Below are 55,317 nucleotides of genomic sequence, written 5' to 3' on the forward strand. Positions count from 1 at the left end.
ACGCCGCCCATATAGGCCGTGACGCCCACATCCTCGAACAGATACGCGGCCAGCAGGAAGTTGTTGTCGCTGGCATACGGATCGAACGTCGCGGTCGCACCGACCACCTGGGCCGCACGCGCCGCCGCGGTGAAGGCGCCATTCGCATCGCCGGAGATGTTGATCGCCGGCTGGGACACCGCCGCACCTTGCAATGCATTGCGCAGGAAGGTGACGTGGGCGATCTCGTCATAGGCGATCTCGCGCGCATATTGGCCGACGATCGGGTCCTGGAACGTGACCTGCCGGCCACCGGTGACCGCACCCTGCACACCGGTACCGGTGGTCAGGTTCGCGGCCAGACCGACGCCGAATGCCGCAAAGCTGTAGAACTGCGCTTCGAGATATTCGAGGTTCAGCGCGAAGTTCAACACGTCGGCTTCGGTCACCGCAGTGGGTGTCGGGCTCGGCGTGGGGGTCGGCGTCGGCAGGGGCGTGTCGTCGTCGTTACAGGCGGCGAGCATCGACAGACCGCCGACCACCGCGGCAGCACCACCGGCGGCGCGGAGGAATCCGCGGCGCGCATCGCGCCGGGTCTTGGCTCTCTCGACCAAGTCGAGAACGAAATGTTCGTCTTGCATGGAAGCATTTCCCTTAAAAGCAGGTTCTCGACAGATCAGAGCGAAGCGATGCCGCCCCGGATGTTGCCGTTGACGCCGTTCGGGAAGAACCCGCCCATCGTCGCCGCCGCGTTGTTCAGATAGACGATGTTCAGCACCTGCTGCGGAGAGCGGCTGAAGGCGATCGCGGAAACGGGATCGGCCGGAACGATGTTCGACACCAGCGCACCGCTGAGGGTGACGGGCGAGATGCCCTGATCCAGATCGTTCGGGCCATCAAGGCTGTCACGCGCATTGGAGATCGCGTCCGCCGCCGAGCGCAGGCTGGGGGTTTCGACACCCAAACCGTAAAGCGTCGTGCGGACGATCGCGGCGTGGTACGCCTCCACCGCCAGAATGCCGGCCGCGGCCTGCAGGAAGGTCCTGTTCTGGACCAGCGGCGAAGCGCCCTTGTACGCGGTCACGCCGACATCCTCGAAGATGTACGCACCGAGCAGGAAGCTGGCGTCGTCCGCATAGGGATCGAAGCTGGGCGACAGGCCCGCTGCCGCCGCCGCCGCACCGAACGGTCCGCCGGCACCGCCGCGAATGTCGATGTTGGGCATCGCCACCGCCGCTGTGCCGAGCGCGCCCGCACTGCGCAGGAAGGTGACGTGCGCGATCTCGTCCGCCGCGATCTCGCGCGCATATTGCGCGACGACCGGGTCACGGAACGTGACCGGACGGCCGCCGACCACGGTACCGGCCGCGGTCGTCCCGTTGCCGCCCCCGGTCAGGGTTGTGGACAGATACGAGCCCGTCGCGGCGATCGCATAGAATTGCGCTTCGAGATATTCGAGGTTCAGCGCGAAGTTCAGGATATCGGCATCCGTGATCGCCTGCGCCGACGCCTTGGTCGAGAAGCTGAGCGCTGCCGCGCCACCAACCGCGAAGGCACCCACGCCGAACGCTGCCTTGAAAAATTCTCGCCGATCGTCGCGGCGGCGGACACGATTGTCCATCGTCGCGATCAGGTGTTCGCTATCGGTCATCGATCATCCCCTCGTACGGCCGGTCGGGGGCGACCAGCCTTCAGGTCCTCTCCGTCACGCGAGAGAGGGGAGGAATGCTCCCATGACCCGCGATCGGGTACAGGAACGTCGATCGAAGACTTCCGGACGCACCGCGGCGCACCATGACGTCAAATAATTTTCGTTAAGGTCGCATAGGTTGCACGAAATCGTTGATCCCGTGCAACTTCGTTGCGCGTCACGACGGCGGATCAGAAGGTGTAGGCGACGCCCACTGCGCCCAGCCACTGGGTGCGCGATCCAGCGATGCTGGTCAGCGGGCTGTCGGCATAATCGTTGAGCAGGCGGCGGTAATTGACGCCACCGACGGCTTTCCAGCCGTGCAGCAGATCGCCGCTGAGCACATAGGTACCCGCGACGCCGAGCGACCAGTTCTTCCACCCGCCGCGCGCGTTGTAGACGGGCAGGCCGCTGGCGAGGCTCTGCTGCGGCGAGACGCTGAAGTAGGTGCGAGCGTACTTACCCGCGGCGCGTTCGCCGGAGGCGAAGATGCCGACCGCGGCCTTCTGGCTGAGCGGCGTGAAATAGCTGACGGTCGGTTGCCAGATGCCGCTCTCATGGGCGTTGCCGACATCGTAGCGATAGCTGACCGACACGGCGAGGCGGTCATAGGGGCTGGTGAGGACGCCGGTCTTGCCGACGCCGACGAAGCCGCCGACCTCGTACGCCGTGTTGACCTCTCCCAGCGCCTTCACCCGGCGATCGTCGATGCTCTTGGTGTTCGACCGGTTGAAGTTCAGGACGGCGATCGGGCCGGCCTGAAGATCCCAGGTCGGTCCCGCCTGATTGCGGATCAGGTCGACCGACACGCGGTTGCCAAGCACCTGGAAGGCATAGCCGCTGATCGAGCCGATCGCGGCGGGGGCCGGGACGACGCGATAGTCGTTCGAGCCCTCGTAATCGCTGAGATACGCCGCGGCGACACCGACGGTGACGGTATCGGCATCGAAGCCGTCAGCGCTTCCCGCGGGAGGCGTGTCCGCTGCGGATTGCGCCAGTGCCGGGGCGGTGGACAGCAGCAGCAAGGCGGCGGCGGGCAGGATGGCGCGCAAGGACTGTAACTCCGGTGATACGATGATCCCGGCGCAACGTCCCGATAACCGGATCGGGTCCGGGCCGACCGATCAGAAGATGTAACGCATCCGTACCTGTTGCGTTTGTGCACCACCATCCAACGTGAAGCGGGCAGCCTCGAACCGCGGCGGGCCGAAGCGGACGGCGGGATTGCGCGAGAAGCCGAACCCTTCGCGCGGGATGCCGGCGAAGGTGTCCAGCTTGGCGTTGCCGTTCTCGTCATGGATCACGGCGACGGCATAGCCACCCCTGGGCAGGCCGTCGAAGCGAACGCTATGCACTCCCGCGGGCACCGAGCGGGTGACGGCGTCGGCATCGTCGATGCAGCCGGGAAAATTGGTCGGATCGGCGGTCAGGCAGATGCGGACCATGCCCTTGCCGGAGCGCAGGTGGTCGACCGCAACGTCAAGCCGCGCCGGGTTCGTCGCGCCGGTGAGGGCCGACAGCGCGACGATCGCCAGCGCCGCCGTGCCGGCGCGCCGCGCGGGCGTGGTCCCGCACGAAATCGCCGAGCCCACGGTCGGTGCCGCAGATGCGATCCCAAAAGCGGAAATAGAGGCCATAATTGCACCCGTATTGTTCATGATGCCGCTGGTGATGGCTCGCCGTGATGAGCCAGTTCCCCAATGGCCCCCGCCACATGAACCGCGGGAAAACCTCCCACCCCATATGGTTCGTCACCCCCATAACCGTCATGACGGCAAGGACGAAGCACAAGGCACCGGTGTGGAGCGGAATGACGAACACCAGTAGCGGAATTACAACAGCCCCGCTCAGCGCCTCGATCGGGTGAAACGCCATTGCCGCCCAGGCGGTCGGTGGTTTGCTGGCGTGGTGGACGGCGTGCGCCAACCGGAACGGCTTCGGCCGATGCATCCAGCGGTGCGTCCAGTAGAACCATGTATCGTGCGCGAACAGCACGAGAAACACCGACACCGGCAGCCACCAGTGCGGATAGTCGGCGACCCGGTCGTAGAGCAGCGTCCAGCCGCGATTGTGCCAGCCCCAGGCGACGATACCCGCCGGGATGCCGTAGATCGCGGCGGACGCGAGGCTCCAAGCGATCTCCCGCTTCATCTGCGGATCGAGGCCGCGATAGAGGCCCGGATGCCGCCGCCCCGTCGCCCAGGCGAAGGCGCCGGACACGATCAGGTAGCGGACACCGACGATCAGCGTCATCGCAATAGCCGACAGGATGAGGGCGAGGATCACCGGGTCGCTCTACACGATGCGTGGTTAACATCACACCCCGGGTGGCCTGCGCCCTCCCCGACCGCCGTCATCGCGAGCGACGCGAAGCAATCCGGGCCCGGACGCGCGGCTGCGGATTGGCGCGTCGCTGCGCTCCTCACAAGGACGGATATTGGCGGTAGCGAGGCATCTGGCGAGGGGCTCAGCCCTTGGGCTCGCGCAACGCGTCGACCATCGCGATGACGTGTTCCAGATGCGCGGCGGGGGCGCTGGCGCCGGCGCGGTCGAGCGCGACGGCGGCGCGGGCGAGCAGGTCGGCGGATTCCTCCAGCCAGTCCTGCGCATCGCCGCCGTCGAGGCCGGCGGCATCGCCGATGTCGCGGCGCAGTTCGAATGCGGCGACGGTGCGGCGGGCGAGCATTTCCAGCGCCGCGCGCTCCTCCGGATCGAGGTCGTCGCGGGGTGCGATGTCGATGACGCACAAGGTGCCCAGCCTGGCGCCGTTGCGCATCCTGAGCGGAGCACCGGCGTAAAACCGGATGCCGCCGTCCTTCGCGACCGCCGGGATGTCGCGGAACCGCGTGTCGGCGCGGGCATCCGCGACGGTGAACAGTTCGTCGCTGCGGATCGCGTGCGCGCAGATCGATTCATTGATCGGGTCCTCGCGGTGCTCGACGCCGATCGCCGCCTTGAACCATTGCCGGTCCTCGTCAACCAGCGAGATCATCGCGATCGGGGCGTTCGTGGCCGATGCCGCTTCCTTTACGATCACATCGAAGGCCCGTTCGGCGGGCGTATCGAGAAGTCCGTATTCCTTCAGCGTGGCGAGTCGCGCGGCCTCGCTCTGAGCATCCAGCATGGTAGATTCCGTGTCAGGAGAGGCCGGCCCGATATCAAACCGCAGCGCAGGCCACTATCATCCCGATCAATGTCGGAGCGATTACATCGTGCGCTCCAGGATCAGCGTCGGCTTGTCCCGGTACAGCCCTTCCGCGAAGGCGACGAAGCCCAGCCGCTCCGCAAGCCGCCGCGATGGTGCGTTGCCCGGATCGATGATGCACATCGTGCGCGACAGCCGCGGATCGGCCCAGCCGAACACCGCCTCCAACGCTTCGCGCGCGAATCCCCGGCCCTGCGCATCGCCGCGAAAGCCCCAGCCGACCTCCGGCACCCCCTCGAAATCGGGAACCGTGCCGCGGCGCGAATCCATGATGCCGACCTCTCCCAGCCAGGTGCGGGTGGCGCTGTCCCGCACCACCCAGTGGCCGTATTCCGCGACCTGCCAGTGGCCGATATAACGGAGCAGGCGGTGCCACACCTCTTCGCGCGGGGTCGGCTTGCCGGACAGCAGCGCGTAGAAGCCGGGATCGGCGTGCATCGACGCCATCTCCTCCAGATCGCCCGGCTCGTGCGGGGACAGGGTGAGGCGTGTGGTGGACAGGATCGGCGGAGTCATCGCCGGATGGTAATGCAGGATGGTGCGGGCACGGAAAGATTTTCCGTGTCGCCGCGAAACACGCTAGGCGGAACGTTCATGGCCACCACCATCTCCTGCGACGTCGCGATCGTCGGCGCCGGTCTTGCCGGCGGGCTGATCGCGCTCGCGCTGGCGAAGCGACACCCCGACCTCGACGTGCGGCTGATAGACGGCGGCGACAGCGTCGGCGGCAATCATCTGTGGTCGTTCTTCGGCAGCGACGTGGCGCAGGCGGATCGCTGGATCGTCGAGCCGCTCGTCAGCTACGGCTGGCACGGGTACGATGTCGCGTTCCCGCATCACGCGCGCACGATCGGCGCGACCTATTACTCGATCGAGAGCAGCGCGCTGGATCGGGAAGTGCGTGCCGCCCTGCCGCCCGAACGGGTGATGCTGGGGCGCAAGGCGCTGGGCGCGTCGGCGACCGGCGTCGTGCTGGCGGACGGCGACCGGATCGAGGCTCGCGGCGTGATCGATGCGCGCGGCACCGGCGACCTGTCGATGCTGGACCTGGGCTGGCAGAAGTTCGTCGGGCGGGAGATCGCGCTGGACACCCCGCACGGTCGCGAGCGGCCGGTGGTGATGGACGCGACGGTGAAGCAGATCGACGGGTATCGCTTCGTCTACGTCCTGCCCTTTTCCGAGCGGCGCATCTTCGTCGAGGACACCTATTATAGCGACAAGGCGGAACTGAACCGCCGCGCGATCGAACCGCGGCTGGATCGCTATGCGGAGGCGCAGGGCTGGCACGGCACGACCGTTCGCGAGGAGGCGGGCGTGCTGCCGGTCGCGATGGGCGGCGATTTCGAGGGATATTGGCGGTCGGGCGGCGCGAAGACGGCGAAGGCGGGGATGCGCGCCGGCCTGTTCCACCCGACGACCGGCTATTCGCTGCCGGACGCGATCCGCACCGCCGCCGCGATTGTCGCGCAGCGCGACTTCTCCGGCGAGGCGCTGCACGCGCTGACGCACGGGCTGGCGAAGGCGACGTGGGACGCGCGCGGCTTCTACCGGATGCTCGACACGATGCTGTTTCGCGCCGCGGAACCGGAGGAACGGTACCGCGTGCTCGAACGCTTCTACCGGCTCGATCCGGGGCTGATCGGGCGCTTCTACGCGGGAACGTCGACGATGAAGGACAAGGCGCGGGTGCTGGTGGGCAAGCCGCCGGTTCCGATCGGGCGTGCGGTGCGCGCATTGATGAGGGCAAGAGCATGACGACGGCGGTAGTGATCGGTGCGGGATTCGGCGGGCTGGCGCTCGGTATCCGGCTGCAATCGGCAGGCGTGCAGACGACGATCGTCGAGGCGCGGGACAAGCCGGGCGGGCGCGCCTATTATTGGGAGCGCGACGGCTTCACCTTCGATGCGGGCCCGACCGTCATCACCGATCCGGCGTGTCTGGAGGAGCTGTGGCAGCTGACCGGCCGGGCGATGGCCGACGACGTGACGCTGGAGCCGGTGTCACCCTTCTACCGCCTCAATTGGCCCGACGGCACCAATTTCGACTACACCAACGACGATACCGTGCTGCGCGCGGAGATCGAGAAGCTGCATCCCGGCGATTGGGAGGGATACCAGAAGTTCCTGAAATACTCCGCGGGCGTGTTCCATGAGGGGTATGAGAAGCTGGGCCATGTCGCGTTCCTCGACTTCGCGTCGATGATCAAGGCGGCACCGGCTCTGGCCAAATATCAGGCGTGGCGATCGGTCTATTCGGTCGTGTCGGGCTTCGTGAAGTCGGAGAAGCTGCGCGAGGCGCTGTCGTTCCACACGCTGCTGGTCGGCGGCAACCCGATGACGACGAGCGCGATCTACGCGCTGATCCACAAGCTGGAGCGCGACGGGGGTGTCTGGTTCGCGAAGGGCGGCACCAATCGGCTGATCGCCGGCATGGTCGCGCAGTTCGAACGGATCGGCGGCACGCTGCGCCTGGGCGACCCGGTCGCGAGGATCGAGACGCTGGGCGACCGCGCGACCGGCGTCGCGTGCGAAAGCGGCTGGCGCGCGGATGCGGACATGGTCGCGGCCAATGCCGACATCATGCACGCCTACCGCGACCTGCTGAGTGACTCACGCAGTTCGCAGCGGACCAAGGCGAAGCTGGAGCGCAAGTCGTACAGCCCGTCGCTGTTCGTCGTGCATTTCGGCATCAAGGGCACGTGGCCGGGCGTTCCGCACCACATGATCCTGTTCGGCCCGCGCTATAAGGGCCTGCTGGAGGACATTTACGACCACGGCGTGCTGAGCGAGGATTTCTCGCTGTATCTGCACCATCCGACCGTCACCGACCCCAGCCTCGCCCCGGAAGGGATGTCGACCTTCTATGCGCTGGCGCCGGTGCCGCACCTGGGCAAGTTCCCGGTGGACTGGGCGGAGATCGGCCCGATCCTGGAGAAGCGCATCATCGACGAGGTCGGCCGTCGCCTGATCCCCGACATCCACGAGCGCATCGTCACCAAATTCCACTACGCCCCCAGCGACTTCGCGCAGGACCTGAACGCGCATCTCGGCAGCGCCTTCTCGCTGGAGCCGGTGCTGACGCAAAGCGCATACTTCCGCGTCCACAACCGCGACGACGCGATCCCGAACCTGTATTTCGTGGGTGCGGGCACGCATCCGGGCGCAGGGATTCCCGGCGTGGTGGGGAGCGCGAAGGCGACGGCGCGGTTGATGCTGGAGGGGTGAGGGGTTGGTGGGGTGATGCAGAAGTCAAAAGTTTTGCATCAGCGTGGGGAGCAAAGCGGCCGGTTGGCTGATGCCTGGAAGCGGACCTCAAAGCTTAGGCATTGATGCGATCTTAGTCGCGAAGGTCAGCAGGTTCGGGTGTTCGCGCCACTCTGTCAATTCGCTAAATCCGCGTTCAAGCAACGCATCAATGAATGGAGCAAAAGCGGCAACCTCTTCGCCTTCCACCAGAAAGGTCGTCTTCCAGTATCGATCGCTTCCCCGATCTTCCGAGCAACAAGCCCATAGATTCCACGTTAAACGGTCCGGGTCGGCAAGATATAGCTGCAACAACGCACTCGGATTGTTCCCCCAACGCATGGATCTGCCAACGGAGTCGCGCTCATTCTGCCTCACCGACAGGGCATGACGTGCCGCGAACCCATTGATGTTTGGATCGATCGGCAGAAGCGCTGCTTCGAAATGCGCCCATTGCTCGTCTGTCCCATACCAGCCGCGGTTCGCCATGAGGCACCTCCACGCTTTGGTATGCGGCTTCCAGCAGGTTTGGCAACACGTCCGCTCCCAGCACCTTTCCGCGCTCTGGATGCAAAACTCAAAGGTTTGCATCAAAGCGACATGAAGGTCCGACCGATGATCACCTGCAATCAGGTGACGCTACTGAATTGCAGCATGCCGCCGGATGGCGGGTATGGTGGGCGATGGGTAAATGGCCGCGAGTGACGCTGGATCGCTCCGGACCGTAGCCGCAGGCGTGAAGTCAGTAACTTCGAATCTAGCCCGGTCTATAGCCACGATACGCATTGCACCCTCAACATGGTGTTTTGCCGCATCAGTCGCGCGTATCCAAATATAGTATTTTGGATACGACACTCCACTCTGTGTCGCTCCTTTCCGAAGCGGTTCAAGCGTCACCTTTTTAGAAGGTAGCCGGTGCGCTGCGAGGTACGCTCGAACATCGCGCTCAAGGATTTTGCTAAAACTTGAGGCAGGTGGCGCATTTGCCGCAATATGGCTCGCCTGTAGCTGCTGCATCATTCGCCCTATGTGAGCCGTTGATGGAGCCTGCTGTGCCATTACAGATGCCGATACGGAGATCAGAAGTGTGAAGATGGCCGAGGTGCGCATGGTCATGATCGGTTTGTCAGCATAATCCGAGTTCCGGTCAATGGCCGGTTTCCAGCGAGGTTGCCAACCATGATGCATAACTAACAAGTTCTGCATCACGCCGGGAACGGCAGAGATCCAGGCGCATTTATGATGCATATCCCTGATGCATCATCACATCCCCGCACCCCACCACCCTTGCCGCTCCCGTCCCCATCCCCTAACCCGCGCAGCATGAAGCGCCTTGCGATTTACTGCGGCTCCGCGACGCCGGCCGATCCCGTGTTCATCGATTCCGCGCGGGAGGTCGGGCGGACGCTGGCCGAGCGGGGGATCGGCGTCGTCTATGGCGGCGGGCGACTGGGATTGATGGGCGCGATCGCCGATGCGGCGCTGGCAGCGGGGGGCGAGGTCATCGGCGTGATCCCGCAGGCGCTGGTCGATGCGGAGGTCGCGCATCGCGGGCTGACCGAACTGCACGTCGTCACGGGTATGCACCAGCGGAAGGCGCTGTTCACCGAGCTGTCGGACGGCTTCGTCACGATTCCGGGCGGCACCGGTACGATGGACGAATTGTGGGAGGCGCTGAGCTGGGCGCAGCTCGGCTATCACGCCGATCCCGTGGGGCTGCTCAACACCGCCAATTACTACGAGCATCTGATCGCGTTCTGGGGGACGATGGCGCAGACCGGGTTCCTGCGACCGCAGCACCGCGACCTGCTGATCGTCGCCGATACGCTCGACGTGCTGCTGGAGCGGATGGCCAGTCACGTGCCGACGCAGCCGATCGTGCGGATGTCGGTCGGGGATCTTTGAGCGCCGCATCGCCTCCGGATGACGTGGGGCCCACCCGCGACGCGATCGTGGCGACCGCGCATGAGTCGATCGCGCGTGGATCGAAGAGCTTCGCCGCCGCATCCCTGTTGTTCGATCCGAAGACGCGGCAGCGGGCGTGGCTGCTCTATGCGTGGTGCCGACGCTGCGACGACATCGCGGACGGGCAGGATCACGGCCACGGCATGAGCCATGTCGAGGACGCGCCGGCCCGGCTGGCGGAAGTGTCCGCGAAGACCGAGGCGGCGCTGGCCGGGCAGGTCGTCGGCGATCCGGCGTTCGACGCGCTTCGGATCGTGGCGGCGGAGACGCGGTTGCCGCCCGCATTCGCGCGCGACCTGATCGCCGGCTTCGCGCTGGATGCCGAAGAGTGGCGGCCGGCGACCGAGGACGACCTGTATCGCTATTGCTACCACGTGGCCGGGGTCGTCGGGTGCATGATGGCGGTCGTCATGGGGGTGCCGCCGGAGGACGCCGCAACGCTGGACCGCGCCTGCGATCTGGGCATGGCGTTCCAGTTAGCGAATATCGCCCGCGACGTGCGCGAGGATGCGGAGGCGGGTCGCTGCTACCTTCCCGCTGCGTGGCTGGCCGAACTGGAGCTGACCGAGGCGACGCTACTGGAGCCTGCGAACCGCGCGGCCCTGGCGCGGATAGGGGCACGGCTGGCGGAGAAGGCGGCGGCGTTCGAGGCGAGCGCGCGGGGCGGCACGCCGGCGCTGTCGTTCCGGTCGGCCTGGGCGGTGCTGGCGGCGGCGGCGATTTATGGTGCGATCGGGCGCGAAGTCGCGGCGCGGGGCGAGCGGGCATGGGACCGGCGGGTCAGCACGTCCGGCGCACAGAAGCTGGGTTTCATCGCGCGGGCGGGTCGCGAGGCGGCACGGCGACACGAGCTATATGCAAATGTGGCGCGGCCGGCTGGCCTGTGGCGACGGCCGCGCTGACGATCGACGGCCGCCAACTCTCGGGGACGGCAACCGACCTATCAATCGAAGCTACACCCGGCCCGAACGCACGCAAAGAGGCCGCGGGCGATGGCGCCCCCGGCCCGTTCACCACCGCGATCGGCAATCGACTCGCACGCCCGAAGGCGTGCGCGTGCGGATTACTTGATCTTGGCTTCCTTGAAGTCGACATGCTTCCGCACGACCGGGTCGTACTTCTTGAAGCTCAGCTTCTCCGTCTTGGTGCGCGGGTTCTTCTTGGTGACGTAGAAGAAGCCCGTGTCCGCGGAGCTGACGAGCTTGATCTTGACGGTGGTCGGCTTGGCCATGAGCCCTATCCTGAAAAAGAAAGAGAGCGGCGGCCGGGGCCCCCGCTCGATCAGTGGCGGCGCATGACGCATGGTCGGCACGAAGTCAACCGAAAGCACCCTGGCGGGCGGGTCTTAACGGCCCGGCAACCAGTGGAAGCGTAGGGTTTCAGCAGGATAGAAGAGGAGCCGGGGACATGGAGCAGCCGATCGATCTGGACGCAGTCCGCGCCGACCTGACGATGCGAATCGCCGCCATCGACACGCGTGCGCCCTATGCCCGCCCCTGCGAACTGGCGCCGGCGATCGATGCGATTCGCGTGATCGCGCATCGCAACGGCCTGAACCCCGCCGTCACCGTCGCGCATTTTGTCGGTTCGGCGCTGTCTCGCGGCGAACGTGGTGCGCTGGTGCATGGCTGGCTGTCGATCCTGTGCGACGCGGTCGGTTGCGAGCGGCAGGACGTCGCCGCGTGCGACGCCTATGCCGCCGCCTGCTCGGTCCGCCTCGCGAGCTGATACCTTGGATGCGCTGATGGCGGCGCTGGTCGCCGCCGCGCTGGCCGGCATCGGCGATCGGCCCGCGCACCTGTCGGCGATCCTTGCCGATCGATCCCGCCCTGGTGTCGCCATCCTGGCGGCGCTGGTCGCGCTCGCCGCCGCGACTGCGTTGGCGGCGATCGCAGGAACGCTTCTCGCGCCGATGCTGACGCCGGAGGCCGCACGGCTGCTGCTGGCGCTGGCGCTGGCGTTGCAGGGGTGCGGCGCACTGTGGCCGGGGAAGCCGCCGGAACGCCTCGATCGCTGGCGACTGGGCGGGTTCGCCACCGCGACGCTCGGCCTGTTCATCCTCGCGTTCGGCGACGGCGTGCAATTCGTCGTCGCCGCACTGACAGCGGGTGGAGGATCGCCGATACTCGCTGCGGCCGGCGCGACGATCGGCGCCACCGCGACGATAACGGCAGCGGCCCTACTGGGCGAGCGCGGCTGGCTGAGGCTGCCGCTCAACCCCGTGCGATGGACGATCGCCGCGCTGTTTCTCGTCCTCGCGGCGATCCTCGCATTACAAGCGCTCCATCTCGTCTGACGGCGGAGCCAATCGAGGCGGGGTTCGTTACGCTGACGATCCCAAACTTCGGAGCTTATGATGGCCGACGTCGCCCCCAACCTGAAGACCCCGACCGACCTCAACCGCAACGACACGCGCACCGTGGCGGAGGCGCTGAACATCGCGCTGGCGGATTGTTTCGCGCTGTACCTGAAGACGAAGAATTTTCACTGGCACGTGTCCGGCCCGCATTTTCGCGATTACCATCTGATGTTCGACGATCAGGCCACACAGATTCTGGGCATCACCGATGCGATCGGCGAGCGCGTGCGCAAGACCAGCCAGACGACGCTGCGTTCGATCGGCGACATCAGCCGTCGCCAGACGATCGTCGACAACGATCGCGATTATGTCAGCCCCGACGAGATGCTGGCGGAGCTGCGCGAGGATAATCTGAAGCTGATCGCGGTGTTCCGCGACGCGCGCGAGCGGGCCGAAGAGGCGAACGACACCGCCACCTCGTCGATCGTCGACGACTGGATCGATCAGGCCGAGGAACGCGCCTGGTTCCTGTTCGAAACCGCACGGAAGGGTTGATCCGATGTTGAAGCTCGCTGTGATCTTTCTCGTGCTCGGCCTCGTGCTGGGCGGCCTCGGCTTCGGCGGCGTCGGTGGTGCGTTCGTCGGGATCGCCAAGATCCTGTTCGTGATCGCACTGGTGCTGTTCGTGATCTTCCTCGTGCTCGGTCTGGTCGCGGGCAAGAAGGTCAAGGACGCACTCTGACTGACGGGAGCGCCTACCGGCTGGTGGACGACGGTCCGATCCGGATCAGCCACCAGTCGGGCGGTGCGCCGAAGCGGATCGGCAGGTTGCTGGTGCCAAGGCCACCGGTGACGATGACGGTGCGGCCGGGGTCATGGATCACGCCGCACCGGTACCGCGGCGGGGCCACATCGATCGGCGCTCCGTAGAAGGGCAGAACGACTTGCCCGCAATGGGTATGCCCCGCCAGCAGCAGGTGGACGTACGGCTTGGCCCATGTTGCCACTTCCGGCGTATGGGCCACCATCACCCCAGCCCCCTGCAGTCGTAGCAGGGCGAACATGGCCGGTGCGATGTGGGCACGACCGGTAGACTGATCGTCCAACCCCGCGATACGCATCGCGCCCACCTGCACGGCTCCGTTCTGGAGCAGTGTCGCACCGATCTTCTGTAGCATCTGCGCCACCAGCAGGTCATCGGTGGCATAATCGTGATTGCCCAGCACTGCGACGATACCGAATTGAGCGGACAGCCGACGCAGTTCCGCCTCCAGGATCGGTACGGCGTGCAGGGCTTGCGCCCGGCCCACGCCTTCGATGAAGTCCCCGGCGATCACGATCAGGTCGGGGCGCTGCGCGTTCACGCGATCGACCACGCGGCGCAGCCGCTGCGGGTCCATCGTCATGCTTTCCATGTGGATATCGCTCAACAACGCGACCGTCATCGGCGGCGCGCCCCTGGGCCAGTCCGGCAGCCCCACGGCGGTACGCCGCAAGACCGGATCGACGCGGGCATTGTGCACCCCGACGCCGAACAGGACACCGAAGGCGGCGATCACGAGCAGACAGGCAAGCAAAAGGCGGCGCATCAACATCGTCGCGTGCCCTAGCGGGAGCGGTTCGGGTGCGCCATGCGTTCCTATGTCATGCACGCTTTCGCCGCGCTTCTCGATTCGCTGATCTACACGCGCGGTCGCAACGCGAAGCTGAAGCTGGTCGCTGATTACCTCCTCGCCACGCCCGACCCCGATCGCGGCTGGGCGATGGCGGCGCTGACCGGCGATCTCGACCTGCCGGGCGTGAAACCCGCGCAAATCCGCGCGCTGATCGAAGAGCGCGTCGATCCCGTGCTGTTCCGCATGAGCCGCGATTATGTCGGCGACACCGCGGAAACGGTGGCGTTGTTGTGGCCGGCGCCGGTCGTGCCCGCCGAGCCCGAGCCGCTCTCGCTGACGCAGGCGGTCGAGCGGTTGCGGCATTTGTCGCGCTCCGATGCGCCCGCGGCGCTGGCGGCGATGCTCGACCGGCTGGACACGGAGGAGCGGTTCGCGCTGTTGAAGATGGCGACGGGCGGTTTGCGCATCGGCCTGTCCGCACGGCTGGCGAAGACGGCGCTGGCGAATGCCTTCGGGATCGACGTCGACGAGCTGGAGGAGCTCTGGCACGGTCTCGACGCGCCCTATGCGACGCTGTTCGAATGGGTGGAGGGGCGCGCCGAGCGACCGACGGCGGTGGACACGCCGATCTTCCGCCCCTTCATGCTGGCGCACGGACTGGAGGACGCGCGTGTCGACCTGAACGATTATGCCGCGGAGTGGAAGTGGGACGGCATCCGTGTCCAGATCGTTCACGTCGCCGGCCAGACGCGCCTGTACAGCCGCACCGGCGACGATGTGACGGGCGCCTTTCCCGATGTCGCCGCCGCCTTTGCCGAAGCCGGGGCGGTCGATGGCGAGTTGCTGGTGAAGGGCGAGGTTCAGGGCGGCGAAGCGGCGAGTTTCAACGCGTTGCAACAGCGATTGGGCCGCAAGACCGTGTCGGCGAAGATGCTCGCCGAATATCCGGCCTTCGTCCGCCTCTACGATATTCTGGTCGACGGTACGGAGGATCTGCGCGCGCTGCCCTGGACCGAGCGCCGCCGGCGGCTGGAGGCGTTCGTGCCGCGGCTCGATCCGGAGCGCTTCGATATCAGCGCGGTGATCGAGGCCGACGACTTCACGCATCTGGAGGCGATCCGCGCCGGCGCGCGCGATGCCGCGATCGAGGGTGTGATGCTCAAGCGGCGCGACAGCCCCTATGTCGGCGGACGGCGCGCGGGGTTGTGGTACAAATGGAAGCGCGATCCGCTGACCGCAGATTGCGTGATGATGTATGCGCAGCGCGGCAGCGGCCGGCGATCCTCCTATTACAGCGACTATACGTTTGGGTGCTGGACCGACGACGGCGAGTTGCTGCCGGTCGGCAAGGCGTATTCAGGCATCACCGACGAGGAGCTGCGGATGCTCGACAAGTTCGTCCGCAACCACACGCTCAACCGGTTCGGCCCGGTACGCGAAGTGGAGAAGACGCTGGTGCTGGAGATCGCGTTTGATTCGATCCACGCCTCGACCCGGCACAAATCGGGTGTCGCGATGCGGTTTCCCCGGATCGCGAGGATCAGGACGGACAAGCCCGCGAACGAAGCCGACCAGCTGGCGACGCTGAAGCGGCTGGTGACCTGATCCGCCGGACGGACGTCAGGGCAGCGCGATCTCGAACAGCGTCGGCCACAGCTTGCCGGTGACGAACAGCCGCCGCGCCTTCGCATCCCAGGCGATGCCGTTCGCCACCGCCTCGATATCGGTAGCCCCGATCTCCGCGACGATCGGCTTCAGGTCGACGATCTGGACGACCTTGCCCGAGCCCGGATCGATGCGGACGAGATACGGCGTGTGCCAGACGTTGGCGAGGATCGTGCCGTCGACCAATTCCAGCTCGTTCAGGTCCTTGAGCGGCCGACCGCGGATCGTGACGGCGATCAGGCGGCGGTCCTTCAGCGTCTTCGGATCGACCACCCGCAACGTGTCGGACCCGTCGGAGCGGATCAGCTGCGTCGCGTCGCCGGTCAGGCCCCAGCCTTCGCCGGTGTAGCGCATGTTTCCCAGCGGCTTGAGCGTTTTGGCGTTCCAGCGATGCGCTATGCCGTCATGCCATGTCAGGCTGACGAGGTCGTTACCCACCAGCGCCACGCCCTCCCCGAACTGCGTCGCGGGGATCGTGGCGCGGGCGAGGATGCGACCGTCATTCAGGCGGACGCGGCGGACCTCCGACCGACCCTCCTGCCCGGTGCTCTCGACCAGCACGCCGTCGTGCCACAACAGCCCTTCGGTGAAGGCAGTACGGTCGTGCGGGTAGCGAGCGACGATCCGCGGCACGACGACGGGGATGTCGGCGGGCTCCGTCGTATCCTGCGCGGCCTGCGCCGGCGGCGTGGCTTGCGCGGGTGGCGAAAGCCACAATGTGAGCAGGGCGAGGAGCGTCGGGATCATCGCGCCTGATTGCGGCAGGCGATGCGGGGCGGCAAGCCTCTAGTGGCGGAAGTGGCGCATGCCGGTGAAGACCATCGCCAGCCCGGCCTCGTCCGCCGCCGCGATGACCTCGTCGTCGCGGATAGAGCCACCCGGCTGGATCACCGCCGTAGCGCCAGCTTCCACGGCTGCGAGCAGGCCGTCGGCGAAAGGGAAGAACGCGTCCGATGCCACCGCTGAGCCGATCGTCTGCGGTTGCGCCCAGCCTGCCTTCTCCGCAGCGTCCTTCGCCTTCCACGCGGCGATGCGGGCCGATTCCAGCCGGTTCATCTGCCCCGCGCCGACACCGGCGGTCGCACCGTCCTTGGCATAGACGATCGCGTTCGATTTCACGTGCTTGGCCACCGCCCACGCAAACCGGCAGTCCGCCAGTTCCTGCTCGGTCGGCGCGCGACGCGTCACCACCTTCAGTTCGCCCAACCGGCCATTGTCGCGCGACTGGACCAGCAGGCCACCGGCAATGCTCTTGATCGCCAGCCCGCCGCGTGTCGGATCGGGCAGTTCGCCCGCGATCAGCAGCCGCAGGTTCTTCTTGCGCGCGAACACCGCCCGCGCATCGGCATCGGCATCGGGGGCGACCACGACCTCGGTGAAGATTGCCGAGATCGCCTCCGCCGTCGCACCGTCGAGCGGACGATTGACCGCGACGATGCCACCGAAGGCCGACACGGTGTCGCACGCGAAGGCGGCGCGATACGCGTCCAGCACCGTCTCCCCGCTCGCCACGCCGCAGGGGTTGGCATGCTTGACGATCACCACCGTCGGCGGCCCGTCGCGGAACTCCGCCACCAGTTCCAGCGCGGCGTCGGCATCGTTGAGGTTGTTGTAGCTGAGCGCCTTGCCCTGCAACTGCTCCGCCTGCGCGATGCCGCGGGCGTGTGGGCCGCGCGGCAGGTACAGGGCGGCCAACTGATGCGGGTTCTCGCCATAACGCAGTTCCTCCGCATGCCGCGTGAAAGCGAGCGGCAGCGTCGCCGGGAACGTCTCACCCTGATCCGAAAAGGCGAACCATTGCGCGATCGCCGAATCGTAGGCGCCGGTGGCGGCGAACGCCTTGGCTGCGAGGCGGCGACGCGTGGCGAGCGTGGTGCCGCCGGCGTCGAGTTCGGCCAGCACGCCCGCATAATCGGCGGGATCGGTCAGGATCGCGACATGCGCGTGGTTCTTGGCGGCGGAGCGGACCATGCTGGGGCCGCCGATGTCGATATTCTCGATCACCTCGTCCCGCTCCGCGCCCTTCGCGACGGTCGCCTCGAACGGATAGAGGTTGACGACGACGAGATCGATCGGCGCGATGCCGTGCTCCTGCATCGACGCGACGTGCGCCGGATCGTCGCGCACCGCCAGCAGGCCGCCGTGAACCTTGGGGTGCAGCGTCTTGACGCGTCCGTCCATCATCTCAGGGAAACCGGTCAGGTCCGACACGTCGTCGACGGTAAGGCCAGCCTCGCGTAGCGCCCTCGCCGTGCCGCCGGTGGAGACGAGCGCGACGCCCTTGGCCGCCAGCGCGGTCGCGAGATCGACGATGCCGGTCTTGTCGGAGACGGACAGGAGGGCGCGGGTGACGGGGATGGTGCTCATGGCCAGCGCCCTTGGCCGGTCAGAGCGCGCGCTTCAAGACCCAGCTGATGTGCGCGCCGCCGGTCGGGGCTTCTCCACCGACCACCAGTTGCTGGATCGCCACCGGCCGCCCCTCCCCGTCGATCCAGACGCTGTCCTCGATCGCCAGCGCACCGCCGCGCGCGCGGAACTGCCACAACGCGCCGCCGGGCAGGCGCAGGATCGCCGCCTGTCCATCGGCGGTTGCCGACGCCTGCACGCCGCGACCGAGATGGAACCGGACCGCGAACCCCGTCGTCCCCGGATTGCGCTTGCGGCCGTCGGGCAGCAGCGCATCCTCGCCGCGCAGCTCGCGACCGTCGCCGGTCAGCAGCAGCTGGCGGCGGTGCTTGAAACCCCAGCGGCGGACGTAGCCGTCGTGGCTCGCCTCGATGCGGCTGGCGGCATCGGATTCCTGCCGGGACAGCTCCACCTCCGCGACGCCGCGGCCCAGCGTGCCGTCCGTATGGATCGCGGTGGAGTTCGAATCGCCCAACGTCAGCGTCGAATGCGCCGCGGTGGTGCGCAGCCCCTCGGCCAGGGTCGCCGGAAGCTGTACCACCGCCGCGCGCGCGCCGCCGCAGTTGACGACGATGCGGACCGGGCCGTCGCTGAACTCGAACGCCAGCGTGGAGGCACAGCCGCCATCGACCACCCGCGCGACCGGCGGCGGCGCGGCATCGACGATCAGCACCGCAGAGCCGGCGGCGAGCCGCTGATACCCCCATTCGCGCGACTGGCGCAGCGGGCGGGTGCGGATTTCGCTGGCCGCGATCACCGCCGCGACCTCCGCTTCGGTAGAGGGGCCACCACCCTGCCAGCTTGAGAGCGCGCGGTCGCCGTGACTTGCGCCGAGCAGCGCCGGGACCATCCGCGCCAGCGCCGATCCCGCGACGACGGGCAGCTCCAGCCGGCGCGCCGCATAGGTCTCACGCAGGGTCGACAGCAGCGCGATCACGTCGAGCAGCATCGCCGGGCTGCGCGAGACGACGCCGCCATCCTCGAACAAGCCGGTGTGCAGCGCGCGCGTCAGCCCCGCCTCCCCGAACGCCAGCCGCGGATCGCCGCCGGGAATGAGCAGCCCTGCCGCGACGACTCCGCACCACGCGGCAATGCGCGGTGCACCGGCGGGTGCCTTGTCGGCACTGCGATCCAGATGCCGCGCACCGCGTGCCAGCGTGTTCAGCACCTGCGACCGGTAGATCAGGTCCGTCGACGACAGGATCAGCGGCGCATGCGCCGTCCAGAACAGGATGCGGCGGCCCCAGTGTTCCGGCGACCACGCCGCACCCTCGATCTTCGTACCATGCACGCTCAGCCAGCGCTGCATCAACCCTTCGGCGACGGTCGCTCCGGCGGCGCGGGTGGCCCCCGACGACAGGTCGCGCAGCCAGGCGAAGCTGTGAACATAGGCGCCGAACGCACCCGACCAGTCGGGCCTGGCGAAGTCGAGCGTGTCGATCGCGCGAACTTCGCCGCGAAAGCCGATCTGCCCGTCCAGCAGCGCCTGTCCGCACGCGGCACTGCCCAGCACGGGGTCGTCGGGCACTGCGATCAGCTTCAGCGGGTAACGCCCCTTCAGCCGCATGCCGTGGATCGGCGTCCGCCACGTCAACCGGTGCAGCCGATCGGCGAGACGCTCCGCCAGCGACAGGCCGGACGTGCCGCCGACCCGCATCAGGCGCTTGCCCTCCTCGATGCCGTCGGGGTTCGTCTCGCTATCGGGGGGCAGGTCGGTCACGCGCCGCGGAGTGCCCGGATATTGTCCGCGTAACGGTCCGGTCCGCCACGGAAGACGGCGGTGCCCGCGACGAGCGCGTCCGCACCCGCATCGATGCACTGGCGCGCGGTGTCGGGATCGACGCCGCCATCCACCTCCAGATCGATCGCGCGGCCGGTCTGGTCGATCATCTTGCGGATCGCGGCGATCTTCTTGAGCTGGCTGGGGATGAAATGCTGCCCGCCGAAGCCGGGATTGACGCTCATCACCAGCACCAGATCGACGGTGTCGAGCAGATAATCGAGCATCTTGGCGGGCGTGCCGGGACACAGCACGACGCCGGCGCGCTTGCCCAGCCCCTTGATGTGCTGGAGCGAGCGATGGATGTGCGGACCCGCCTCGTAATGGATGCTGATGCAGTCCGCGCCGGCCTCCGCGAACGCATCCAGATACGCATCCACGGGCGATATCATCAGGTGCACGTCGAACGGCTTGGTCGTGACGCCGCGCACCGACTTCATCACGGCCGGCCCGAACGAGATGTTGGGCACGAAATGCCCGTCCATCACGTCGATGTGGATCCAGTCCGCGCCGGCGGCGTCGATGGCGCGCACCTCCTCGCCGAGCTTCGCGAAGTCGGCGGACAGGATCGACGGGGCGATGCGGACGGGCAGGGCTGGCATGGGCGCTCGTGTAACGCGGGTTGCGGCGGGGTTAAAGGTGGCTGGTAGGGTCAGGTGCGCCTGAGCTTCACCGCGAAGAAGCCGTCGAGCCGGCCCTTGTCGGCGAGCATCGTCGGCAACGTCCGGACATATCCCCCTTCCGCCGGAGCGACGCCGGTCGGCAGCGATGCCGGATCGACCGGCTCCACCGCAAAGTCGCGCCGCGCGACAAGGAACCGTTCGAGCTGGCGCTCGCCCTCGTCCGGTTCCAGCGAACAGGTGGCGAAGACCATCGTGCCGCCCGGCTTTACCCAGTCGGCGGCGCGGTTCAGGATGCGGGTCTGAAGCTCCGCCAGTTCCGCGACCACCGAGGGGCGGACGCGGTGGAGGACGTCCGGGTGGCGGCGGAAGATACCGGTGGCGCTGCACGGTGCGTCGATCAGGATCGCGTCGGCCGGTTCCTCCGGCGACCACAGCAGCACGTCGGCGCGCACCACCTCGGCCTTCAGGCGGGTGCGGAACAGGTTCTCGCGCAGGCGCTTGATTCGCCCCTGCGACGAATCGATCGCGACGGTCTGCCAGCCGGCGGCGGCGAGCTGCATCGTCTTGCCGCCAGGCGCGGCGCACAGGTCGAGCGCGACGCCGTCACCCCGGCCCAGCATCCGCGCCGGGATCGTAGCGGCAAGGTCCTGCACCCACCACGCGCCGTCGGTATAGCCCGCCATGTCCGGCACGGGGTCATGATCGACGAGGCGCAAGTGGCCGGGCGCAAGGCTTTCGCCGCCGAGCCGCACGCGCCATTCCTCCGTCGAACCGGGATCGGCGAGCGTGATGTCGAGCGGCGGCGGCGCGGCGATCGCTTCCGCGGCGGCCTCGACCATCGCCTCGCCCCACGCCGTTTCCCACCGCGCCTCGACCAACGGCGGCAGCGCGGGAATTTCGGGCAACAGGATGTTGGCGCGCATCAGCGTGCCGAACACACCATGGACCAGCTTGCGCGGGCCGCCATCGACCAGCGGCAGCACGGTCGAGATCGCGGCGTGCGGCGGCGTGCCGAGTACCAGCGCCTGCACCAGCGCAATGCGGAGCGCGGTACGCGCCTTGGCGTCGTCCGGCAGCGCCCGCTCCGTCGCGCCGTCGATCGCGGCATCGAGATCGGGCAGACGGCGCAGCGTCTCCGCGGCGATGGCATGCGCGAGGCCGCGATCGGGCCCGTGCACCATCCGCGTCGCCGCCGGCAGCGCCGCCTCCAGCGACTCGCCACGGCGCAGCACCGCGTCGAGCAGTTTGATCGCGGCACGTCGGGTCGGCACGCCGAGCGGTTCGGGCGCATGCGTCTGCGGCCCCGCCGGCTTCGTTCTGGGCTTCACTTGGGAGAACTCCTTTGAGCCCCTATGTGGAGCAGCAGCGATATTCCAGCAACCGCAGCACCGGAGATACGCCGATGGGACAGCGTCCCGACCATCTGAAGCCACCCAGCTACCTGTCCCCAAACCCCCCGGTGCCGCAGCCGGAAGCCGCGCCGAAGCGCGACGACGATCCGCTCGGCCGCGATCCGGTGCGCTACGGCGATTGGGAGCTGAAGGGGATTGCCGTCGATTTCTGACGCCAGCGCGGGAACTTGTTTTCCGTGCGGAACGTCCGGCTTGATATGGGGCAAATCGGCAGGCGCTGGCGGATCATCGGCGGGGTGCTGCTCGGCGTCCTCGTCATCCTGTTATCGATCGTGGCGATGTTCCCGTGGGGCGTGTTCCGCGGCATCGTCGAGCGCGAGGCGACGGAGCGCTTCGGCCGGCCGGTGACGATCGGTGCCGTCGACCGGATCGACAGCTTCGGCTTCACCCCCGTCATCGCCATTCGCGACGTGCGCGTGCCGCAGGCGGACTGGGCTGGCACCGGCGACTTTGCGCGGGTGAAGCAGGTGACGGTCAGCTTTCCGGTGTGGCCGTTGCTGACGGGCGAGTTCCGGCCGCGCGACGTGACGGCGGACGGCGTGCGGCTGGCGCTGGTTCGCGATGCCCGGAAGCGGACCAACTGGGACCGGCCGGGCAAACCGCAGGGTGGCGGCGGCTCCACCGACCTCGGTGCGATCACGATCCGCGATGCCGTCGTCAGCTATGCCGACGCCGTGCAGGACCGGCGGGCGACGATGCGGCTGACCGCCGATCCCGACGCCGGGCTGAAGGCGGAGGGCGACGGCGTCATTCGCGGTGCGCCGGTGCGGATTACCGTGAGCGGCCCCGCCCCCGTTCGCGGCCAGCCTTGGCCGTTCACCGCCGACGTGACCGGACGGGCGCTGACCATGCATGCCAACGGCAGCATGGACCGGCCGCTCGACACCGATGCGATGACGCTGGACGTGTCGGCTCGCGCGACCGACCTGAAGATGATCGACGCGGTGATCGAGGCGGGGTTGTTCCGGACCCGCTCGGTGGCGCTGACCGCGCATGTCCGGCACGATCCGACGCGGTGGACGATCACGGCGCTGAAAGGCATGATCGGCCGGTCCGATCTGCGTGGACATATGACGGTCGACAAGATCGACGGCCGATCGAAGATCGACGGCGCGCTGGTGTCGAAGCAGTTCGCGTTCGACGACCTGACGTCCCCCGAAGGACGTGCCGAGGGCATTGCGAAGGAACGCCGGATCGGGCCGCGGCTGGTGCCCGACACCCGCATCGACATCGGCAAGATCGACAACACGGACGGGCGGCTGGTGTTCAACGTCGACCAGATCGTCGGGCCAGGCGCGAATGCGCCGATTCGGTCGCTGGCGGCGACGATGACGATGGACCACCAATTGCTGACGCTGTCGCCGCTGAAAATGGTGCTGGCGCAGGGCCGGGTCACCGGTCGCGCGACGATCGACCAGCGCGGCGGCCGGCGGTCGCCGATCCTGTCGTTCGACGTCCGGCTGGACGGCGGCCGGATCGCCGGCTTCGCCGAAGACGGGCAGTTCACGGGCAAGCTCGACGGCCGTGCGCGGCTGACCGGGGTGGGCGATACCATCCGCAGCGCGATCGGCCGGTCGAGCGGCGGCATCGGCTTCGTGGTGCGCGAAGGTCAATTGCCGCAGCGTTATGCTGCCGCTTTGGGCTTCGACGCGGGCCGGGCGTTGCTGGCGGGGTCGGACGACCGCACCGGCCTGCGCTGCCTGATCGCGCGGGTCGCGGTGAAGGATGGCACCGGCCGGATCAACCCGCTGGTCGTCGACACGGCGATCAGCCAGTTGACCGGGTCGGGCACCATCGCCTTCCCGGAGGAAACGCTGGCGCTGACGATGAAGGGCGCGCCCAAGCGTGACGTCATCCTGCGCATCCCCGGCAATGCGGCGATCGCGGGGACGCTGACCGATCCCAGGATCGTCGTGCCGCGCGAGGTGAAATCGGTCGGCAACATCCTGAAAGCGATCGGTAATCGCATCACCGGGCATAGCGGGCCGGTCGCCGGGAATGCGAATTGCAACGCGCTGGCGGCGCGGGCCTTGCGGTAAGCGCGACTGCGGAAGGTTAGGCTAAGGTTAGTCCAACGCAGCTTATGGCCGAGGAGTGGATGTGGACGTTTGAAAGAGCGGGTCGGCGCGCTTCATATAGGCGGATCGGGTTCTGTAGGACAGCGCGAACGCATTCTATCGACCCTCGTCGCGCAGCGGTCGCGCCAGCAGGTCGCCGACCACCTGCGCGGCAGGGGCACCTTCCAGCAAACGACAGACCGCATCGGTAACGGGCATGTCGACGCCCGCTTCGCCCGCCGCCTGACGCAGCACGGGGGCGGTGAACGCACCCTCCGCGACGGTGCGGCGATCCTGGAGCAGTGTCGCCGCCGTTTCGCCGCGCCCCAGCCCGACCCCGAGAGAGAAGTTGCGGCTGCTGGTCGACGAACAGGTGAGGACGAGGTCGCCGAGGCCGGACAATCCCGCCAGCGTCTCCGCTCGTGCGCCGCGCGCCAGACCGAATCGCGTCATTTCCGCGAAGCCACGGGCGATCAGCGCGGCACGGGCGTTCTGGCCCAGCCCGGCCCCCTCGACCACGCCGCAGCCGATCGCGAGGACGTTCTTCACGGCTCCACCGATCTCCGCACCGATGACGTCGTTCGATGCATAGGGGCGGAAATGCGGTGCCGCGAGACGATCCATCAGTCGCGCGCGCAGCTCGTCGTCCTCGCAGGCGAGCGTCACCGCGGTCGGCAGTCCGCGGGCGACCTCATGTGCGAAAGTGGGGCCGGACAGGACGGCGATCGGCGCGGCCGGGTGCGCGGCGCGCGCGACCTCCCCCACCAGGCGGCGGGTGCCCGCCTCGATGCCCTTGGCGCACAGGATCAGCGGCGTCTGGCCGACCGGCGTCGCGGCGAGCACGGTGCCGACATGCTGCGCCGGCACGACGACGAGCAAGGCGTCGACATCGCGCATCCGAGTTGGATCGGTCGTCGCGACGATCTTCTCCGACAGCTTTATGTCATTCAGGAACAAGGGGTTGAGGTGATCGCGATTGACCGCGTCGACCACGTCGCGGCTGCGCGCCCAGAGCAGCACGTCGCGGCCGCCATGCGCAGCGACCTGCGCCAGCGCGGTGCCCCACGCGCCGCCGCCGAGCACGCCGATCCTCATGCCCGCGACCTTGTCATGCCTTCACCCCCGCACCGCGCACCGGCGGTGCCGATGGATCGAGCGGCCAGCGCGGGCGTGCCGGCATGTCGAGCGGATCGGTAAGGCCCGCGGCGAACCGCTCCACCCCCGCCCACGCGATCATCGCGGCATTGTCCGTACACAGCCACAGCGGCGGCGCGACGAAGCGGCGGCCATGCTCCGCCGCCAGCCCGGCCAGCGCGGTGCGGACGGCGGTGTTGGCGGCGACGCCACCCGCCACGACGAGCGCCTTGGCCTCCGGGGCGGCGTGGAGCGCGCGGGCGGTGCGGTCGATCAGGCATTCGACCACCGCCGCCTGGAAGGATGCCGCGAGATCCTCGGGCGAGTGATCGGCGGCGGCACGCGCGACCGCGCTTTTCAGGCCCGCGAACGAGAAATGCGGCTCGGCGGACCCCTTGAGCGGGCGCGGCAGCGGTACCGCGCGGGGGTTTCCCAGCGCCGCCGCCCGTTCGACGGCGGGACCACCGGGGAAGCCGAGGCCCAGCACCTTGGCGGTCTTGTCGAACGCCTCTCCCGCGGCATCGTCGATCGTCGTGGCGAGTCGGCGATAGCGGCCGACGCCCTCGACCAGCAGCAACTGGCAATGGCCGCCCGACACCAGCAGCAGCAGATAGGGAAAGTCGAGATCGGGGTCGGACAGCCGCGGGCTGAGCGCATGCCCCTCCAGATGGTTGACGCCGATGAGCGGTTTGCCGACCGCGTGCGCCAGCGCCTTGCCGGTGACGAGGCCGACCATGACGCCGCCGATCAGGCCCGGCCCGGCGGTGGCGGCGATCGCGTCGACATCGCCGAGCGCGATGCCCGCATCCTTGAGAGCGGCGGCGATCAGCGGCTCCATCGCCTCGACATGCGCGCGGGCGGCGATCTCCGGCACGACGCCCCCGTAAGGCGCGTGCGCCGCCTCCTGCCCCGCGAGCCGGTGCGCCAGGACACGGCGATCGTCGGTGACGAGCGCGGCGGCGGTCTCGTCGCAGGAGGATTCCAGACCAAGGATCAGCATATATGCCCTGTAGGGCGGGCAACCGGGGCGGGCAAATCCCGGTGGCCCTTGTCCCCGCCCCTTTCCCCGCGCTAACCGGCGGAAATGATCCGGTTCAGGCTCGGGACGCGGGGTTCGCCGCTGGCATTGACGCAGGCGGGAATGGTGCGCGCGGGGCTGTGCGCCGCGCACGACTGGCCGGAAGACGCCGTCGAGCTCGTCGTGATCCGCACCACCGGCGACCGCGTGCAGGACCGCGCGCTGGCGGAGATCGGCGGCAAGGCGCTGTGGACCAAGGAACTCGACCGCGCCCTGCTCGACGGTGCGATCGACGCGGCGGTGCATTCGATGAAGGATGTCGAGACGATCCGGCCGGAGGCGATCCGCATTGCCGCGACGCTGCCGCGCGCGGATGTACGCGACCGGCTGATCGGGGTCGAATCGCTCGACGTGCTGCGCCGGGGCGCGGTGGTCGGCACCAGTTCGCCGCGACGGCGCGCGCAGTTGCTGCGGCTGCGGCCAGACCTGTCGATCGTGCTGTTCCGCGGCAATGTCGAGACGCGGCTGGCGAAGCTGGCGGCGGGCGAGGTCGATGCGACGCTGCTGGCGGCGGCGGGGCTCGACCGGCTGGGGCGCAGCGATGTGGGTCATGCGATCGGCACCGACGTCATGCTGCCCGCGCCGGCGCAGGGGGCGGTCGGGATCGAAGTCCGCCGCGCCGATGCCGCGGCCGAGGCGCTGGTCGCGGCGATCGACGATTCGGCGACGCATGCCTGTGTCGCAGCGGAGCGATCGTTGCTGGCGAGCCTGTCGGCGGATTGTCACTCGCCGGTCGCGGCACTGGCGAGCCTGGCGGGCGAGACGCTGTCGCTGCGCGGGCAATTGCTGTCGGAGGACGGCGAGGAGGATGTCGTCGGGCAGGTCGAGGGCGTGCCGGGCGAGGACCTCGGCGGTGCGCTGGCCGCCGACCTGCTTGCTCGCGCGCCGGAGGCGGTGCGGCGGCTGTTCGCGGCGTGATGACGGGTGGTGGGCGACGGTGGCGCAGCAGCGCCCTGAACGTCGACGCCCTCATCAAGCTGTACGACTCCGAAGGCAGCGGCGCCACGCCGCAAGCCATTCACCGCGCCTCTGCGCATCCGCGCGGACATTCTGATCCGCGTCCAAGCGGTTTACCGATCCCCGTAGCGCGCCTCGCCTATCGGCCAGGAGCCTGACGGCATGCCGCGCCCGATCGTCGTCTTACGACCGGAGCCGGGGAACGCGGCGACGGCGACGAGGGTCGAGCAGGCCGGTCTCGTCGCCCTGAGGTTGCCGTTGTTCTGCGTAGCGGCGGTGGCGTGGACAGTGCCGGACCCAGCGCAGTTCGACGCGCTGCTGCTGACCAGCGCCAATGCGTTGCGGCATGGTGGCGAGGGGTTGGCGCGGTTGCGAGAGCTGCCCGTGGTCGCCGTGGGAGAGGCTACGGCACGGGCGGCGCGCGCGGCTGGCTTCACCGTCATGCTGACGGGCAGCGGCGATGCCGCATCGGTGACGGCGGCCACGACCGGACGCCTGCTGCATCTGGCGGGGCGCGAGCATCATGCGGTCGCGGTAGCGACGACGATCGTCGTCTATGCGACGGAGCCGTTGCCGGTCGACGGCGCACCCTTCGAGGGCAGTGTCGCGCTGGTGCATTCGGCGCGCGCGGCGGCGCGGCTGGCTGCGATAGTGGAGGGGGAAGCGCGCGAAAGCATCGTGATCGCAGCGCTGAGTCCGGCGGTCGCGGCGGCGGCCGGCAACGGGTGGCGAGCGGTCGAGGCGAGCGACATGCCCCGCGATGAGGCACTCGTCGCGCTGGCGGTGCGGCTCGCCGGTCGCGACGGTGATTGACCGCACCGCCCCGCGGCCCGATAAACGCGTGCAATGAGCAGCCACGCGCCCACCGATCCGACGCGTTCCCGCGGGCCCCGCATGGGCATCATCCTGACGCTGGTACTGCTGGCGTTTCTCGGCGGCGCGCTGCTGGTGGGGCTGGCGGTCCGGTCGGGCTGGTCGTTCGGCGGGCTGATGGCACAGCGGCAGGCGGCCGCAGCCGCGCCCACCGCCACGGGGTTCCAGCCGGCGCAACCGCTGACATCGACGGGATCGGTGCCGAACGTCGATCCGGCGACGCTGGTCACGCGCGAGGCTGCACTGGCGGGGCAACTCGCCGCGTTGGAGACGCGCGCCGCGGTGGTCGCGACGGATGCCGCCGCGGCGGGCGCGCAGGCGACGCGGGCGGAGGCGCTGATGGTCGCATTCGCGGCGCGGCGGGCGATCGATAAGGGTACGCCGCTCGGCTATCTCGAAGAGCAGTTGCGCACGCGGTTCGCGCAGGCGCAGCCCAAGGCGGTGGCGATCATCGTGCAGGCCGCGCGCGAGCCGGTGACGGCGGAGGATCTGCGTCAGGGCCTCGACGCGCTCGCCCCCGATCTGGCACGTCCAGCAAGCGAGGGGTGGTGGGCCGACCTGCGCCGCAACTTCGGCAATCTGGTGGTGCTGAGGCCGGAGGGAACGCCCTCCCCCGCCGCCGAGGAGCGGATCGCGCGGGCACGCCGCTTGCTGGACGACGGTCGCGTAGATGCGGCGCGCGCGGAAGTCGCCCGGCTGCCGGGCGCGAACGATGCCGGCGCGTGGATGAGCGCGGCGCGGCGTTGGGTGCTGACGCATCAGGCGCTCGACGTGATCGAGACGGCGGCGATCCTCGGGCAGGCGCAGGGCTTGCAGCCGCCATTGCGTGTGGTGCCGACACAGGAAGCTGCGCCGGTGGTGACGACCGAAGGCGATTGAGGGGATTTCACCCCCTTCGCCGAAACTAGACCAGGGCCCATACCGGGTTGGCGCCAAGCTTTGGAAGCATCGCCCGATCAAGCTGCCGTTTCCACCGCGCGGCGAATACGCCCGATCAAAGCCGCTCGATCAGCGCCATCGCTCCCTGCGGGGCGCGGACCTTGGCGCCGTTGATGAAGAATATGAACGTATCGCGCGGCTGTTTCGATGCGGGGTCGGGCGCGGCATAGGGCAGGCCGTCCGGCTGCTCCCCCGCCGCCCAGCGCTTGGCGGTCGTCGCCCACTCGTCCAGCGCGGCGGGTGCGTAGCCGGCGACGAAGCGCTCCTCCGCCGCCTCCAGCCGGGCATAGACGAGATCGCCCGACGCATCGGCGATCGCCGGATACTCCGTTGAGTGCGCGTAGACGATCGCGACGCCCGCCCCGCGGCACAGCGCCACGAACTCGGGGCAGGCGAAACTCTCGTGCCGGACATGCACCGCGTGTCGGAGCGCGATGCCGTCCTGTTTCGTCGGCAGCAGCTTCAGGAACGCGCCGAAATCGTCCGCGTCGAATTTCTTGGTGGCCATGAACTGCCACAGGATCGGGCCGAGCTTGTCCCCGAGTTCGACGATCCCCTGCCCCGTGAAGCGCGCGATCGACTCGCCCGCCTCCGCCAGCACCTTGCGGTTGGTGCAGTAACGCGACGCTTTCAGCGCGAAGACGAAACCGTCCGGCGTCGTGTCGCGCCACCCGGCGAAGGTCGCGGGCTTGAAGCCGCTGTAATAGGTGCCGTTGACCTCGATCGCGGTGACCTGGCCGGCGGCGTATTCCAGCTCGCGTTTGTGCGGCCACTTCTCCGGGAAGAACGTGCCGCGCCACGGTTCGTAGGTCCAGCCGCCGATGCCGACGCGGACCGCGCCTCTGCGCTGTGCTGCCTCAGCCGATCCCATGTCGCTGCCCCACATCCATCGTTCGCGATTAGCATCGGTGGGCGAGGACTGCACGCGATACCAGTGCGATCTCGGAACGCCCGCAGCCCGCCGACGAGTCTCTATTTCGGACGAAATAGAGGCATGGTAAACGGTCAAGTAACGTGCAAGTCATGGCATCGGGCTTTCAGGGGGAATAAACGATGTCGATCACTATCAAGGCCGCGATGCGGGGTGCTGTTCTGGTTGCGGGACTCATGACCGGTGCGGCTGTTCAGGCGGTGACGGTGCCCGGTGTGTATAGCACCGGGTTCGGTGCGGGCGGCGCGTCGCTGGCTGCTGGCAACGGTGTGGCGGACGCGAATTATCGCCTGACGGCAACGACATCGGCAACGCAGCCGGTCGGAACGCAGGCCGTCACCTTCTACAACTTCAATTATGCAGCAGATACCGCGACATCGCGCTGGATTTCGTACACGGCCGACACGTCGCAGATGGGCTACAACGCCAACTTCACCTTCACGACCACGTTCGACCTGACCGGGTTCAACGCTGCCACTGCGCGGCTTTCGGGCTTCGTCGGGGCTGACAACGAAGCCACGGTGCTGCTGAACGGGGTCGCGATCGGCGGCGTCTATGGCTATCGACGGGAGACGTTCACGGCGCTGACGGCGTTCTCGACGCTGGATCCGGCCCTGTTCGTCAGCGGCGTCAACCGGCTCGACGTGGTGCTGCACAACATCGATCTGATCGCTGCGGTGCGGATCGATCAACTGACCTTGACCGCCGATGCTGGGGCGGTGCCGGAGCCGGCGACCTGGGCGATGATGGTGCTGGGCTTCGGGACGATCGGCGGGGCGATGCGCCGCCGCCGGACGATGCGCCTGGCGAACGCGTAACGGGTGCGAACCATGCCGGCCATCGGGCTCGGCATGGTTCGCCCCATATGATTGTTATATCGCGTGCCCCTCGGCGTCGCGCAGCACTTCGCGGCGGCCGACATGGTCGGGGCGGCCGACGATGCCGTCCTTCTCCATGCGTTCGATCAGGCGCGCGGCGGAATTGTAGCCGATCCGCAACTGGCGCTGGAGCCAGCTGGTCGACGCCTTTTGCGATTCGCAGACGAGCTGGATCGCAGCGCGATATTGCTGGTCCTCCGCCGAATCCTCGCCGGTCGGTGCGCCCTCCAGTGCGAAGCCGTCCTCCGGCTCCTCGGTGACGGACGAGATGTAATCGGGCAGCCCCTGCCCGCGCCAGTGATCGGCCACCGCGCGCACCTCGTCGTCGCTGGTGAAGGGGCCGTGGACGCGGACGATGCCCTTGCCGCCCGGCATGTACAGCATGTCGCCACGCCCCAGCAGCTGCTCCGCGCCCTGCTCGCCCAAAATGGTGCGCGAGTCGATCTTCGACGTGACGTGGAAGCTGATGCGCGTCGGCAGATTGGCCTTGATGACGCCGGTAATGACATCGACCGACGGTCGCTGCGTCGCCATGATGAGGTGGATACCGGCCGCGCGCGCCTTCTGCGCCAGCCGCTGGATCAGGAATTCGACCTCCTTGCCGGCGGTCATCATCAGGTCGGCCAGCTCGTCGACGATCACCACGATCTGCGGCAGCACGTCGTATTCGAGCTTCTCCTCCTCGTAGATCGGCGCGCCGGTGTCGGGATTGTAGCCGGTCTGGACACGCCGGCCGAGCGGTTGGCCCTTCGCACGCGCGCCCCGTACCTTGTCGTTGAAGCCCGCGAGCGAACGCACGCCCACCGACGACATCTGCCGATAGCGATCCTCCATCGTCTCCACCGCCCATTTCAGCGCGCGGACGGCCTTGGCGGGATCGGTGACGACGGGCGACAACAGGTGCGGGATGTCGTCGTACATGCTGAGTTCCAGCATCTTCGGGTCGATCATGATCATCCGGCACTGGCTGGGTGTCAGCCGGTACAGCAGCGACAGGATCATGCAGTTCAGGCCGACCGACTTGCCCGACCCGGTGGTGCCCGCGACCAGCAGATGCGGCATCGGCGCGAGATCGGTGATGACCGGATCGCCGGCGATGTTCTTGCCCAGGATGATCGGCAGCTGCGCCGCCTGATCCTCGAACGACTGGCTGCCGACGAGTTCGTGGAGCGATACCGACTCACGCTTGGCGTTCGGCAGTTCGATGCCGATGACGTTGCGACCGGGGATCACCGCGACGCGCGCGGAGATCGCCGACATATTGCGTGCGATGTCGTCCGCCAGCGCGATGACACGACTGGCCTTGATGCCCGGCGCGGGTTCCAGTTCGTACATCGTCACGACGGGGCCGGGGCGGACTTCGATAATCGAACCCTTGACGTGGAAGTCGTCGAGCACGTTCTCCAGCAGGCGGGCGTTGCGTTCCAGCGCGGCTTTGTCGACGACGTTGCCCGACGAGGGTGGCGACGGCACCAGCAGGTCGAGCGACGGCAGCACGTAATTGTCGCGCAGGTCGAGCTGTTGCTGGCGCTTGGGCGTCGCGGCGGACACGGGCGCGAGGTTGCGGTCGGCGATCACCGGCGCCGGCCGCGGGTCCGGCTCCGCGACGGCGCGCGGCTGCACCGGCTTGCGCGTCAGCGTCAGCGGCTCCTCGTCATCCTCATCGGTCGCATAGGCGTCGATATCGTAGGGCAGGTCACCATCGGCGGGACGCGCGCGGCGGAACCGCCAGCGACGCTCGCCGAATTCGATCTCCAGGCTGCGCGCCCAGATGATTACGCCGGCAATCGCCGCGATCAGGCCGAGCGCGCGGCCCGCCCACAGCTCCGCCACAGGCTGACCGACGAACGCCAGCGCCCAGCGGATCGCACCCGCGACACCGAGCCCGACGATCCCGCCCCAGCCGGCGGGCAGCGCCAGCACCGACGCGGCCGACACGAACGCCAGCGCCGTCGCCATGAGCGCCACGCCGAGAGTCGCGCCGCGCAACATCCGCACCCAGCGACCGGCAGGCGCGTCGCGCCACAAGCGCAGCGCGACGATCGGCCCGACGGGCAGCAGCAGCGCGACGACGGGGCCGAACGCGCTCAGCATCAAATCCGCCAGCCACGCGCCGGGAAAGCCGACGAGGTTCGCCGCAGCGCCGCCGGACGCGGTGTTGATCGCCGGATCGGCGGGGTGGTAGCTTGCCAGCGCCAGCGCCAGCAAACTGGTCACGGCGAAGAGCGCCGCGGACGCGATCAACGCCCCGCTGCGCACCGCACCGGCCTTCATCGTCTCGCGCCACAGCGGCGGCTGCGCCTGGCTGGCCATCGCCTTCGTTCCCCGTCAGTATGTTCGTAGATTGCCCGGCGGAAAGCATCGGCTTTCGCGTTAACCTCGTCAAGTTGGGCGTTGCCGTCCTGTTCCTGGGCCGTCCTGTTCCCGGGCCGCCCGGGATCACGGCGCTGCGTCGCGACGATGTATGTCCCTCCCGCCGCATTTGGCGCTTGGGCCGGCGCAGCCAGCGCGGGTAAGACCCTTCGCATGCAGAACGATGTCATCATCCTCGGCGGCGGGCTGGTCGGGGCAACGCTGGCGCTGGCGCTGGACGCGCATGGCCTGACCTCCACCGTGATCGACCCTGCCGATCCGGCGGTGATGCTCGCCCCCGGCTTCGACGGTCGCGCGTCGGCGGTGGCGAGCGCGAGCCACCGGATGCTCGATGCGATCGGCGTCGGCGCGACACTGGCGGGCAAGGGCTGCGCGATCCGGCAGATCCGGGTGAGCGACGGTTTGAAGCCCGGCGCACTCGACTTCCTGCCCGATGCCGAAGACGGCGCGCTGGGGACGATGTACGAGAACCGGCTGCTGCGGCGGACCCTGTTCGAGGCGGCGCGCGACGCGAAGAACGTCTCGTTGAAGATGCAGACACGCGCGACGCAGGTCGAGCGCGGCGCTGCGGGGGTGGTCGCAACGCTGGACGACGGCAGCACCGTGCGCGCGCCGTTGCTGATCGCGGCGGAGGGGCGTCATTCACCCACGCGGGAGGCAGCGGGCATTCGCGTCGCGCGCTGGTCGTACGATCATGCCGCGATCGTCGGGGCGTTTCACCACGCGCAACCGCATGGCGATATCGCCTACGAGATCTTCTACCCGTCGGGTCCGTTCGCGTTGCTGCCGTTGCCGGACGATACGATCGGCCACCGCTCGGCGATCGTCTGGTCGGTCGCGGCGGCGCATGGGCCGGGGCTGGTTAAGCTGTCCGACCGCGCGTTCCTGGCGGAGGCGGAGAAGCGGATGGGCGGGTTCCTCGGTACGCTGTCCGCGCCCAGTCCGCGGGCATCCTATCCGTTGGGATTCCATCATGCCGGCACGATCACCGCGGAGCGGCTGGCGCTGGTGGGCGATGCGGGGCACGGCATCCATCCGATCGCCGGGCAGGGGCTGAACCTGGGCTTTCGCGATGTCGCGGTGCTGGCGGAGGTGCTGGTGGAGGCGCGGCGGCTGGGGCTCGACCTCGGCGATGCGCAGGTGTTGGCGCGGTACCAGAGCTGGCGCGGGCTCGACACGCTGGCGGTGGCGGCGGCGACGGACGGGCTGACGCGATTGTTCGGGGTGCGGGGACGCACGGCGAGCGCGGTGCGACGGTTCGGGATTTCGGCGGTCGACCGGCTGCCGCCGCTGAAGGCGCGGTTCATGGCCGAGGCGCGCGGCGAGAGCGGGCAGTTGCCGCGGCTGTTGCAGGGCGCGATGATCTGAACGGCCGGATTTAGCCAGAGTTTAACCGTCGTCGGCTATGTCGGCGGGATGACCGAGCCATCATCCGACACCCGCGAGAAGCGGAGTGGAGTCATCATCCGTGCCGCCATTGCGCGGGACGGCGCCAGCGTCGAGCGGCGGGTGCGCAATCTGTCGCCGCGGGGGGCGTGCGTCGACAATGTGCAGGATCTGGCCGCAGGCGATGTCGTGACGGTGGCGATGGGCAGCCTGCAAGGGCTGATCGCCGACGTCATGTGGGCCAAGCCGCAACTGGCTGGGTTGCGATTTCGGTCGACGGTCGATCTGGATGCCGCGCGCAAGCCCCGCGCCGCGGTATCCGCCACGGCGAAAGCGGGCTGGATGGCGGAGATGGGCAACGCCTATCGCCGGGACAGCTGAGGGCCTATCGCCGCGACCGCTGAGGGCCTATCGCCGCGACCGCTGAGGGTTCAGCCGAGAACCCGAGCTTCCTCGACCAGCATCACGGGCACGCCGTCCCGAATCGGATAGGCGAGCCCCGCCGCCTCCGACACCAGTTCCTGCGCCGCTTCGTCGTAGCGCAGCGGCGTACGCGTCACCGGGCAGACGAGCCGTTCCAGCAGCCACGGATCGAGCGCGCTCATTGCAGCGTCACCCGATCCTCACCGTCGTGGCGGCCGAAGAACTGCATGAGCTGGATGATGAGTTCGGCGCGCTGTTCGATATCGGGCGCCTCCAGCAGCGCCTGTTTGGCGGCGACGTCGAACGGCGCGATCTGGGCGATGCCGTTGACGAGGCTCTGGTCGTCGAGCCGGCCGACCGCATCCCAATCCACCGAATAGCCGGCAGCGTCGGCGAAGCGGCGCGATTCCATTTCCAGCGACGAGCGACGGCCCAGTGACAGCGCGTCGTCGGCAATCGTCGGCAGCAGCTCCGCCTCGATCTGGCGGAACGCGGTTGCAGCGTCGAGTTCGCGGACGACGCGGAACAGCGAAAGCCCTTCGAGGATGACGTTGTAGCGGCCGTCCTCCAGCGCCTCCACCTCCGCGATCTTGCCGACGCAGCCGGTAGTATAAAGCGGCGGCTTGTCCGACATCGCGCCCGGCTCGATCCGCGGCTGGATCATGCCGATCCGCCGGTCACGCGCCATCGCGTCGGAGATCATCGCGCGGTAGCGCGGCTCGAAGATGTGCAGCGGCAGGTGCATGTCGGGAAACAGCAGCGCGCCAGGCAGCGGAAAGATCGAGAGCCGCGTCATCGGGCGTCCGTCATCCGAACAGCACCGCGGACAGACGGCGGCGCTGCGCCGACACCCAGGGGTCCATCAGGCCGACGACTTCGAACAGCTTCAGCAACTGGGTGCGCGCCGCCCCGTCGTTCCACTCGCGGTCGGCGGCGACGATGTAGAGAAGGTTGTCCGCCGCGGCATCGCGGTCGCCCGCCGCCATCTGCGCGCCCGCAAGCGCGAAGCGACGTTCGTGATCGTCGGGGTTGTTCTGAACCTCGGTCGCGAGCGCGGCATAGTCCGCCACCGGTTGCGCGGTCTGCGCCAGCGCCAGCGCGGCACGCGCACGGTCGAGGCCGGGGTCCTTCAGGTCGACGGGCAGCGCATCGACCGCCGCCTGCGCCTCGTCGGTGCGGCCGGCGGCGACCAGCGCGCGGATGCGGCCGGACAGGACGGCGGGGTGCTCCGGCGCCATTTCGAGCAGCTGGTCGAACAGCGACAGCGCGCGTTCGCCGTCGCCCTCGGCGAGAATGTCCTCGCCCATCGCGATCAGCGGCTCCAACTCGGCCTCCTGATCGGCGGCTTCGGTCTGGATCGGCAGCTGCTTCAGCAGCTGGTCGAGCATCGTCCGCAGCGCGCTTTCGGTGCGGGCCGGCGTCAGGTCGGCGACGAGTTGCCCCTGGAACATCGCATAGACGGTCGGGATCGACTTGATCTGGAATTGCGCGGCGATGAACTGGTTCTTGTCGGTATCGACCTTGGCCAGCACGACGCCCTTGTCGGCATAGGCGGCGGCGACCTTTTCCAGCACCGGCGTCAGCGCCTTGCAGGGGCCGCACCACTCCGCCCAGAAATCGATGATGACGAGGCTCGACATCGACGGTTCGACGACGTCGCGGCGGAAGGCGGCGACCGCATCCTTTTCGGCAGGCGACATTCCCAGGGTGGCCACGTGATCTCCGTTCGCTTGTGTCGGTCGCTATTTGGGGCGGAAGGGGGCGGATTGGAAGCGGGAGCGAGGTGAAAGGTCCCGAAGCTCGGGGGATATCGCGTGCAGATGGGGCTGTTCGCTGGTTCGCTGGTTCGGTGTCGGCGTGCGAAGGAGTCTTTACCGCACGGGACGGGTGAAGGACAGCTTTGGGCGTTCCCACTCCTTCCGGCCCATCCACCCCGGCGAAGGCCGGGGGCCAGGCGCCGCCCATGTCGTGAGTCTCAACAGCTTCGTGGAAGCTGGACCCCGGCCTTCGCCGGGGTGGTGAGGGTGGGAGGTTCGCCCGCATTTAATGGAAATCGCGCGATTTGGGCAGCACGCGTACGTCGCGGGGATGGCCGTGGCGGGGGGTGTGACTGGGCGCGTCGTCGTGGCGGGGGTCGCGGCCGCGGGGGTGTTGGGGGCGGATGAACTCGTCGGCGCGCGACAGGGTGATCGTCGGCTGGTGATCCTCCGACAGGCGGCGCAGTTCGTGCGTGCGATCCTCGACCCGCGCCGTCATCAGATGCACGACCCCCTCGTCGCTGCGCTGGACGACGCCGTGCAGGACCATCAGCCGCGACGCCATCACCGCGCGGCGATGCTCCTCGAAATCGCGCGCCCACATCAGCGCGTTGGCGACACCGCTTTCGTCCTCCACGGTGATGAAGACCGCGTTGCCCTTGCCCGGTCGCTGGCGGACCAGAACGACACCGGCGACGCTGGCGCGGCGGCCGTCCTTCGCATGACGCAGTTGTTCGCAGGTCAGGATGCCCTCGCCTGCGAACGTCGCGCGCAGGAAGGTCATCGGGTGGTCCTTCAGCGACAGCCGTGTCGTCTGGTAGTCGGCGGCGACCTGTTCCGACAACGGCATCTCGGGCAGCTTCGCATCCGGCTCCACACCCAGTTCCGGCGCATCGGCGGCGGCGAACAGGGCGAGCTGCACCGGCGGCGTCCGCCGGACCTCCCATCCCGCCTGCCGCCGGTCCGTCCCCAGCGAACCGCACGCATCGGCATCGGCGAGCAGCTTCAACGCCCGCGACGGCAGTCCGGCGCGGCGGGCAAGGTCCTCGATCGACGCGTAGGGCGCGGCGGCGGCAATGGCGTTCCCCCAATCCTCGCGGAAGCCGTCGATCTGACGGAAGCCGAGGCGGATGGCGACGTCGCGATCGTCGCGGACTGCAGCATCCCAGCCGACCGGACTGCCATCCGGACCGACGCGCCGGCGATGGAAGTTACGCGCGACCGGCCTTGGCGCACCGGGTTCGAGCCGGTTGTCCCAGATGCTGTGATTGACGTCGATCGGCTTCACGTCGACGCCATGTTCGATCGCGTCGCGGGCGAGTTGCGCGGGGGCGTAGAAGCCCATCGGCTGCGAGTTCAGGATCGCGCAGCCGAACACCGCCGGATAGCGGCATTTGATCCACGACGAGACATAGACCAGCCGCGCGAACGACAGCGCGTGGCTTTCGGGGAAGCCGTAGCTGCCGAACCCCTCGATCTGGCGATAGCAGCGTTCCGCGAATTCGCGCGTGTAGCCGCGCGCGGTCATGCCATCGACCAGCTTCGCCTGAAAATCCTCCATGCCGCCGACGTGGCGGAACGTCGCCATCGCCTTGCGCAGGCGGTTCGCCTCGTCGGGCGTGAAGCTGGCGGCGACGATCGCCAGCTTCATCGCCTGTTCCTGAAACAGCGGTACGCCGTACGTTTTGCCGAGCAGCGTCTTCAGTTCATGTGGATCGTGCGGCGGTGACGGCGACGGACATTCGACCAGCTCCTTGCCGGCGCGGCGGCGCAGATAGGGGTGGACCATATCGCCCTCGATCGGTCCCGGCCGCACGATCGCGACCTGCACTACCAGATCGTAGAGTTCGCGCGGGTTGAGCCGCGGCAGCATGTTGATCTGCGCACGGCTTTCGACCTGGAACACGCCGATGCTGTCGCCGTCGCACAGCATCTCGAACACCTCCGGCGCATCGGGCGGCACTGTGTCGAGATCGTGGTCGCCCATGTCGGCACCCCGCATCAGGTCGAACGCCTTGCGGATGCAGGTCAGCATGCCGAGTGCGAGGATGTCGACCTTCATGATCTTCAGGACGTCGATGTCGTCCTTGTCCCATTCGATAAAGGTCCGGTCCTTCATAGCGCCATTGTGGATCGGCACTGTCTCGTCCAGCCGCCCCTCCGTCAGGACATAGCCGCCGACATGCTGCGACAGATGGCGTGGAAACTTGTGAAGCTGGTCGACGATCGTACGCAGTTGCGCGATCTGCGGATTGGCGATGTCGAAGCCGGTTTCGTGGAAGCGCCGTTCGTCGAAGCGATCGGAAAAGCTACCCCAGACGGTGCTGGTCAGCCGCTGCGTGACATCCTCTGTCAACCCGAGCGCACGGCCGACCTCCCGCACGGTGCTGCGCGAGCGATAGCAGATGACGGTGCCGGCGATCGCGGCGCGGTGGCGGCCGTAGCGGCGGTAGATGTACTGCATCACCTCCTCGCGCCGCTCATGTTCGAAATCGATGTCGATATCGGGCGGCTCGTCGCGCTCCGCCGACACGAAGCGCGAGAACAGCAGGTCGTGCTTCATCGGATCGACCGAGGTGACGCCGAGCAGCCAGCACACCGCCGAATTCGCCGCCGAGCCGCGCCCCTGACACAGGATCGGCGGTTTGCACTCTTCGCGGGCGAAGCGGACGATGTCGTGGACGGTGAGGAAATAATGCGCGTAGTTGCGGCTGGCGATCAGCGGCAGTTCTTCGTCCAGCAGCTTCTGGAGCCTGTCCGGAATACCCCCGGGAAACCGCTGTAGCGCTGCGGCATAAGTGATGTGCTCCAGCCAGCTTTGCGCGCCCCACCCCTCCGGCACCGGTTCGTGCGGGTATTCGTAGGAGAGCTGCGACAGGTCGAAACCGATGCGGTCGAGCATCATTCCGCTTTGCTCGACGGCATCCGGGCGGAAGGCGAACAGCCGCGCCATTTCCTCCGGTGGTTTCAGATGGCGTTCGGCATTGGCGGCGAGAATGCGGCCGGCGGCGTGGACGGTCAGGCCTTCGCGAATGCACGTAACGACGTCATGCAGCGGGCGGGCGCCCGGATCCGCATAAAGCGCATCGGTGGTCGCCAGCAGCGGCACGCCGGCCGCGTCGGCGACCGCCGCCAGCCGCGCCAGCCGCCGCCGGTCGCGACCCGCACGCGGCATCGTCAGGCCCAGCCAGACGCGACCCGGTGCGGCCTTCGACAGTTCGCCGAGCGTCGCCGGCAGGCCGGGGTCGGCACGGCGTGGCGGCAGGGGGATGCCGGGCATGGGTTTGGCGGGACGCTCGGTCGAGCGATGGAGGACGATCAGCAGCAGGTCGTCGGCGTGGCGCACGAGGTCGCCGAGCCCGAGGATGCAGCCACCCTTTTCCGATCGAAGATTCCCCGTCGTCAGCAGCCGTGTCAGCCGGCCCCAGCCGTGGCGGGTGGCGGGGTAGGCGACGATGTCGGGTGTGCCGTCCGCGAACACCAGCCGCGCGCCTACCGCCAGCTTGAACGCGAGCGGCGGCAGTTGCGCGCCGAGCAGCCCCTTTCGCGCGCGCTCCAGTGCGTCATAGGCGCGGACGACGCCGGCCACGGTGTTGCGGTCGGCGATGCCGATGCCGGCGTGCTTCAACTCCACCGCGCGGGCTACCATGTCGCCGGGCTGGCTCGCGCCGTCGAGGAACGAGAAGCTGGTGGCGGTGACGAGATCGGCGAACGCGGTCATCGCCCGTCGGCAGCTCCGCAACCTTGTATAACCTGCTTCTTGGGCGTCGCACCCACTGCGAACGGCATCACGCGAACAGTCCGTGCAGGTACCAGCGCGGTGCTTCCGTTTCGGAATACAGGCCGTGGCGGAAGATCCAGAAGCGCCGCCCGCGCCGGTCTTCGATGCGGAAATAGTCGCGCGTGGGGATCGCGGCGTCGTGGCGTCGCCACCATTCGCCCGCGATCCGCTCCGGCCCCTCGGCGCGCGCGACGTCGTGCAATGTGCGCCGCCAGCGGAAGCGGGCGGGCGGGCCGTCCGGCACCTCCGCCATGACGCTTTCGATCGGCTGCGGAGGGTCGAACAGGTAGATCGGGCGGAGCGGCGGCTCGCCCGCCTCCGGCTCCGGCCAGGGTATTGCCGCGGTCGCGGGCGCGGCGGCGGGCAGCATCAGTTCGGCCTGTTCAGGGATGTGGCTGTCGCGCGCCGCAAATCGCCGGACGCGATCGCGGCCGAGGCGCGTCGACAATTGATCGACCAGCGCACCGACATCGCCGCCGCCAACACTCTTGCGCGTCTCGCCCCCCTCCAGCTGCAACTGGCTGGTGTCGAGCCGCTCCGCCAGCACCACGTCGAGCCGGATCAGGTCATAGCCGAACCCGGGGTCGAGCGGATCGGCGAGCCCGTCGATCCGCTCCGCGAACAGCCGCATCAGCAGCGATACGTCGCGCGTCGGGCGGCCGGTTTCCACGCGCAGCCGCTGGATCTGACCATCGGCGCGGAACAGCTTCGCCTCCCACCGGCGACCACCCTCGCGGCGTTTCTCCAGCGCGTCGATGGCTTCGGCCGCGAGGTCGGCGATCACCTCCAGCGCATATTCGGTACGCGCCACCGGTTCGGCAAAGCGCCGCTCGGCCGCGATCGGCTGGACCGTCTTGCGCGCCACGACCGGCGCTTTCACGTCGCCGGACAGCCGCCGCACCGCCGTCGCCGCCGCTTCACCGAAGCGCGCGGCGATGCCGCTGAGCGGGCGGCTCATGACGTCGCCGACCGTCTTCAGCCCGGCGCGGCGCAGCGCCTCGCTATCGTCGTCGTCCAGCCCCAGCGCCGCCACCGGCAGCCGCCGCACCGCCCCCGCCTCGTCCGGGGCGGGGGCACCGGCATAGCGGGCCAGCGCGCGCGCCACTTCCGGGGTGTCGCCGAACGCGTGGCGGACCAGCACGCCGCGCCGTGCCAGCCGCCCCTCGACATCCGCCGCCAGCGGCCGCTCCCCTTCGAACGCATGCACGCAGCCGGCGATGTCGAGCGTCAGCCCGTCGGGCGCGTCCAGCGCGACGGTCGGCGTGTAGCGCGCACATCCCTCCGCCAGCCGTTCCAGCCATTCGTGATCGGCGTGCGGGTCGCTGGGGAAAACCTCCAGCTCCGGCACCCGTGCGCGCGCGTCGGCCAGCGTCAGGCCGGGTTGCAGCCCCGCGAGCACGCCCGCCCGGTCGAGCGCGACGAGGCGCACGGCCTGACCGATCGTCTCCACGAAGGCGGTCGGCGTCTCATCCCGCCCGACGAACAGATGGGGCCGGGTCGCGCGCAACCGCTCGATCGGCAACCAGGGGAAGACCAGTGCCAGGTAGCGTCGCTTCCTGGGCCGGTAGGGTGACGAAGTGTCGGGTTTCACGGTTCCACTCCACGGGCCAGCGGGTGCCGGCAGGGCCGCCGCGCCGACGCAGGCATTCGACGAGAAAGGCAGGTCGGCCGGGTGCGGGCGTGCCGAACACGTCCCCCGGCAAGGTGCGCGATGGCATGGCGGCAATGCCCCACCGGCTGGCGGCGGCGCTGGGCTCCACCTGCGCGGCGAGGCGGACGCTGAGCACGGTGACGCCGGACGCTTCGGCCGCCAGCATCAGCCGGCGGGTCGCCGTCAGGTCCAGCCCCGGCACGCGCCCGTGCGTCTCGACGATGACGGTGCCGAGCCCCGGACAGCGCGCCGCATCCGCCGCCACGCGCAGCAGCGCCGCCGGATCGGGCACCTCCGCCAGCACCAGCGCGTCGGGCGCGAGACCGAGGTCGAGCAGGCCGGTGGCGTGTAGGCGGCCGTCGCCCCGCCCCTGCTGGCGGACCCACAGGATCGGCGCGGCGACGGGTCCGATGGCCGTCGTGTCCCCCTGCTTCTGTCCGGCCAGCGCCAGCGCGACCGCAAATCCTGTCGCCGCCGGGCCGTCCTCCGCCTCCATCCCGTAGATCTCGTGGAGCTGCGCCGCGGGGGCGCCCTGCATCAGCCAGTCGTCCGGACCAGCGGAATCGCTCACCCTGCCGCTCCGGGGGGCGGCGATCGCGCGCAATTGCGCTATCAGGGCGTTCGAGTCGGCCATCTATGTTCTTGTAATGTTCTATTTAGCGAGTCGCCAACCCTGAATCTTTCGCGCATTCGGAACGGCCGCGACTTTTGCGCTTGCGGCTATGGCGGACCACTGCTAGTGGCCGCGCCTCACCCAGCCGGTGGCTCTCATGAGCAACCGGCACATGGCGCCAGAGCGGGCGTAGCTCAGGGGTAGAGCACAACCTTGCCAAGGTTGGGGTCGAGGGTTCGAATCCCTTCGCCCGCTCCAGTCATTCCGTCGAAGCCGCCAAGCTTCCGGCAGCCGCCTCAGCGGCACTATAAATCAAACGTTCAGGTCCGCCGCCAGCGATAACGATACATATCGCCCGGCGTTGAAGTACAATCCTTCCGATGCGTTGGCGACCCAGCGATAGGTATCGAACAGGTTGTTGACCTGCACCCGCGCGATCACGTCGCGTCCCGCCAGATGCAGCCGATGACGGGCCCCCAATGCCACGACGGGCCGCGACGGCAACCGCACGATATTGGCCTGATCCGCCAACGATCCGCCATGCCGCGTCACCTGCACATCCAGCGACGAGCCGTTCCATCCGGGCGGATGCAGGTCGAGTGCCAGCACGATCCGGCTGCGCGTGACGCCGACCGGGCGCGCGCCGATCGTGCCGTCTTCCACCAGCGCCCCGCTGACCCGCGGATCGAGCAGGACTGCCCCGGCGACGATACTGAGCGCAGGCGACGCGGTGCCGCTGAGCGATCCCTCGACGCCGCGGTGCCGGACTTCGCCGAGACGGCGGTAGATGTCGGCGCCGTCAGGTTGAAGTACGGCTTGCGCACGTCGAACAGGCCGATCGCGGCTTGCAGGGTCTTGCCGAGCGCGATCCTCAGCCCACCGTCGATCTGACGCGTGCGGAGCGCGGGCGGAGCGGCATTGCGGTTGACGGCGATGTCCGGGGCGACATCGCTCTCCTCCAGACCTCGCGTGACGCCGGCATAAGCCGCGACATTTTTCGTCAGATCGAACGATGCCATCAGGTTCACCAGCCACGGCCGTTCGCGCGCATCGATCCCTGCCCGATCCGGCGGCCGGACCGTCTTGCGATAGTCGGTCTTCTGCACACCGATGTTGACGCTGCCCCGCCCCTGCCAGCGGCCCTCATAGGCGAGGCCAAGCGTCACCTGTCGCACATCGTCGGGCGTGCGGGGTTGGAAGTCGAACGCGGGTTCATCGACCGGTCGACGCGTGTCGATGGACCGGCGCGGCAGTGCGACCGCCTCGGCATTGCCATAGAGGCGCGCCTGATCGCGGGCGCGCACCGAGACGTGGACACGGTGCACGCGTTGGCCCTCCACCCAGCTTCGCGACAGGCGCAATTCGCCGGAAGTGGAGGCGTAGCGTGAGGGCGGCGCGGCCAAGACGGTCTCCACCCCCGCGCCCGCGCGGTCCACATCGAGCCACACGGTCGTCCGGTCGCGCGCGATCGTGAAGACGGAGCGGAACAGCCCGGCTGCCAGCGACCACCCGCCTCGCCGGCCCCGCGCGATCAGACCGGCATTATCGCCGCGGCTGGTGTTCGTGGCCCAGCGTTGTCCGGTGTAACGCTGACGGTCGCCGATCCGCGGCGGCAGGAAGGCTCCATCGACGAAATAGGTGGGGCGAGATTCCTCGCTCCAGTAGCGATCGGTGCTCCAGAACGGGATGATCTCGACATCGACGGCGGGTCGCCAGCGCGCGCTGATGCCGGCGGACAGCACTTCGGGCGTGCCGCCGAACGCTTCGTTGTCGCGGTAGGCGCCGACACCACCGGCTACCGACAGGGTCTTGCCGATCACCGGCGCACGCACGTCCGTTTCGATGCCGATATCGCCGAAGCTGCCCGCCGTCAGCCGGGGGCTGACGACCAGCGCGTCGGGAGCATCGGGCAGGCGGAAATCGGCGATGCCGGTCGGCGCGGGAAACGGATAGTCGATCGCGGTCAGCCCGACGCGGATGATCGAGCTGTCGACGACCCGGTAGCTGAGGTCCGCCTGCTGGTCGATATACAGCCCCTCCAGCCGGACGTTGCCGGCGTCGATCGGTGAGAAACCGCGCACGTCCTCCTCGTCGTACAGGCCGATCGATTCATTGGCGTAGCTGACGCCGAACGCGTCTTCGGCCGCGCGCGCGGCGTTCTGCTCCGCGCGCTGCGCGGACGCCGCGCCGACGGTACCGATGCACCCGCCGGTCGCGACAAGTCCGACTATCATCAAGTTTCGCATATCGCCACCGCCGCGGGCGTAGCGTGCCGGGTGCGCGCCACCAAGGCGGATCGCCACCGGATCGGGGGAACGGCGACCGTTCCGGTCGGTTGTTTGGCGACAACAGCGACTTAGCGGACACGAATTTGCGGGAGACAAGCATGAGCGACGACAGCCAGACGACGGGTGCCCGGATCGCGAGAGGTGCGCTGGCCGGGGTGATCGGCGGCATCGTCGCGTCGTTCGCGATGGACGGGCTGCAAATGCTGCTGGCGAAAATATCCAGCAACGACAGCGGTAGCGACGAAGAGCCGACGACGAGCAAGGCAGCGGACGGCATGGCCAGGGCTGTCACTGGTGATGACGTTGGAGAGGCGAACAAGCCGCTCGCCGGACAGGCGATGCATTATGGCCTGGGGGCGGCACTCGGCCTTGCGTACGGCGTTGCGGCAGCCTTCGAACCTCGGGTGACGACGGCGTCGGGGACGCTGTTCGGGCTGACCACCGCTACCGTGCTGGACGAGGGCGCGGTGCCGGCAATGGGGCTCGCCGACGCGCCGTGGAAGACGCCGGCGTCGGGGCATCTGTACTCGCTGGCGTCGCATCTGGTGTTCGGCGGCGTCACGGAACTGGTACGCGCTCAGGTCGACCGGACGCTGGCTCCTGCGGACTGACGTCGCAGCCCGGTCGCGCGCTTGCCAACGGACCCGGCGGGCGGCAGCGACGTTCACCGCGAGTTCAATGCGCGGTCGCTATCGCCGCGCCACCCCTCGGGAGATCGTCGTTGAAGTCCTTGATCGCCGCCGCCTTGCTGACCCCTGCCGTCGTCCTTGCCGCCCCCGCCGCGGCACAGGCGAACGATTTGGCGACCGTGCAGCGCTATCTGAAGGCGATCACGACGATGACCGCCGATTTCAGCCAGACCGATCGCAACGGGCAGGTGCTGACGGGTACGCTGACGTGGAAGCAGCCGGGCAACATCCGCTTCCAGTATCAGAAGGGCGTGCCGACCCTGATCGTGGCGGAGGGCGGTGCGCTGACGTTCATCGACTACTCGGTGAAGCAGGTGCAGCGCTGGCCAATCCGCAACTCGCCGCTGGGCGTGCTGCTCGATCCGGGTCGCGACCTGTCGCAATTCGCCAAGGTCGTGCCCGGCGATCCGCGGCTCGTGTCCGTCGAGGCGCGCGACCCCAAGCATCCCGAATATGGCCGCATCACGCTGGTGCTGGCGCGCGATGCGGCGGCCCCGGCGGGGATGACGTTGCAGGGCTGGGTCGCGCTCGACAGCCAGAACAATCGCACGACGGTGCGCCTTTCGAACCAGCGTTATGGCGTTCCGGTGGCGAGCAACACGTTCCGCTGGGTCGATCCGCGGCCGACGACGCGGCGGTAGTCCGTCGATCTTCCATGCTCGCGCCTCCGTGGGAGCGCTCGGACGATGTAGCCGGTGCGAATGATCGGCCAGGAAACGATCGGTTTCCCAGCCAAGTCTTTTTTTACAAAGCCATTCATCCAATCGACAGGTTGCCGGGGCTAAAGCCGATTTGCGAGTGTGGGGCGTCCGGGATTTCCCCCTGTTGCCTGGATTTCATCCCCATTCGCCTGCGTGACGAACGCTGAGTCGGCCCTCGTTCCATGCCCCCGGAACGGGGGCCTTTCTCGTCTGGCGGCTCGCCGCCGGACCGGCCGTCAGCGTGAAACGATGACGGACTGCGCGGCGTGGCCGTGACACCTCAAGCCTCCTCCCACGTGACGCGCCCCGCAAAACCGGCTACCCGCGCGCCCGTGAAGATCGTCTCCTGGAACATCAATTCGGTGCGGTTCCGCATCGCCATCGTCGAGCAATTCCTGCGCGAGCAGGCACCGGATATCCTGTGCCTCCAGGAAACCAAGGTCATCGACGACGACTTCCCGTTCGAGATGTTCCGGTCGCTCGACTACGACCACATCGTCATCCACGGCCAGCGCATGCACCACGGCGTCGCGATCCTCAGCCGCGTGCCGATCACGCTGGACGACCGGTTCGACTGGCAGGCCAACCGCGAAGCGCGACATGTCGGCGTGGCGTTGCCGAACGGCGTGCGGCTGGAAAACGTCTATGTCCCCGCGGGCGGCGACGTGCCGGATCGCGAGGTGAACCCGAAATTCGGGCAGAAGCTCGACTTCGTGGAGCGGATGACGCGCTGGTCGGAAGGGCTGCCCGGCCCGACGATCCTGGTCGGCGATTTCAACATCGCGCCGCTGCCGGAGGACGTGTGGAGCCACAAGCAGCTGATCGACGTGGTCAGCCATACGCCGATCGAGGTCGATGCGCTGGGTCGGTTGCAGGCGGCGGGCGACTGGGTCGATCTCGGCCGGCACTTCCACCCCGCCCCCAAGCGGCTGCACACCTGGTGGAGCTACCGCGCGAAGGACTGGGCGGCGTCGGATCGCGGGCGGCGGCTCGACCATATGTGGGCGACGCAGGACGTGGCGGCGCAGGCGGTCGCGCACACCGTGTTCGAGGATTGCCGCGGCTGGATGAAGCCGTCCGACCATGTGCCGATCATGACCGAGTTCGCGTGGTGAGGGAGGCGCGCGACGTCGCCCGCGCAATCGACGCGATGCGACGCGGCTGGCCGATCGCGATCGCTGCGCCGGGGGAGGCTCCGCTCACGGTGCTGGCGGTGGAATCGGCGGACCCGTTACGGCTGGCGGCGTTCGCGCCGGAGGGCGGCCCGGTGCTGATCTCCAGCGGTCGGGCGGAAACGCTGAAGCTGACGAACCAGCTGGCCGCCGCCGATCCCGATTTCCCGGTGGTGGTGGAGCATGCGCCGTGGCTGGATTTCGACGCGGCGGTGGCGCTGGCCGATCCGCAGCTCGATCTGGCGACGCCGCTGAAGGGTCCGTTTCGCACCGCGACGGTGACGCGACCGGTGGCGTCGCTCGCGGCGCTGAGATTGGCGCGGATCGCCGGGTTGTTGCCTGCCTTCTTCATCCACGGAGTCGAGCCCGAGGTGACGATCGCCGCCGCCGCGATCGATGCCTACACCGCGCCTGCCTCCCTGCGGATTGCAACGCGCGCGCGGCTGCCCGTCGACGGGGCGGAGGATGCGGAGATCGTCGCCTTCCGTGCGCCTGATTCGGGCGACGAGCATGTCGCGTTGATCGTCGGCCAGCCGGACGGGACGCCGCCATTGGTGCGGCTGCACAGCGAATGCCTGACCGGGGATGTCCTCGGCAGCCTGAAGTGCGATTGCGGGCCGCAGCTTCATGCCGCGATCCGCGCGATCGCTGCCAACGGCTGGGGCATCCTGTTGTATCTGCGGCAGGAGGGGCGCGGGATCGGGCTGGTCAACAAGCTGCGCGCGTACCGGTTGCAGGATCAGGGATTCGATACGGTCGATGCGAATACGCGGCTGGGCTTCGCGGTCGACGCGCGTGATTTCGGGGTCGCGGCGCGGATGCTCGACCTGATCGGCCAGCGCGCGGTGCGGTTGCTGACCAACAATCCGGCCAAGGTTGCGCAGCTGGAGGCGGCGGGCACGCGGGTGGTAGAGCGGGTGCCGCATCACCTGCCGCCGAACCCGCACAACGCGCGCTACCTGGCGACGAAGCGCGACCGGACGGGCCACGAGTTTTAAGCTCCGCCGCTGTCCCGGCGAAAGCTGGGATGACGCATTCTGCTATCCCAGCACCCGCGCCACCTCGGCGAAGTCTGCCGCGATGACATCTGCGCCGAGCGCGAGCAGTCGCTGGCCGTGATCCGCCGGGCAATGCAGCCCCGCGCACAGCCCAATCACGAACGCGCCCGTCTTCGCCGCGCCCGTCACGCCGACCGGCGAGTCCTCGATGATCGCGCAGCGTTCGATCGGCACGCCGAGCGCGTTCGCCCCATACCAGTACAAATCCGGCTCCGGCTTGCCGCGCGCGACATGCTCGCGCCCGGAATAGATGTGGTCGCCGAACGCCTCGCGCAGACCGAGGTGGCGCAGGTGCGTGTCGATCCAGCGCGTCGAACTCGACGACACCACCGCGCGCGGCAGGTCGGCGGGCAGCGAGCGGACAAACGCCACCGCGCCCGCGACCGCGTCGATCCCCTCCGCCAGCACGCGGGCATTCTCGACGTCGCGATCGGCGTGGAACGCGTCGGGCAGCGGCTTGCCGATCCAGTTCTCGACTGCCGCAATGAAGTCGGTGCCGGACAACCCCATGAAATGCGTCATCGAATGCTCGGGCGTCGTCGGATAGCCCGCCGCCGTCAGCCACTCCGCCAATTGGCGATTGCCCGACGCTTCGCTCTCCAACAGCACGCCGTCGAAGTCGAACAACAGGGCATCGTACATCATGCGCGCGCTCCGAACAGCGCGGCGCCGACGCGGACATAGGTCGCGCCGAGCATCACCGCCGTCTCCAGATCGTCCGACATGCCCATGCTCAGCCCCGCCAGCCCGTGGTCGCGCGCCAGTTTGGCGAGCAGCGCGAAATAGGGCGCGGGCTCGAGGTCGGCGGGCGGCACCGCCATCAACCCGGCGATCGTCAGCCCCGCCCCTCGCGCATGCTCCAGCAACGCCGGCAGCTCGGCCACCGCGCAGCCGCCCTTTTGCGGCTCGTCGCCGATATTGACCTGCACGAAGCAGGCAGGATGCTTGTCGGCCTTGGCACATGCTGCCGCGAGCGCATCGACCAGCGACGGACGGTCGACCGAGTGGATCGTGTCGAACAGCGCCACGGCATCGGCGGCCTTGTTGGACTGAAGCTGTCCGACGAGGTGAAGCTCGACATCGGGATAGCGCTCTCGCAGCGCCGGCCATTTCCCCTGCGCCTCCTGCACGCGGTTCTCGCCGAACGCGCGCTGCCCGGCGGCGAGCAGCGGTTCGATCTCCTCCGCCATCCGAGTCTTGGAGATGGCGATTAGCGTCGCGGCATCGTCGTCGCGCCCGGTGAGGCGCGCGGCGGCGGCGATCCGGGCACGCACCGTCGAGAGAGGGTCCTTTTCGGTCATTCGCGGCGCTATAGGGGGGACGATGCCGAGCCGATACCCCGCCAAGGTTCCACCGCGTTGGCTGATGACCGATGAGCGGCTGGGCGACAGCCTGTGGCGGGCGTTGCGCCGACTGCCACCGGGGAGCGGCGTGGTGTTCCGCCACTACGCCACGCCGCTAGAGGAGCGGAGGACGCTGTTCGAACGGATACGCCGCGTCGCGCGGGCGCGGCGACTCGTGTTGGTGGTGGCGGGACCGACGATGGCGGGAGCGTTGCGGCACGGCCGGGTCGCCGGCGCGTATAGCTGGCCGCTCCATGACCGTACCGAAGCGCTGGCGGCACGGCGAGCGCGGGCGAAGATGGTGATGGTGTCGCCGGTGTTTCCGACGCGCTCGCATCCGGGGGCACCGGCGCTGGGAGCGGCGCGCGCGGCGAGGATCGGGCGGTTGGCGGGCGTGCCCGTGATCGCGCTCGGCGGCATGACGGAGCGGCGGTGGCGACGGGTCGCGGGGCTCGGGTTTGCAGGCTGGGCAGCGATCGACGCGTGGGTGGGGTGATAGCTAGCCCCCGTCATTGCGAGCGTAGCGAAGCAACCCAGTGCGTGGCGTTCTGCCCTGGGTTGCTTCGCTGCGCCCGCCATGACGGATATTTCGTGTGACGGGATCGGGCCGAACGCGGCCACGCTAGTTTTGGAAGCGTAAGCCGATCGGCTACCAACGATACGACTTGTGGTCGCTGGGCTCCCGCATTTTCGGGAGCATGTTGATTATGAGGGAAAACGCGCCGTCATCCGTCCGCCGACCTTAGAACCGGAAGGCAGTACCCAGGTATACGGCCTGGCTGTCGCGCCGCTCGTCCAGTCGCGCCAGCCGCTCGCGGTCGGAACGATAGCGGACGCCCGCCGTCACATCGAGGTTGCGCGTCAGCGAATATGATCCGCCCAGATCCACCGAATAGCTCTGCGGATCGGCGATCGCCTTCGGAGTGCCGGCGATCGGGCGATCGGTGGCCGCCCGCACCTGCGTGCTCCAACGGTTGGCGGTATAGCTCAATGCGACATCCGCAGCCTCGCGTCCGCCCGGCTGCGTGGCCAGATCGACACGCGTCAGGTCGCCCGCAATGGCGAACCGCTTCCAGCCCACGGCGGCACCCAGATTATAGGCGATCGGCGCGATGCCGGTGCGTGGTTCGGCGGCGATGCGCGTCGTCGTCGCAGTGTCGACGTTACTGCGTGCGCGGACCGCGACCGTCACGGCGCGATTGTCGCGCCGCGTCTCGGCGGGCGTGAACGGCAGACCGTTACCGGTACCAAGACCACTGCGCGCAAACAGTGCCGCCAGCCGCGGATCGCCCGCCGCGGGGGTGAAGCCACCCAGAGCGCGAATCGGCGGGCGCTTGACGGCGCGGGCGTTATGCTGATCGGCCGTACGGAGGGCACCGACCGCAGGCGCGACGAGGGCGGCGGCGGCGACAAGCGCTCCGGCGACAACCCCAATCATGGCGCGATGCGCACCCACCCCGAATCCTCCGACTAATCCCCTCGAAACTTCGCCTAGCATGATTCGATCCGGGCCAACCACAACCGGGAGCCTGCCGGTACGGAAATTGCGCATGTGTTGCATCAAGCGCACAGTTCGACCCCGGCTCGCGCGTAACTTGCGGGTATGCACGCGGCCCTATAGAGGCGGGAGAAGCCCATTTTTCCGTCGCAGGACACCCATCCGCATGATCCGCCGCACCGCCCGTCTGGGCATCACCGCCGTCCTGTCGCTCGCCACCTTGTCTGCCTGTGCCAGCAACGATCGGCCCAAGGGCGATCTGGCGGCATCGAAGATCACGACGATCGGCGTGAACAGCTATCTGTGGCGTGCCAGCCTCGATACGCTGTCGTTCATGCCGTTGCTCCAGACGGACTCCAACGGCGGCGTCATCGTCACCGACTGGTATGTCAATCCGCAAATTCCGTCGGAGCGGATGAAGGTGACGGTGTCGATCCTCGATCAGGACCTGCGCGCCGATGCGGTCCGCGTCGCGGCGCTACGCGAGATCAATCGGCAGGGTCAGTGGATCTCCGCCCCCGTGCAGGCCGCGACGACGCAGAAGCTGGAGGACCTGATCCTCACCCGCGCCCGCGATCTGCGCCGCGCCTCCATCGCCGGCTGAGGCAACGCCCATGACGTCGCGGTTCAACGCGCTGAAGGCCGACGCGCACTGGCAGGCTGTGTGGGAGGAGCGTCGCACCTTCGCCGCCGATGCCGCGTCGACCAAGCCGCGGGCCTATGTCCTTGAGATGTTTCCCTATCCTTCGGGGAAAATCCATATGGGCCACGTCCGCAACTATACGATGGGCGACGTGCTGGCGCGCTATCGGCGGATGACCGGGCACGAGGTCCTGCACCCGATGGGGTGGGATGCGTTCGGCATGCCGGCCGAGAACGCCGCAATGGAAAAGGGCGTGCACCCCGGCAACTGGACGCGCCAGAACATTGCCACAATGAAGGCGCAGTTGAAGCGGCTCGGCTTCGCGCTCGACTGGACGCGCGAGTTGGCGACGTGCGAGCCCGATTACTACGGCCATGAACAGGCGCTGTTCCTCGACCTGTTCGCGGGTGGCTTGGTCTATCGCAAGGAATCCTCGGTCAACTGGGACCCGGTCGATATGACCGTGCTCGCCAACGAGCAGGTGATCGACGGACGCGGCTGGCGGTCGGGCGCGGTGGTCGAGAAGCGCAAGCTGAACCAGTGGTTCCTGAAGATCACGGACTTCGCAGACGAGTTGCTCGACGGTCTGTCCTCGCTTGATCAATGGCCCGACAAGGTGCGGTTGATGCAGGAGAACTGGATCGGGCGCAGCAAGGGGCTGACGTTCCGGTTCGATCCCGTTGCGCCGCTGACCGCACCCATCGAAGTCTACTCGACGCGTCCCGATACGATCTTCGGGGCCAGCTTCGTCGCGATCGCCGCCGATCACCCGATCGCGCGCGAAGTAGCCGCGCGCGATTCGAACGCCGCCGCCTTCATCGAACGGTGCAAGGCCGGCGGCACGACCGCGGCCGAACTGGATACGCAGGAGAAGCTGGGCTTCGACACCGGCTACACCGTCGCGCATCCGTTCGATGCGGCGTGGACGCTGCCCGTCTACATCGCGAACTTCGTGCTGATGGAATATGGCACGGGTGCGGTGATGGGCGTTCCCGCGCACGACCAGCGCGATCTCGATTTCGCGCGCAAATATGGGCTGGAGGTGACCCGCGTCGTCGCCGAGGGTGACCAGACGGATGCGGTGTTCGAGGGCGATACCGCCTATACCGGTCCCGGCGCGATCGTGAACTCGCGCTTCCTCGACGGCATGGACGTGGAACAGGCCAAGGCTGCCGTCATCGCCCGTGCCGAGGGTGAAGGCTGGGGCAAGGGCTCCACCGTATTCCGACTGCGCGACTGGGGCGTCTCGCGCCAGCGTTACTGGGGTACCCCGATCCCGATCATCCACTGCGATGCCTGCGGTGCAGTGCCGGTGCCCAAGGACCAGTTGCCCGTCGTGCTGCCGAATGACGTATCGTTCGCGATCCCCGGCAATCCGCTCGATCGGCATCCGACGTGGAAATACGTCCCCTGCCCGGCCTGTGGCGGCGAAGCGGTGCGCGAGACGGACACGCTCGACACCTTCGTCGACTCGTCCTGGTACTTCATCCGCTTCGCCAGCCAGCCCAAGGACCGGCCGTTCGACCGTGCCGAGGCGGAAAAGTGGCTGCCCGTCGCCCAGTATATCGGCGGCGTGGAGCATGCGATCCTGCACCTGCTCTACGCGCGCTTCTGGACCCGCGCGTTGAAGCATATCGGCCAGCTCGACATTGCCGAGCCGTTTGCCGGGCTGTTCACGCAAGGCATGGTCACGCACGAGACGTACAAGTCCGCGGAGGGGCTGTGGCTCGGCCCCGACGATGTCGAGGGCGGCATCGAAGTCGCGACGGGGCAGCCGGTGACGGTCGGCCGCGTCGAGAAGATGTCCAAATCCAAAAAGAACACGATCGATCCGGAGCCGATCGTGGATCAATATGGTGCGGACGCCGTGCGCTGGTTCATGCTGTCGGATTCTCCACCGGAGCGGGATCTGCCCTGGTCGGAAGCCGGAATCGACGGCGCATGGCGCTTCGTCCAGCGGCTGTGGCGACTGGTCGGCAGCGAAGACGATGCTGGTAAGGGCGAAGACATCGCGCTGCGAAAGCTGTCGCATCGCACCACCGCCGGTGTCGCCGACGCGATCGAGGGATTGCAGTTCAACAAGGCGGTGGCGCTGCTCTACACGCTCGCCAATGCCATCGAGAAGGCGGCCCCCTCCCCCGACCGGCGCGACGCCGTGGCGACGCTGCTGCGCCTCGCCTCTCCGATGGTACCCCATCTGGCGGAGGAAGCGTGGGCGGCGAGTGGTCAGCCCGGTCTGATCGCCGATGCGCCGTGGCCGACCGTCGACCGGGCGATGCTGGTCGATGACGAGGTGACGATCGCGATCCAGGTCAATGGCAAGCTGCGCGACACGCTGATGTTTGCCAAGGGCGCCCCCCGCGAAGAGGTGGAAGCCGCCGCACTCGCTAGCGACAAGATCGCGCGGACATTGGACGGCAAGCCCCCGCGCAAGGTCATCGTCGTCCCCGACCGCCTCGTGAACATCGTCGCATGAGGGCGGCTGCGCTCCTGCTGCTCGGCGCGGTGGCCCTATCGGGCTGCGGCTTGCGGCCGCTCTATGCGGGTGGTGGTAACGGTGCGGTCGCGAATGCGCTCGCCAATGTCGAGGTTGCGCCGATCGAGGGCAAGGCCGGCTGGCTGATGGCGAACGCATTGCGGGATCGGCTCGGCAATCGTGGCGGCGCGCCGACCTATCGTCTCGACATCCGGCTGGACGACCGCATCAGCGGCCTCGGCCTGCGCAGCGATGACAGCGTTACGCGCGAGCGGCGGGCGTTGCGCGCGCGGTATCAGCTCGTGAACGTCGCGGACGGATCGGTGTTACTCGATGCCACCGCCGGTTCGGATGCCGGCATCGATGTCGTGCAATCCGAATATGCGACGATCGCGGCGGAGAATACCGCGCTCGAACGTTTGTCGGGCATCGTTGCCGATCAGATCGTGTCGCGCCTGGCGCTGTACGCGCAGCGGCGTCCCGCAGCGCCGTGAAGGCGAACGCCACCCAGATCCGTCAGGCGCTCGCCGCGCCGCGCCCCGCCGTCCGTTTCCACCTGCTTCACGGCCCCGACGAGGCTGGCGCAGACGCCCTCGCGCGCGTTCTGGGCGATGCGATGGGCAAGGGTGCGGAGCGGGTCGATCTCGATGGCGCCACGCTGAAGGGCGACCCTGCCCGGCTGGCCGATGAAGCCGCGTCGATGTCGCTGTTCGGCGACAAGCGCTGGATCAGGATC

The 55,317-nt window shown here is 68.3% G+C and carries 56 protein-coding genes and 1 tRNA gene (2 of these 57 only partly in view); 27 read left to right on the plus strand and 30 right to left on the minus strand.

Annotated features, from left to right (window positions below; all coding sequences use genetic code 11):
- From AC0CH8_RS02920 to AC0CH8_RS02950, 7 genes are all read right to left on the minus strand, one after another.
- A protein-coding gene (locus AC0CH8_RS02920; protein WP_465238595.1) for a ferritin-like domain-containing protein crosses the window boundary here: on the minus strand, positions 1 to 620 show its 5' portion. 400 nt of this gene lie to the left of the window's left edge; the window shows 620 of its 1,020 coding nt (coding positions 1–620); its start codon is at positions 618 to 620; its stop codon lies beyond the left edge, outside the window.
- Between the two features lie 35 nt (positions 621 to 655).
- Complete coding sequence (locus AC0CH8_RS02925) at positions 656 to 1,630, minus strand: ferritin-like domain-containing protein (RefSeq protein WP_204199103.1); 975 nt, start codon at positions 1,628 to 1,630, stop codon at positions 656 to 658.
- A gap of 230 nt (positions 1,631 to 1,860) precedes the next feature.
- The gene (locus AC0CH8_RS02930) at positions 1,861 to 2,721 is read right to left on the minus strand and encodes a MipA/OmpV family protein (RefSeq protein ID WP_465238596.1); all 861 of its coding nucleotides are present in this window, start codon (positions 2,719 to 2,721) and stop codon (positions 1,861 to 1,863) included.
- 72 nt (positions 2,722 to 2,793) lie between these two features.
- Positions 2,794 to 3,261, minus strand: a complete 468-nt coding sequence (locus AC0CH8_RS02935; protein WP_465238597.1) for a DUF2141 domain-containing protein — start codon at positions 3,259 to 3,261, stop codon at positions 2,794 to 2,796.
- A complete protein-coding gene (locus AC0CH8_RS02940; protein ID WP_465238598.1) occupies positions 3,149 to 3,955 on the minus strand; it encodes a sterol desaturase family protein in 807 nt (268 codons plus the stop codon). Before AC0CH8_RS02940 ends, AC0CH8_RS02935 begins: the two co-directional genes overlap by 113 nt.
- Before the next feature lie 181 nt (positions 3,956 to 4,136).
- Positions 4,137 to 4,793: a GAF domain-containing protein gene (locus AC0CH8_RS02945; RefSeq protein WP_465238599.1), complete on the minus strand. Its 657-nt coding sequence runs from the start codon at positions 4,791 to 4,793 to the stop codon at positions 4,137 to 4,139.
- 81 nt (positions 4,794 to 4,874) lie between these two features.
- Positions 4,875 to 5,390 carry a GNAT family N-acetyltransferase gene (locus tag AC0CH8_RS02950; RefSeq protein WP_465238600.1) on the minus strand — a complete coding sequence of 172 codons (516 nt, stop codon included), beginning with the start codon at positions 5,388 to 5,390 and terminating at the stop codon, positions 4,875 to 4,877.
- Positions 5,391 to 5,468: 78 nt separating this feature from the next.
- On the opposite strand from AC0CH8_RS02950, the gene crtY reads away from it, so the two are divergent.
- Positions 5,469 to 6,629: a lycopene beta-cyclase CrtY gene (gene crtY / locus AC0CH8_RS02955; RefSeq protein ID WP_465238601.1), complete on the plus strand. Its 1,161-nt coding sequence runs from the start codon at positions 5,469 to 5,471 to the stop codon at positions 6,627 to 6,629.
- Positions 6,626 to 8,098, plus strand: a complete 1,473-nt coding sequence (locus AC0CH8_RS02960) for a phytoene desaturase (protein WP_465238602.1) — start codon at positions 6,626 to 6,628, stop codon at positions 8,096 to 8,098. The genes crtY and AC0CH8_RS02960 overlap by 4 nt, the downstream gene beginning before the upstream one ends.
- 87 nt (positions 8,099 to 8,185) lie before the next feature.
- Here the strand turns inward: AC0CH8_RS02960 and AC0CH8_RS02965 are convergent, their stop codons facing one another.
- Positions 8,186 to 8,605, minus strand: coding sequence for a hypothetical protein (locus AC0CH8_RS02965; RefSeq protein WP_465238603.1), 420 nt, complete (start codon positions 8,603 to 8,605; stop codon positions 8,186 to 8,188).
- A gap of 834 nt (positions 8,606 to 9,439) precedes the next feature.
- Between AC0CH8_RS02965 and AC0CH8_RS02970 the strand changes: the two genes are divergently transcribed.
- Both AC0CH8_RS02970 and AC0CH8_RS02975 read left to right on the plus strand, forming a co-directional pair.
- Positions 9,440 to 10,021: an LOG family protein gene (locus AC0CH8_RS02970; RefSeq protein ID WP_204199094.1), complete on the plus strand. Its 582-nt coding sequence runs from the start codon at positions 9,440 to 9,442 to the stop codon at positions 10,019 to 10,021.
- 23 nt (positions 10,022 to 10,044) lie between these two features.
- Positions 10,045 to 10,983 carry a phytoene/squalene synthase family protein gene (locus tag AC0CH8_RS02975; protein ID WP_465238604.1) on the plus strand — a complete coding sequence of 313 codons (939 nt, stop codon included), beginning with the start codon at positions 10,045 to 10,047 and terminating at the stop codon, positions 10,981 to 10,983.
- A gap of 161 nt (positions 10,984 to 11,144) precedes the next feature.
- On the opposite strand, the gene rpmG is transcribed toward AC0CH8_RS02975, so the two are convergent.
- Positions 11,145 to 11,312: a 50S ribosomal protein L33 gene (rpmG, locus tag AC0CH8_RS02980; protein ID WP_055844439.1), complete on the minus strand. Its 168-nt coding sequence runs from the start codon at positions 11,310 to 11,312 to the stop codon at positions 11,145 to 11,147.
- A gap of 176 nt (positions 11,313 to 11,488) precedes the next feature.
- Between rpmG and AC0CH8_RS02985 the strand changes: the two genes are divergently transcribed.
- Genes AC0CH8_RS02985 through AC0CH8_RS03000 form a run of 4 tightly spaced genes read left to right on the plus strand, consistent with a single transcriptional unit; the run spans position 11,489 to position 13,122 of the window.
- Positions 11,489 to 11,809 (plus strand): hypothetical protein, encoded by a 321-nt coding sequence (locus AC0CH8_RS02985; protein ID WP_465238605.1) that lies wholly within the window; start codon positions 11,489 to 11,491, stop codon positions 11,807 to 11,809.
- Between the two features lie 16 nt (positions 11,810 to 11,825).
- Positions 11,826 to 12,377 (plus strand): TMEM165/GDT1 family protein, encoded by a 552-nt coding sequence (locus tag AC0CH8_RS02990; protein WP_465238606.1) that lies wholly within the window; start codon positions 11,826 to 11,828, stop codon positions 12,375 to 12,377.
- Positions 12,378 to 12,437: 60 nt separating this feature from the next.
- On the plus strand, positions 12,438 to 12,935 hold the full coding sequence (locus AC0CH8_RS02995) for a Dps family protein (protein WP_204199090.1): 498 nt from the start codon (positions 12,438 to 12,440) through the stop codon (positions 12,933 to 12,935).
- 4 nt (positions 12,936 to 12,939) lie between these two features.
- Positions 12,940 to 13,122, plus strand: a complete 183-nt coding sequence (locus tag AC0CH8_RS03000; protein ID WP_204199089.1) for a DUF1328 family protein — start codon at positions 12,940 to 12,942, stop codon at positions 13,120 to 13,122.
- 13 nt (positions 13,123 to 13,135) lie between these two features.
- Here the strand turns inward: AC0CH8_RS03000 and AC0CH8_RS03005 are convergent, their stop codons facing one another.
- Positions 13,136 to 13,975, minus strand: coding sequence for a metallophosphoesterase (locus AC0CH8_RS03005; RefSeq protein ID WP_465238607.1), 840 nt, complete (start codon positions 13,973 to 13,975; stop codon positions 13,136 to 13,138).
- Positions 13,976 to 14,026: 51 nt separating this feature from the next.
- On the opposite strand from AC0CH8_RS03005, the gene AC0CH8_RS03010 reads away from it, so the two are divergent.
- Entirely contained in the window at positions 14,027 to 15,601 is a 1,575-nt protein-coding gene (locus AC0CH8_RS03010) for a cisplatin damage response ATP-dependent DNA ligase (protein ID WP_465238608.1), read from the plus strand.
- A gap of 15 nt (positions 15,602 to 15,616) precedes the next feature.
- Here AC0CH8_RS03010 and AC0CH8_RS03015 read toward each other — a convergent pair whose 3' ends face one another.
- From AC0CH8_RS03015 to AC0CH8_RS03035, 5 genes are read right to left on the minus strand one after another with little or no spacing between them, the layout of a single operon-like run.
- Positions 15,617 to 16,408, minus strand: coding sequence for a glutaminyl-peptide cyclotransferase (locus AC0CH8_RS03015; RefSeq protein WP_465238609.1), 792 nt, complete (start codon positions 16,406 to 16,408; stop codon positions 15,617 to 15,619).
- 39 nt (positions 16,409 to 16,447) lie between these two features.
- Positions 16,448 to 18,028 carry a bifunctional phosphoribosylaminoimidazolecarboxamide formyltransferase/IMP cyclohydrolase gene (gene purH / locus AC0CH8_RS03020; RefSeq protein WP_465238610.1) on the minus strand — a complete coding sequence of 527 codons (1,581 nt, stop codon included), beginning with the start codon at positions 18,026 to 18,028 and terminating at the stop codon, positions 16,448 to 16,450.
- 19 nt (positions 18,029 to 18,047) lie between these two features.
- Positions 18,048 to 19,724 (minus strand): heparinase II/III family protein, encoded by a 1,677-nt coding sequence (locus AC0CH8_RS03025; protein ID WP_465238727.1) that lies wholly within the window; start codon positions 19,722 to 19,724, stop codon positions 18,048 to 18,050.
- Between the two features lie 59 nt (positions 19,725 to 19,783).
- Entirely contained in the window at positions 19,784 to 20,449 is a 666-nt protein-coding gene (gene rpe / locus AC0CH8_RS03030; RefSeq protein WP_465238611.1) for a ribulose-phosphate 3-epimerase, read from the minus strand.
- A gap of 50 nt (positions 20,450 to 20,499) precedes the next feature.
- Positions 20,500 to 21,798, minus strand: a complete 1,299-nt coding sequence (locus tag AC0CH8_RS03035; protein ID WP_465238612.1) for an RsmB/NOP family class I SAM-dependent RNA methyltransferase — start codon at positions 21,796 to 21,798, stop codon at positions 20,500 to 20,502.
- A 74-nt stretch (positions 21,799 to 21,872) separates the two neighbouring features.
- Here AC0CH8_RS03035 and AC0CH8_RS03040 point away from each other — a divergent pair, with 74 nt between their 5' ends.
- Both AC0CH8_RS03040 and AC0CH8_RS03045 read left to right on the plus strand, forming a co-directional pair.
- Entirely contained in the window at positions 21,873 to 22,034 is a 162-nt protein-coding gene (locus AC0CH8_RS03040; protein ID WP_465238613.1) for a DUF1674 domain-containing protein, read from the plus strand.
- Positions 22,035 to 22,079: 45 nt separating this feature from the next.
- Positions 22,080 to 23,921, plus strand: a complete 1,842-nt coding sequence (locus AC0CH8_RS03045) for an AsmA family protein (protein ID WP_465238614.1) — start codon at positions 22,080 to 22,082, stop codon at positions 23,919 to 23,921.
- Positions 23,922 to 24,056: 135 nt separating this feature from the next.
- Here AC0CH8_RS03045 and AC0CH8_RS03050 read toward each other — a convergent pair whose 3' ends face one another.
- Positions 24,057 to 25,034 carry an NAD(P)H-dependent glycerol-3-phosphate dehydrogenase gene (locus tag AC0CH8_RS03050; RefSeq protein ID WP_465238615.1) on the minus strand — a complete coding sequence of 326 codons (978 nt, stop codon included), beginning with the start codon at positions 25,032 to 25,034 and terminating at the stop codon, positions 24,057 to 24,059.
- Between the two features lie 13 nt (positions 25,035 to 25,047).
- Positions 25,048 to 26,073 (minus strand): tRNA (adenosine(37)-N6)-threonylcarbamoyltransferase complex transferase subunit TsaD, encoded by a 1,026-nt coding sequence (tsaD, locus tag AC0CH8_RS03055; protein WP_465238616.1) that lies wholly within the window; start codon positions 26,071 to 26,073, stop codon positions 25,048 to 25,050.
- Positions 26,074 to 26,157: 84 nt separating this feature from the next.
- On the opposite strand from tsaD, the gene hemC reads away from it, so the two are divergent.
- The 3 genes from hemC (at position 26,158) to AC0CH8_RS03070 (ending at position 28,860) form a co-directional block, all read left to right on the plus strand.
- A complete protein-coding gene (gene hemC, locus AC0CH8_RS03060; RefSeq protein WP_465238617.1) occupies positions 26,158 to 27,069 on the plus strand; it encodes a hydroxymethylbilane synthase in 912 nt (303 codons plus the stop codon).
- 201 nt (positions 27,070 to 27,270) lie between these two features.
- A complete protein-coding gene (locus AC0CH8_RS03065; protein WP_465238618.1) occupies positions 27,271 to 27,921 on the plus strand; it encodes a uroporphyrinogen-III synthase in 651 nt (216 codons plus the stop codon).
- A gap of 33 nt (positions 27,922 to 27,954) precedes the next feature.
- Positions 27,955 to 28,860, plus strand: coding sequence for a hypothetical protein (locus AC0CH8_RS03070; RefSeq protein WP_465238619.1), 906 nt, complete (start codon positions 27,955 to 27,957; stop codon positions 28,858 to 28,860).
- Between the two features lie 115 nt (positions 28,861 to 28,975).
- On the opposite strand, the gene AC0CH8_RS03075 is transcribed toward AC0CH8_RS03070, so the two are convergent.
- On the minus strand, positions 28,976 to 29,791 hold the full coding sequence (locus AC0CH8_RS03075; RefSeq protein ID WP_465238620.1) for a DUF72 domain-containing protein: 816 nt from the start codon (positions 29,789 to 29,791) through the stop codon (positions 28,976 to 28,978).
- 182 nt (positions 29,792 to 29,973) lie between these two features.
- Between AC0CH8_RS03075 and AC0CH8_RS03080 the strand changes: the two genes are divergently transcribed.
- Positions 29,974 to 30,669 (plus strand): PEPxxWA-CTERM sorting domain-containing protein, encoded by a 696-nt coding sequence (locus AC0CH8_RS03080; RefSeq protein ID WP_465238621.1) that lies wholly within the window; start codon positions 29,974 to 29,976, stop codon positions 30,667 to 30,669.
- 54 nt (positions 30,670 to 30,723) lie between these two features.
- Here AC0CH8_RS03080 and AC0CH8_RS03085 read toward each other — a convergent pair whose 3' ends face one another.
- Positions 30,724 to 33,042 (minus strand): DNA translocase FtsK, encoded by a 2,319-nt coding sequence (locus AC0CH8_RS03085; RefSeq protein WP_465238622.1) that lies wholly within the window; start codon positions 33,040 to 33,042, stop codon positions 30,724 to 30,726.
- Positions 33,043 to 33,255: 213 nt separating this feature from the next.
- Between AC0CH8_RS03085 and AC0CH8_RS03090 the strand changes: the two genes are divergently transcribed.
- A complete protein-coding gene (locus AC0CH8_RS03090) occupies positions 33,256 to 34,470 on the plus strand; it encodes a UbiH/UbiF/VisC/COQ6 family ubiquinone biosynthesis hydroxylase (RefSeq protein ID WP_465238623.1) in 1,215 nt (404 codons plus the stop codon).
- A 48-nt stretch (positions 34,471 to 34,518) separates the two neighbouring features.
- The gene (locus tag AC0CH8_RS03095) at positions 34,519 to 34,869 is read left to right on the plus strand and encodes a PilZ domain-containing protein (protein WP_465238624.1); all 351 of its coding nucleotides are present in this window, start codon (positions 34,519 to 34,521) and stop codon (positions 34,867 to 34,869) included.
- A gap of 50 nt (positions 34,870 to 34,919) precedes the next feature.
- On the opposite strand, the gene AC0CH8_RS03100 is transcribed toward AC0CH8_RS03095, so the two are convergent.
- The 6 genes from AC0CH8_RS03100 to AC0CH8_RS03125 all read right to left on the minus strand — a co-directional run bounded on the left by AC0CH8_RS03100 (position 34,920) and on the right by AC0CH8_RS03125 (position 42,671).
- The gene (locus AC0CH8_RS03100) at positions 34,920 to 35,093 is read right to left on the minus strand and encodes a Trm112 family protein (protein ID WP_465238625.1); all 174 of its coding nucleotides are present in this window, start codon (positions 35,091 to 35,093) and stop codon (positions 34,920 to 34,922) included.
- Positions 35,090 to 35,707 (minus strand): LON peptidase substrate-binding domain-containing protein, encoded by a 618-nt coding sequence (locus AC0CH8_RS03105; protein ID WP_055844499.1) that lies wholly within the window; start codon positions 35,705 to 35,707, stop codon positions 35,090 to 35,092. The genes AC0CH8_RS03100 and AC0CH8_RS03105 overlap by 4 nt, the downstream gene beginning before the upstream one ends.
- A 10-nt stretch (positions 35,708 to 35,717) precedes the next feature.
- Entirely contained in the window at positions 35,718 to 36,611 is an 894-nt protein-coding gene (locus AC0CH8_RS03110) for a tetratricopeptide repeat protein (RefSeq protein ID WP_239474681.1), read from the minus strand.
- Between the two features lie 343 nt (positions 36,612 to 36,954).
- Positions 36,955 to 40,389 carry an error-prone DNA polymerase gene (locus AC0CH8_RS03115; RefSeq protein ID WP_465238626.1) on the minus strand — a complete coding sequence of 1,145 codons (3,435 nt, stop codon included), beginning with the start codon at positions 40,387 to 40,389 and terminating at the stop codon, positions 36,955 to 36,957.
- A 67-nt stretch (positions 40,390 to 40,456) separates the two neighbouring features.
- The gene (locus AC0CH8_RS03120; protein ID WP_465238627.1) at positions 40,457 to 41,956 is read right to left on the minus strand and encodes a Y-family DNA polymerase; all 1,500 of its coding nucleotides are present in this window, start codon (positions 41,954 to 41,956) and stop codon (positions 40,457 to 40,459) included.
- Positions 41,916 to 42,671 carry an ImuA family protein gene (locus tag AC0CH8_RS03125; protein ID WP_465238628.1) on the minus strand — a complete coding sequence of 252 codons (756 nt, stop codon included), beginning with the start codon at positions 42,669 to 42,671 and terminating at the stop codon, positions 41,916 to 41,918. Before AC0CH8_RS03125 ends, AC0CH8_RS03120 begins: the two co-directional genes overlap by 41 nt.
- A gap of 225 nt (positions 42,672 to 42,896) precedes the next feature.
- Here AC0CH8_RS03125 and AC0CH8_RS03130 point away from each other — a divergent pair.
- Positions 42,897 to 42,971 (plus strand) — tRNA-Gly (locus AC0CH8_RS03130).
- Between the two features lie 54 nt (positions 42,972 to 43,025).
- Here AC0CH8_RS03130 and AC0CH8_RS03135 read toward each other — a convergent pair.
- Both AC0CH8_RS03135 and AC0CH8_RS03140 read right to left on the minus strand, forming a co-directional pair.
- Entirely contained in the window at positions 43,026 to 43,265 is a 240-nt protein-coding gene (locus AC0CH8_RS03135) for a hypothetical protein (RefSeq protein WP_465238629.1), read from the minus strand.
- Positions 43,262 to 44,947 carry a TonB-dependent receptor gene (locus tag AC0CH8_RS03140; protein WP_465238630.1) on the minus strand — a complete coding sequence of 562 codons (1,686 nt, stop codon included), beginning with the start codon at positions 44,945 to 44,947 and terminating at the stop codon, positions 43,262 to 43,264. Before AC0CH8_RS03140 ends, AC0CH8_RS03135 begins: the two co-directional genes overlap by 4 nt.
- Before the next feature lie 152 nt (positions 44,948 to 45,099).
- Here AC0CH8_RS03140 and AC0CH8_RS03145 point away from each other — a divergent pair, with 152 nt between their 5' ends.
- The 4 genes from AC0CH8_RS03145 to ribA all read left to right on the plus strand — a co-directional run bounded on the left by AC0CH8_RS03145 (position 45,100) and on the right by ribA (position 48,561).
- Positions 45,100 to 45,612 (plus strand): DUF1440 domain-containing protein, encoded by a 513-nt coding sequence (locus AC0CH8_RS03145; RefSeq protein ID WP_465238631.1) that lies wholly within the window; start codon positions 45,100 to 45,102, stop codon positions 45,610 to 45,612.
- A 110-nt stretch (positions 45,613 to 45,722) separates the two neighbouring features.
- Complete coding sequence (locus AC0CH8_RS03150; RefSeq protein ID WP_465238632.1) at positions 45,723 to 46,331, plus strand: LolA family protein; 609 nt, start codon at positions 45,723 to 45,725, stop codon at positions 46,329 to 46,331.
- 392 nt (positions 46,332 to 46,723) lie between these two features.
- Positions 46,724 to 47,506 (plus strand): exodeoxyribonuclease III, encoded by a 783-nt coding sequence (gene xth, locus AC0CH8_RS03155; protein WP_465238633.1) that lies wholly within the window; start codon positions 46,724 to 46,726, stop codon positions 47,504 to 47,506.
- Positions 47,500 to 48,561, plus strand: coding sequence for a GTP cyclohydrolase II (gene ribA, locus AC0CH8_RS03160; protein WP_465238634.1), 1,062 nt, complete (start codon positions 47,500 to 47,502; stop codon positions 48,559 to 48,561). Before xth ends, ribA begins: the two co-directional genes overlap by 7 nt.
- A 42-nt stretch (positions 48,562 to 48,603) precedes the next feature.
- Here ribA and AC0CH8_RS03165 read toward each other — a convergent pair whose 3' ends face one another.
- Entirely contained in the window at positions 48,604 to 49,266 is a 663-nt protein-coding gene (locus tag AC0CH8_RS03165; protein WP_465238635.1) for an HAD family hydrolase, read from the minus strand.
- Positions 49,263 to 49,922 carry a YggS family pyridoxal phosphate-dependent enzyme gene (locus AC0CH8_RS03170; RefSeq protein WP_465238636.1) on the minus strand — a complete coding sequence of 220 codons (660 nt, stop codon included), beginning with the start codon at positions 49,920 to 49,922 and terminating at the stop codon, positions 49,263 to 49,265. The genes AC0CH8_RS03165 and AC0CH8_RS03170 overlap by 4 nt, the downstream gene beginning before the upstream one ends.
- Positions 49,923 to 49,944: 22 nt before the next feature.
- On the opposite strand from AC0CH8_RS03170, the gene AC0CH8_RS03175 reads away from it, so the two are divergent.
- A complete protein-coding gene (locus AC0CH8_RS03175; RefSeq protein WP_465238637.1) occupies positions 49,945 to 50,460 on the plus strand; it encodes a thiamine phosphate synthase in 516 nt (171 codons plus the stop codon).
- 246 nt (positions 50,461 to 50,706) lie between these two features.
- Here AC0CH8_RS03175 and AC0CH8_RS03180 read toward each other — a convergent pair whose 3' ends face one another.
- Entirely contained in the window at positions 50,707 to 51,420 is a 714-nt protein-coding gene (locus AC0CH8_RS03180) for a porin (protein WP_465238638.1), read from the minus strand.
- Between the two features lie 208 nt (positions 51,421 to 51,628).
- Between AC0CH8_RS03180 and AC0CH8_RS03185 the strand changes: the two genes are divergently transcribed.
- The 4 genes in view from AC0CH8_RS03185 to holA are tightly spaced (at most 10 nt apart) and all read left to right on the plus strand, a layout consistent with a single transcriptional unit that may run on beyond the window.
- Positions 51,629 to 52,066 (plus strand): DUF3576 domain-containing protein, encoded by a 438-nt coding sequence (locus AC0CH8_RS03185; protein ID WP_465238639.1) that lies wholly within the window; start codon positions 51,629 to 51,631, stop codon positions 52,064 to 52,066.
- A 10-nt stretch (positions 52,067 to 52,076) separates the two neighbouring features.
- Positions 52,077 to 54,581, plus strand: a complete 2,505-nt coding sequence (gene leuS / locus AC0CH8_RS03190) for a leucine--tRNA ligase (RefSeq protein WP_465238640.1) — start codon at positions 52,077 to 52,079, stop codon at positions 54,579 to 54,581.
- Entirely contained in the window at positions 54,578 to 55,075 is a 498-nt protein-coding gene (gene lptE, locus AC0CH8_RS03195) for an LPS assembly lipoprotein LptE (protein ID WP_465238641.1), read from the plus strand. Before leuS ends, lptE begins: the two co-directional genes overlap by 4 nt.
- Positions 55,072 to 55,317 carry the 5' end (the start) of a DNA polymerase III subunit delta gene (gene holA, locus AC0CH8_RS03200; RefSeq protein WP_465238642.1) on the plus strand. It continues 774 nt past the right edge of the window, so 246 of the gene's 1,020 nt are visible here — the first part of the coding sequence; its start codon is at positions 55,072 to 55,074; its stop codon lies off the right edge, out of view. The genes lptE and holA overlap by 4 nt, the downstream gene beginning before the upstream one ends.

It is taken from the genome of Sphingomonas sp. AC435, assembly GCF_979253005.1.

Excerpts from the sequence above, each read along its gene's own strand:
- AC0CH8_RS02925 (WP_204199103.1), bottom strand. The coding sequence starts at position 1,630 with ATGACCGATAGCGAACACCTGATCGCGACGATGGACAATCGTGTCCGC.
- AC0CH8_RS02945 (WP_465238599.1), bottom strand. The coding sequence starts at position 4,793 with ATGCTGGATGCTCAGAGCGAGGCCGCGCGACTCGCCACGCTGAAGGAA.
- AC0CH8_RS02950 (WP_465238600.1), bottom strand. The coding sequence starts at position 5,390 with ATGACTCCGCCGATCCTGTCCACCACACGCCTCACCCTGTCCCCGCAC.
- crtY (WP_465238601.1), top strand. The coding sequence starts at position 5,469 with ATGGCCACCACCATCTCCTGCGACGTCGCGATCGTCGGCGCCGGTCTT.
- AC0CH8_RS02960 (WP_465238602.1), top strand. The coding sequence starts at position 6,626 with ATGACGACGGCGGTAGTGATCGGTGCGGGATTCGGCGGGCTGGCGCTC.
- AC0CH8_RS02965 (WP_465238603.1), bottom strand. The coding sequence starts at position 8,605 with ATGGCGAACCGCGGCTGGTATGGGACAGACGAGCAATGGGCGCATTTC.
- AC0CH8_RS02970 (WP_204199094.1), top strand. The coding sequence starts at position 9,440 with ATGAAGCGCCTTGCGATTTACTGCGGCTCCGCGACGCCGGCCGATCCC.
- rpmG (WP_055844439.1), bottom strand. The coding sequence starts at position 11,312 with ATGGCCAAGCCGACCACCGTCAAGATCAAGCTCGTCAGCTCCGCGGAC.
- AC0CH8_RS02985 (WP_465238605.1), top strand. The coding sequence starts at position 11,489 with ATGGAGCAGCCGATCGATCTGGACGCAGTCCGCGCCGACCTGACGATG.
- AC0CH8_RS02990 (WP_465238606.1), top strand. The coding sequence starts at position 11,826 with ATGGCGGCGCTGGTCGCCGCCGCGCTGGCCGGCATCGGCGATCGGCCC.
- AC0CH8_RS02995 (WP_204199090.1), top strand. The coding sequence starts at position 12,438 with ATGGCCGACGTCGCCCCCAACCTGAAGACCCCGACCGACCTCAACCGC.
- AC0CH8_RS03000 (WP_204199089.1), top strand. The coding sequence starts at position 12,940 with ATGTTGAAGCTCGCTGTGATCTTTCTCGTGCTCGGCCTCGTGCTGGGC.
- AC0CH8_RS03005 (WP_465238607.1), bottom strand. The coding sequence starts at position 13,975 with ATGTTGATGCGCCGCCTTTTGCTTGCCTGTCTGCTCGTGATCGCCGCC.
- AC0CH8_RS03010 (WP_465238608.1), top strand. The coding sequence starts at position 14,027 with ATGCACGCTTTCGCCGCGCTTCTCGATTCGCTGATCTACACGCGCGGT.
- AC0CH8_RS03015 (WP_465238609.1), bottom strand. The coding sequence starts at position 16,408 with ATGATCCCGACGCTCCTCGCCCTGCTCACATTGTGGCTTTCGCCACCC.
- purH (WP_465238610.1), bottom strand. The coding sequence starts at position 18,028 with ATGAGCACCATCCCCGTCACCCGCGCCCTCCTGTCCGTCTCCGACAAG.
- AC0CH8_RS03025 (WP_465238727.1), bottom strand. The coding sequence starts at position 19,724 with ATGCGGGTCGGCGGCACGTCCGGCCTGTCGCTGGCGGAGCGTCTCGCC.
- rpe (WP_465238611.1), bottom strand. The coding sequence starts at position 20,449 with ATGCCAGCCCTGCCCGTCCGCATCGCCCCGTCGATCCTGTCCGCCGAC.
- AC0CH8_RS03040 (WP_465238613.1), top strand. The coding sequence starts at position 21,873 with ATGGGACAGCGTCCCGACCATCTGAAGCCACCCAGCTACCTGTCCCCA.
- AC0CH8_RS03045 (WP_465238614.1), top strand. The coding sequence starts at position 22,080 with ATGGGGCAAATCGGCAGGCGCTGGCGGATCATCGGCGGGGTGCTGCTC.
- AC0CH8_RS03050 (WP_465238615.1), bottom strand. The coding sequence starts at position 25,034 with ATGAGGATCGGCGTGCTCGGCGGCGGCGCGTGGGGCACCGCGCTGGCG.
- tsaD (WP_465238616.1), bottom strand. The coding sequence starts at position 26,073 with ATGCTGATCCTTGGTCTGGAATCCTCCTGCGACGAGACCGCCGCCGCG.
- hemC (WP_465238617.1), top strand. The coding sequence starts at position 26,158 with ATGATCCGGTTCAGGCTCGGGACGCGGGGTTCGCCGCTGGCATTGACG.
- AC0CH8_RS03065 (WP_465238618.1), top strand. The coding sequence starts at position 27,271 with ATGCCGCGCCCGATCGTCGTCTTACGACCGGAGCCGGGGAACGCGGCG.
- AC0CH8_RS03070 (WP_465238619.1), top strand. The coding sequence starts at position 27,955 with ATGAGCAGCCACGCGCCCACCGATCCGACGCGTTCCCGCGGGCCCCGC.
- AC0CH8_RS03075 (WP_465238620.1), bottom strand. The coding sequence starts at position 29,791 with ATGGGATCGGCTGAGGCAGCACAGCGCAGAGGCGCGGTCCGCGTCGGC.
- AC0CH8_RS03080 (WP_465238621.1), top strand. The coding sequence starts at position 29,974 with ATGTCGATCACTATCAAGGCCGCGATGCGGGGTGCTGTTCTGGTTGCG.
- AC0CH8_RS03085 (WP_465238622.1), bottom strand. The coding sequence starts at position 33,042 with ATGGCCAGCCAGGCGCAGCCGCCGCTGTGGCGCGAGACGATGAAGGCC.
- AC0CH8_RS03090 (WP_465238623.1), top strand. The coding sequence starts at position 33,256 with ATGCAGAACGATGTCATCATCCTCGGCGGCGGGCTGGTCGGGGCAACG.
- AC0CH8_RS03095 (WP_465238624.1), top strand. The coding sequence starts at position 34,519 with ATGACCGAGCCATCATCCGACACCCGCGAGAAGCGGAGTGGAGTCATC.
- AC0CH8_RS03100 (WP_465238625.1), bottom strand. The coding sequence starts at position 35,093 with ATGAGCGCGCTCGATCCGTGGCTGCTGGAACGGCTCGTCTGCCCGGTG.
- AC0CH8_RS03105 (WP_055844499.1), bottom strand. The coding sequence starts at position 35,707 with ATGACGCGGCTCTCGATCTTTCCGCTGCCTGGCGCGCTGCTGTTTCCC.
- AC0CH8_RS03110 (WP_239474681.1), bottom strand. The coding sequence starts at position 36,611 with ATGTCGCCTGCCGAAAAGGATGCGGTCGCCGCCTTCCGCCGCGACGTC.
- AC0CH8_RS03115 (WP_465238626.1), bottom strand. The coding sequence starts at position 40,389 with ATGACCGCGTTCGCCGATCTCGTCACCGCCACCAGCTTCTCGTTCCTC.
- AC0CH8_RS03140 (WP_465238630.1), bottom strand. The coding sequence starts at position 44,947 with ATGATAGTCGGACTTGTCGCGACCGGCGGGTGCATCGGTACCGTCGGC.
- AC0CH8_RS03145 (WP_465238631.1), top strand. The coding sequence starts at position 45,100 with ATGAGCGACGACAGCCAGACGACGGGTGCCCGGATCGCGAGAGGTGCG.
- AC0CH8_RS03165 (WP_465238635.1), bottom strand. The coding sequence starts at position 49,266 with ATGATGTACGATGCCCTGTTGTTCGACTTCGACGGCGTGCTGTTGGAG.
- AC0CH8_RS03170 (WP_465238636.1), bottom strand. The coding sequence starts at position 49,922 with ATGACCGAAAAGGACCCTCTCTCGACGGTGCGTGCCCGGATCGCCGCC.
- AC0CH8_RS03175 (WP_465238637.1), top strand. The coding sequence starts at position 49,945 with ATGCCGAGCCGATACCCCGCCAAGGTTCCACCGCGTTGGCTGATGACC.
- AC0CH8_RS03185 (WP_465238639.1), top strand. The coding sequence starts at position 51,629 with ATGATCCGCCGCACCGCCCGTCTGGGCATCACCGCCGTCCTGTCGCTC.
- leuS (WP_465238640.1), top strand. The coding sequence starts at position 52,077 with ATGACGTCGCGGTTCAACGCGCTGAAGGCCGACGCGCACTGGCAGGCT.
- lptE (WP_465238641.1), top strand. The coding sequence starts at position 54,578 with ATGAGGGCGGCTGCGCTCCTGCTGCTCGGCGCGGTGGCCCTATCGGGC.